At 68.2% G+C, this 55144-nt stretch carries 56 protein-coding genes, 2 tRNA genes and 1 riboswitch (1 of these 59 cut by a window edge); of the genes, 25 read left to right on the top strand and 33 right to left on the bottom strand.

The window, feature by feature from the left end; all coding sequences use genetic code 11:
- The 3 genes from Pka01_RS26235 to Pka01_RS26225 form a co-directional block, all read right to left on the bottom strand.
- Positions 1-33 carry the 5' portion of a helix-turn-helix transcriptional regulator gene (locus tag Pka01_RS26235; RefSeq protein ID WP_203885550.1) on the bottom strand. 450 nt of this gene lie to the left of the window's left edge, so 33 of the gene's 483 nt are visible here — the first part of the coding sequence; its start codon is at positions 31-33; its stop codon lies beyond the left edge, outside the window.
- A gap of 165 nt (positions 34-198) precedes the next feature.
- Positions 199-2037 (bottom strand): dihydroxy-acid dehydratase, encoded by a 1839-nt coding sequence (ilvD, locus tag Pka01_RS26230; RefSeq protein WP_203885549.1) that lies wholly within the window; start codon positions 2035-2037, stop codon positions 199-201.
- Positions 2038-2112: 75 nt separating this feature from the next.
- Complete coding sequence (locus Pka01_RS26225; protein WP_239115308.1) at positions 2113-2751, bottom strand: nuclease-related domain-containing protein; 639 nt, start codon at positions 2749-2751, stop codon at positions 2113-2115.
- A gap of 323 nt (positions 2752-3074) precedes the next feature.
- Here Pka01_RS26225 and Pka01_RS26220 point away from each other — a divergent pair, with 323 nt between their 5' ends.
- Positions 3075-4502 (top strand): amidase, encoded by a 1428-nt coding sequence (locus Pka01_RS26220; RefSeq protein ID WP_203885547.1) that lies wholly within the window; start codon positions 3075-3077, stop codon positions 4500-4502.
- 31 nt (positions 4503-4533) lie between these two features.
- On the opposite strand, the gene Pka01_RS26215 is transcribed toward Pka01_RS26220, so the two are convergent.
- The 4 genes from Pka01_RS26215 to pepN form a co-directional block, all read right to left on the bottom strand.
- The gene (locus Pka01_RS26215; RefSeq protein ID WP_203885546.1) at positions 4534-5505 is read right to left on the bottom strand and encodes a hypothetical protein; all 972 of its coding nucleotides are present in this window, start codon (positions 5503-5505) and stop codon (positions 4534-4536) included.
- A gap of 10 nt (positions 5506-5515) precedes the next feature.
- Positions 5516-7381, bottom strand: a complete 1866-nt coding sequence (locus Pka01_RS26210) for a DUF2207 family protein (protein ID WP_203885545.1) — start codon at positions 7379-7381, stop codon at positions 5516-5518.
- A gap of 20 nt (positions 7382-7401) precedes the next feature.
- Entirely contained in the window at positions 7402-7953 is a 552-nt protein-coding gene (locus tag Pka01_RS26205; protein WP_203885544.1) for a LemA family protein, read from the bottom strand.
- Between the two features lie 161 nt (positions 7954-8114).
- Positions 8115-10682, bottom strand: coding sequence for an aminopeptidase N (pepN, locus tag Pka01_RS26200; RefSeq protein WP_203885543.1), 2568 nt, complete (start codon positions 10680-10682; stop codon positions 8115-8117).
- A 185-nt stretch (positions 10683-10867) separates the two neighbouring features.
- Here pepN and Pka01_RS26195 point away from each other — a divergent pair, with 185 nt between their 5' ends.
- Complete coding sequence (locus tag Pka01_RS26195) at positions 10868-11482, top strand: DsbA family oxidoreductase (protein ID WP_203885542.1); 615 nt, start codon at positions 10868-10870, stop codon at positions 11480-11482.
- 123 nt (positions 11483-11605) lie between these two features.
- Positions 11606-13012: an aldehyde dehydrogenase family protein gene (locus tag Pka01_RS26190; RefSeq protein WP_203885541.1), complete on the top strand. Its 1407-nt coding sequence runs from the start codon at positions 11606-11608 to the stop codon at positions 13010-13012.
- A gap of 10 nt (positions 13013-13022) precedes the next feature.
- On the opposite strand, the gene def is transcribed toward Pka01_RS26190, so the two are convergent.
- On the bottom strand, positions 13023-13511 hold the full coding sequence (gene def, locus Pka01_RS26185) for a peptide deformylase (RefSeq protein ID WP_203885540.1): 489 nt from the start codon (positions 13509-13511) through the stop codon (positions 13023-13025).
- A gap of 134 nt (positions 13512-13645) precedes the next feature.
- Between def and Pka01_RS26180 the strand changes: the two genes are divergently transcribed.
- Positions 13646-14113 (top strand): ribose-5-phosphate isomerase, encoded by a 468-nt coding sequence (locus Pka01_RS26180; protein WP_203885539.1) that lies wholly within the window; start codon positions 13646-13648, stop codon positions 14111-14113.
- 23 nt (positions 14114-14136) lie between these two features.
- On the opposite strand, the gene Pka01_RS26175 is transcribed toward Pka01_RS26180, so the two are convergent.
- Positions 14137-14322 (bottom strand): hypothetical protein, encoded by a 186-nt coding sequence (locus tag Pka01_RS26175; RefSeq protein WP_203885538.1) that lies wholly within the window; start codon positions 14320-14322, stop codon positions 14137-14139.
- Between the two features lie 10 nt (positions 14323-14332).
- Positions 14333-15559, bottom strand: coding sequence for a GNAT family N-acetyltransferase (locus Pka01_RS26170; protein WP_203885537.1), 1227 nt, complete (start codon positions 15557-15559; stop codon positions 14333-14335).
- Between the two features lie 117 nt (positions 15560-15676).
- On the opposite strand from Pka01_RS26170, the gene Pka01_RS26165 reads away from it, so the two are divergent.
- Entirely contained in the window at positions 15677-16789 is a 1113-nt protein-coding gene (locus tag Pka01_RS26165) for a PP2C family protein-serine/threonine phosphatase (protein ID WP_203885536.1), read from the top strand.
- 145 nt (positions 16790-16934) lie between these two features.
- On the top strand, positions 16935-19439 hold the full coding sequence (gene lanKC / locus Pka01_RS26160) for a class III lanthionine synthetase LanKC (protein WP_203885535.1): 2505 nt from the start codon (positions 16935-16937) through the stop codon (positions 19437-19439).
- 71 nt (positions 19440-19510) lie between these two features.
- Here lanKC and Pka01_RS26155 read toward each other — a convergent pair whose 3' ends face one another.
- Positions 19511-20116, bottom strand: a complete 606-nt coding sequence (locus Pka01_RS26155) for a response regulator transcription factor (RefSeq protein ID WP_203885534.1) — start codon at positions 20114-20116, stop codon at positions 19511-19513.
- 188 nt (positions 20117-20304) lie between these two features.
- Here Pka01_RS26155 and Pka01_RS26150 point away from each other — a divergent pair, with 188 nt between their 5' ends.
- Positions 20305-21609, top strand: a complete 1305-nt coding sequence (locus Pka01_RS26150) for a M50 family metallopeptidase (protein WP_203885533.1) — start codon at positions 20305-20307, stop codon at positions 21607-21609.
- Positions 21610-21645: 36 nt separating this feature from the next.
- On the opposite strand, the gene Pka01_RS26145 is transcribed toward Pka01_RS26150, so the two are convergent.
- The 5 genes from Pka01_RS26145 to Pka01_RS26125 form a co-directional block, all read right to left on the bottom strand.
- Positions 21646-22155 carry a DinB family protein gene (locus Pka01_RS26145; RefSeq protein WP_203885532.1) on the bottom strand — a complete coding sequence of 170 codons (510 nt, stop codon included), beginning with the start codon at positions 22153-22155 and terminating at the stop codon, positions 21646-21648.
- A 57-nt stretch (positions 22156-22212) separates the two neighbouring features.
- Positions 22213-23142, bottom strand: a complete 930-nt coding sequence (locus Pka01_RS26140; protein ID WP_203885531.1) for a rhomboid family intramembrane serine protease — start codon at positions 23140-23142, stop codon at positions 22213-22215.
- 196 nt (positions 23143-23338) lie between these two features.
- On the bottom strand, positions 23339-24229 hold the full coding sequence (locus Pka01_RS26135) for a coiled-coil domain-containing protein (protein WP_239115307.1): 891 nt from the start codon (positions 24227-24229) through the stop codon (positions 23339-23341).
- Positions 24230-24284: 55 nt separating this feature from the next.
- Positions 24285-24422, bottom strand: a riboswitch (cyclic di-AMP (ydaO/yuaA leader).
- A gap of 71 nt (positions 24423-24493) precedes the next feature.
- On the bottom strand, positions 24494-25555 hold the full coding sequence (gene galT, locus Pka01_RS26130; protein ID WP_203885530.1) for a galactose-1-phosphate uridylyltransferase: 1062 nt from the start codon (positions 25553-25555) through the stop codon (positions 24494-24496).
- Complete coding sequence (locus tag Pka01_RS26125; protein WP_203885529.1) at positions 25552-26355, bottom strand: DeoR/GlpR family DNA-binding transcription regulator; 804 nt, start codon at positions 26353-26355, stop codon at positions 25552-25554. Before Pka01_RS26125 ends, galT begins: the two co-directional genes overlap by 4 nt.
- Before the next feature lie 156 nt (positions 26356-26511).
- Here Pka01_RS26125 and Pka01_RS41635 point away from each other — a divergent pair, with 156 nt between their 5' ends.
- Entirely contained in the window at positions 26512-26589 is a 78-nt protein-coding gene (locus Pka01_RS41635) for a 50S ribosomal protein bL37 (protein ID WP_373315687.1), read from the top strand.
- An 18-nt stretch (positions 26590-26607) separates the two neighbouring features.
- On the opposite strand, the gene Pka01_RS26120 is transcribed toward Pka01_RS41635, so the two are convergent.
- The 3 genes from Pka01_RS26120 to Pka01_RS26110 all read right to left on the bottom strand — a co-directional run bounded on the left by Pka01_RS26120 (position 26608) and on the right by Pka01_RS26110 (position 29681).
- A complete protein-coding gene (locus Pka01_RS26120; protein WP_239115306.1) occupies positions 26608-27174 on the bottom strand; it encodes a TIGR03086 family metal-binding protein in 567 nt (188 codons plus the stop codon).
- Between the two features lie 91 nt (positions 27175-27265).
- On the bottom strand, positions 27266-28999 hold the full coding sequence (locus Pka01_RS26115; RefSeq protein WP_239115305.1) for an ATP-binding SpoIIE family protein phosphatase: 1734 nt from the start codon (positions 28997-28999) through the stop codon (positions 27266-27268).
- A gap of 184 nt (positions 29000-29183) precedes the next feature.
- Entirely contained in the window at positions 29184-29681 is a 498-nt protein-coding gene (locus Pka01_RS26110; protein WP_203885528.1) for a DUF2087 domain-containing protein, read from the bottom strand.
- A 108-nt stretch (positions 29682-29789) separates the two neighbouring features.
- Here Pka01_RS26110 and Pka01_RS26105 point away from each other — a divergent pair, with 108 nt between their 5' ends.
- The 3 genes from Pka01_RS26105 (at position 29790) to Pka01_RS26095 (ending at position 32090) form a co-directional block, all read left to right on the top strand.
- Complete coding sequence (locus Pka01_RS26105; RefSeq protein WP_203885527.1) at positions 29790-30182, top strand: VOC family protein; 393 nt, start codon at positions 29790-29792, stop codon at positions 30180-30182.
- A 227-nt stretch (positions 30183-30409) separates the two neighbouring features.
- Positions 30410-30985: a dienelactone hydrolase family protein gene (locus Pka01_RS26100; protein ID WP_203885526.1), complete on the top strand. Its 576-nt coding sequence runs from the start codon at positions 30410-30412 to the stop codon at positions 30983-30985.
- 277 nt (positions 30986-31262) lie between these two features.
- Positions 31263-32090 (top strand): helix-turn-helix transcriptional regulator, encoded by an 828-nt coding sequence (locus Pka01_RS26095; protein ID WP_203885525.1) that lies wholly within the window; start codon positions 31263-31265, stop codon positions 32088-32090.
- 19 nt (positions 32091-32109) lie between these two features.
- Here Pka01_RS26095 and Pka01_RS26090 read toward each other — a convergent pair whose 3' ends face one another.
- Positions 32110-33003, bottom strand: coding sequence for a D-alanyl-D-alanine carboxypeptidase family protein (locus tag Pka01_RS26090; RefSeq protein ID WP_203885524.1), 894 nt, complete (start codon positions 33001-33003; stop codon positions 32110-32112).
- A 449-nt stretch (positions 33004-33452) separates the two neighbouring features.
- Here Pka01_RS26090 and Pka01_RS26085 point away from each other — a divergent pair, with 449 nt between their 5' ends.
- Together Pka01_RS26085 and Pka01_RS26080 are read left to right on the top strand one after the other, a co-directional pair.
- Positions 33453-34172, top strand: a complete 720-nt coding sequence (locus tag Pka01_RS26085) for a hypothetical protein (protein WP_203885523.1) — start codon at positions 33453-33455, stop codon at positions 34170-34172.
- Positions 34173-34446: 274 nt separating this feature from the next.
- Positions 34447-35055, top strand: a complete 609-nt coding sequence (locus Pka01_RS26080; RefSeq protein ID WP_203885522.1) for a hypothetical protein — start codon at positions 34447-34449, stop codon at positions 35053-35055.
- Positions 35056-35145: 90 nt separating this feature from the next.
- Here the strand turns inward: Pka01_RS26080 and Pka01_RS26075 are convergent, their stop codons facing one another.
- Both Pka01_RS26075 and Pka01_RS26070 read right to left on the bottom strand, forming a co-directional pair.
- Complete coding sequence (locus tag Pka01_RS26075) at positions 35146-35814, bottom strand: transglutaminase domain-containing protein (protein ID WP_203885521.1); 669 nt, start codon at positions 35812-35814, stop codon at positions 35146-35148.
- Positions 35815-36239: 425 nt separating this feature from the next.
- On the bottom strand, positions 36240-37124 hold the full coding sequence (locus tag Pka01_RS26070; RefSeq protein ID WP_203885520.1) for a LysR family transcriptional regulator: 885 nt from the start codon (positions 37122-37124) through the stop codon (positions 36240-36242).
- A 174-nt stretch (positions 37125-37298) separates the two neighbouring features.
- Between Pka01_RS26070 and Pka01_RS26065 the strand changes: the two genes are divergently transcribed.
- Positions 37299-37781 (top strand): transcriptional regulator, encoded by a 483-nt coding sequence (locus Pka01_RS26065; RefSeq protein WP_203885519.1) that lies wholly within the window; start codon positions 37299-37301, stop codon positions 37779-37781.
- A 29-nt stretch (positions 37782-37810) separates the two neighbouring features.
- On the opposite strand, the gene Pka01_RS26060 is transcribed toward Pka01_RS26065, so the two are convergent.
- A complete protein-coding gene (locus Pka01_RS26060) occupies positions 37811-37981 on the bottom strand; it encodes a hypothetical protein (protein WP_239115304.1) in 171 nt (56 codons plus the stop codon).
- Between the two features lie 331 nt (positions 37982-38312).
- On the opposite strand from Pka01_RS26060, the gene Pka01_RS26055 reads away from it, so the two are divergent.
- Positions 38313-39041, top strand: coding sequence for a nucleotidyltransferase family protein (locus Pka01_RS26055; RefSeq protein ID WP_203885518.1), 729 nt, complete (start codon positions 38313-38315; stop codon positions 39039-39041).
- 478 nt (positions 39042-39519) lie between these two features.
- Positions 39520-40338, top strand: a complete 819-nt coding sequence (locus tag Pka01_RS26050; RefSeq protein ID WP_203885517.1) for a DUF2785 domain-containing protein — start codon at positions 39520-39522, stop codon at positions 40336-40338.
- Positions 40339-40432: 94 nt separating this feature from the next.
- Here Pka01_RS26050 and Pka01_RS26045 read toward each other — a convergent pair whose 3' ends face one another.
- The gene (locus Pka01_RS26045; protein ID WP_203885516.1) at positions 40433-40636 is read right to left on the bottom strand and encodes a hypothetical protein; all 204 of its coding nucleotides are present in this window, start codon (positions 40634-40636) and stop codon (positions 40433-40435) included.
- A 72-nt stretch (positions 40637-40708) separates the two neighbouring features.
- Positions 40709-40837, bottom strand: coding sequence for a divalent cation tolerance protein CutA (cutA, locus tag Pka01_RS40915; protein WP_373318188.1), 129 nt, complete (start codon positions 40835-40837; stop codon positions 40709-40711).
- Positions 40838-40848: 11 nt separating this feature from the next.
- On the opposite strand from cutA (Pka01_RS40915), the gene cutA (Pka01_RS41630) reads away from it, so the two are divergent.
- Complete coding sequence (gene cutA / locus Pka01_RS41630; protein WP_203885515.1) at positions 40849-41079, top strand: divalent cation tolerance protein CutA; 231 nt, start codon at positions 40849-40851, stop codon at positions 41077-41079.
- A 94-nt stretch (positions 41080-41173) separates the two neighbouring features.
- Here the strand turns inward: cutA (Pka01_RS41630) and Pka01_RS26030 are convergent.
- A tRNA-Pro gene (locus Pka01_RS26030) sits at positions 41174-41247 on the bottom strand.
- Between the two features lie 89 nt (positions 41248-41336).
- On the opposite strand from Pka01_RS26030, the gene Pka01_RS26025 reads away from it, so the two are divergent.
- Positions 41337-41407: transfer RNA gene (locus tag Pka01_RS26025), tRNA-Gly, on the top strand.
- A gap of 96 nt (positions 41408-41503) precedes the next feature.
- On the opposite strand, the gene Pka01_RS41350 is transcribed toward Pka01_RS26025, so the two are convergent.
- Positions 41504-41632 (bottom strand): hypothetical protein, encoded by a 129-nt coding sequence (locus tag Pka01_RS41350; protein ID WP_275414509.1) that lies wholly within the window; start codon positions 41630-41632, stop codon positions 41504-41506.
- 170 nt (positions 41633-41802) lie between these two features.
- On the opposite strand from Pka01_RS41350, the gene Pka01_RS26020 reads away from it, so the two are divergent.
- Positions 41803-42132, top strand: a complete 330-nt coding sequence (locus Pka01_RS26020) for a hypothetical protein (RefSeq protein WP_203885514.1) — start codon at positions 41803-41805, stop codon at positions 42130-42132.
- Here the strand turns inward: Pka01_RS26020 and Pka01_RS26015 are convergent.
- From Pka01_RS26015 to Pka01_RS25990, 6 genes are all read right to left on the bottom strand, one after another.
- Positions 42129-42359: a hypothetical protein gene (locus Pka01_RS26015; RefSeq protein WP_203885513.1), complete on the bottom strand. Its 231-nt coding sequence runs from the start codon at positions 42357-42359 to the stop codon at positions 42129-42131. The two genes, Pka01_RS26020 and Pka01_RS26015, sit on opposite strands and share 4 nt — an antisense overlap.
- Positions 42360-42663: 304 nt before the next feature.
- Entirely contained in the window at positions 42664-43668 is a 1005-nt protein-coding gene (locus Pka01_RS26010) for a S66 family peptidase (RefSeq protein ID WP_203885512.1), read from the bottom strand.
- Between the two features lie 123 nt (positions 43669-43791).
- A complete protein-coding gene (locus Pka01_RS26005) occupies positions 43792-44619 on the bottom strand; it encodes a helix-turn-helix transcriptional regulator (RefSeq protein WP_203885511.1) in 828 nt (275 codons plus the stop codon).
- A gap of 87 nt (positions 44620-44706) precedes the next feature.
- A complete protein-coding gene (locus Pka01_RS26000) occupies positions 44707-45186 on the bottom strand; it encodes an ester cyclase (RefSeq protein WP_239115302.1) in 480 nt (159 codons plus the stop codon).
- A gap of 260 nt (positions 45187-45446) precedes the next feature.
- Complete coding sequence (locus tag Pka01_RS25995) at positions 45447-45800, bottom strand: VOC family protein (protein WP_203885509.1); 354 nt, start codon at positions 45798-45800, stop codon at positions 45447-45449.
- Between the two features lie 78 nt (positions 45801-45878).
- A complete protein-coding gene (locus Pka01_RS25990) occupies positions 45879-46358 on the bottom strand; it encodes an ATP-binding protein (protein WP_203885508.1) in 480 nt (159 codons plus the stop codon).
- A gap of 273 nt (positions 46359-46631) precedes the next feature.
- On the opposite strand from Pka01_RS25990, the gene Pka01_RS25985 reads away from it, so the two are divergent.
- From Pka01_RS25985 to Pka01_RS25960, 6 genes are all read left to right on the top strand, one after another.
- Complete coding sequence (locus Pka01_RS25985) at positions 46632-47498, top strand: Sco1979 family transcriptional regulator (RefSeq protein WP_308442281.1); 867 nt, start codon at positions 46632-46634, stop codon at positions 47496-47498.
- Between the two features lie 199 nt (positions 47499-47697).
- Complete coding sequence (gene tig / locus Pka01_RS25980) at positions 47698-49074, top strand: trigger factor (protein WP_203885506.1); 1377 nt, start codon at positions 47698-47700, stop codon at positions 49072-49074.
- 337 nt (positions 49075-49411) lie between these two features.
- On the top strand, positions 49412-50056 hold the full coding sequence (locus tag Pka01_RS25975) for a ClpP family protease (RefSeq protein WP_275412872.1): 645 nt from the start codon (positions 49412-49414) through the stop codon (positions 50054-50056).
- A complete protein-coding gene (locus tag Pka01_RS25970) occupies positions 50053-50715 on the top strand; it encodes an ATP-dependent Clp protease proteolytic subunit (protein ID WP_203885504.1) in 663 nt (220 codons plus the stop codon). Before Pka01_RS25975 ends, Pka01_RS25970 begins: the two co-directional genes overlap by 4 nt.
- A 194-nt stretch (positions 50716-50909) precedes the next feature.
- The gene (clpX, locus tag Pka01_RS25965; RefSeq protein ID WP_203885503.1) at positions 50910-52193 is read left to right on the top strand and encodes an ATP-dependent Clp protease ATP-binding subunit ClpX; all 1284 of its coding nucleotides are present in this window, start codon (positions 50910-50912) and stop codon (positions 52191-52193) included.
- A 74-nt stretch (positions 52194-52267) separates the two neighbouring features.
- Entirely contained in the window at positions 52268-54847 is a 2580-nt protein-coding gene (locus Pka01_RS25960) for a valine--tRNA ligase (protein ID WP_203885502.1), read from the top strand.
- The last annotated feature ends 297 nt before the right edge of the window (positions 54848-55144 follow it).

Here is a 55144-nt window from a genome sequence, read left to right as displayed (position 1 = left end):
CAGCGGTGCCGGGTGCCTTGTGACGTTGGCCATACCTTGACGATAACGTCCGGCACCGACATTTTTCCGAACGAACTATCGCAATCTGCAGGGGTTTCGCACCCCGGAAGAGCATCAGACAGGCCCGACGGCGAACTGTCTCTCCCGTCCACGGAGCCGTCTCGCCGGCCGGTGTGCGGCCGGCGAGACGATCCTTCGTCAGCGGGACAGCTGCGAGAGGTCTCGGGAGGCTCCGGTGGAGGCCGAGGTCGTCATGGCCGCGTACGCCTGCAGCGCCACCGAGACCGGACGGTTCCTGTCGCGCGGGCGGTAGCCGCCGAGGTCGGCCAGCAGCTTCTCCCTGCGTCCGTCGAGCACGTCGTCGGCCACCTTCAGCTCCATGGAGCGGGCCGGAATGTCGATCTCGATGGTGTCGCCGTCCTCCACCAGGGCGATCAGGCCGCCCTCGGCCGCCTCGGGGGAGGCGTGGCCGATGGACAGGCCGGACGTCCCGCCGGAGAACCGGCCGTCCGTGACCAGGGCGCACGCCTTGCCGAGGCCCTTGCCCTTGAGGAAGCTCGTCGGGTAGAGCATCTCCTGCATGCCGGGGCCGCCCTTGGGCCCCTCGTAGCGGATGACGACCACGTCGCCGGCCTTGACCCTGCCGCCCAGGATGCCGTCGACGGCATCCTCCTGGGACTCGAACACGACGGCGGGGCCGGAGAACCGCCAGATCGACTCGTCGACGCCGGCCGTCTTCACGATGGCGCCATCAGGGGCGATATTGCCGTACAGCACGGCCAGGCCGCCGTCACGGGTGTAGGCGTGCTCCGCGTCGCGGATGCAGCCGTCGGCCCGGTCGAGGTCGAGGGAGTCCCAGCGGGCGTCCTGCGAGTATGCCTTCACCGTGCGGACGTTGCCGGGCGCCGCGTGCCACAACTCCATCGCCTCGTCGGTGACCTCGGGCGACTTGGGGTCCCACTGGGACAGGTGGTCGCCGAGGGTGGCGGAGTGGATGCTGTGCACGCCGCGCTGCAGGAGCCCGGCCCGGTCGAGCTCGCCGAGGATCCCGGGGATGCCGCCCGCCCGGTGCACGTCCTCGACGTGGTACTTCGCGGTGGCCGGCGCGACCTTGCACAGGCACGGCACGCGCAGCGAGACCTCGTTGATCTCCTTGAGGCCGAAGTCGACCCCCGCCTCCCTGGCGGCCGCCAGCAGGTGGAGGATCGTGTTGGTCGAGCCGCCCATCGCCACGTCGAGGGCCATGGCGTTCTCGAACGCGTCGTGGGTGGCGATGTTCCTCGGCAGGACCGACTCGTCGTCCTGCTCGTAGTAGCGCTTGGTGATCTCGACCACCGTGCGCCCGGCCTTCTCGAACAGCGCCTTGCGGGCGGTGTGGGTGGCCAGCGTGGTCCCGTTGCCGGGCAGGGCCAGCCCGATCGCCTCGGTGAGGCAGTTCATCGAGTTGGCGGTGAACATCCCGCTGCAGGACCCGCAGGTCGGGCAGGCGTTCTCCTCCATCTCCAGCAGCTCGGCGTCGGACACGCTGTCGTCGGCAGCGGCGATCATCGGGTCGATCAGGTCGAGCTTGCGGCCGGGGGTCTTGCCGGCCTCCATGGGCCCGCCGGAGACGAAGACCGTCGGGATGTTCAGCCGGAAGGCGGCGAGCAACATGCCCGGCGTGATCTTGTCGCAGTTCGAGATGCAGATCAGGGCGTCCGCACAGTGCGCGTTGACCATGTACTCGACCGCGTCCGCGATCAGCTCGCGGGACGGCAGCGAGTAGAGCATGCCGCCGTGGCCCATCGCGATGCCGTCGTCGACCGCGATCGTGTTGAACTCGCGCGGGATGGCGCCGGCCTCGCGGACCGCCGCGGCCACCACGTCGCCCACCTCGCGCAGGTGCACATGGCCGGGGACGAACTGGGTGAAGCTGTTGGCCACCGCGATGATCGGTTTGCCGAAGTCGCCGCCCGCTACGCCCGTCGCCCGGAGCAGCGCCCGGGCACCGGCCATGTTCCTGCCGTGTGTGACCGTACGAGACCTGAGGGCGGGCATGGCCTGACTCCCATCAGAAGACTATGAGTCTTCAAATGGTACGGCTCCCGCCCGACTGCTGAGACCCCTGGTCCACTACTCGGGATAGCGCGGCGGGAGGACCCGGTCGGCGGCCCGGTAGATCGACTCGACCTCCGCCGTGGTGAGCGACCGCTCCCGCTTGGTGATCCACTTGCGGACCAAGCTGCCGGAGAAGACGTCGACCTCGCGGATGTTGAGGATCCGCCACGGGATCGCCGGGCCGTAGATCGCGAGCGACGGGACGACCGTGACCTCCCGGCCGAGCGCCTTGCTGATCAGGTCGCTGGCCTGGGTGGCCTCCCACCGGGCCTCGTCGAGCCTCGGCTTGCGATTGAACGGCCCGTGGAAGAGCTTGCGATGCGACTGCACCCGGACCGGGAGCCTCCGGTCCCATTTCTCGGAGTCCACCGCGTACACGCCCGTGGGGCCGACGACCAGATGGTCGATCTGGGCCTCGCTGCCCGGGATGGCGCGTGCGTGCAGGGTCCGGTAGCCGCTCCGCTCCAGCTTCTTGAGCTGGCCCTCCGTGCGCCGCTCCGCCGCGGAGGCACGCCTCCACGCGGGGATCGAGGAGACCGTTCTGGCCCGGTAGACGGTGTCGGCCACGGCCGCGAGGATCGCGACGGTTACGCCGATCCGCCAGCTCGCCAGCAGAACGCCCGTGACGAGGCCGGCACCCGCCGCGATCAGCACACGCAGACGCAGGTGGCGGTAACGGGGATGCTGAAGCAGGCTCTTGACGGACGCGCGCTCGACGGGCGCGTAGGTAGACGCTGGAGCGTCAGGTGCTGTCGGGGCACGCTCCGACGTGTGGTCACTGACCCAGATGGGTGACGTATCGTGACCGTCTTCTGGCGCTAGACCGGTATCCACATCACTCACCGTAGTTGAGGCGTCGGCGGGTGCCTAGTGTTGGATGGTTCATACTTTTGTGGCCTGCTTGCGCTGATTCGCGGCCGTCCAAGCCGGGTATCTTCTCTAGATATCTTGGCCTCTTCGGCCTACCGTTCAGTAGCGTGGCGCACATTCATGATCTTACCGCCCTCGAGCAGGCGGCAGCCGTACGAACGCGGGAACTGTCCCCCGTAGAGATCACCGAACACTATCTGGAGCGCGCCGGACGGCTCGACCGCGCCGTGGGCGCGTTCGTCACCCTGACCGCCGACCGGGCGCTCGACCAGGCACGCGAGCAGGAGGCGCGGATCGCGGCCGGGGACGCCGCCGACCTGCCGCCCCTGCTCGGGGTCCCGGTGCCCATCAAGGACCTCAACTTCGTGAAGGACGTGCCGCTCCACTTCGGCTCGGCGACGTACGACGGGTTCGTCGCGCCGGTCGACGACAGCGTGGTCGAGCGGCTCAGGGACGCGGGCACGATCATGCTGGGCAAGACCAGCACGCCGGAGTTCGGGCTGCCCTGCTACACGGAGACCTACGTGGGCGAGCCCGCGCGCACGCCGTGGGACCTGTCGAGATCCGCGGGCGGATCGAGCGGGGGAGCGGCGGCGGCCGTCGCGGCCGGCCTCGCCCCCGCCGCCCAGGGCAGCGACGGCGCGGGCTCCATCCGGATCCCCGCGTCACTGTGCGGCCTGTACGGCATCAAGCCGACGCGGGGCCGGATCTCGTACGCGCCGATCGTCCCCGACCTCGCGGGGTTGTCCACCAACGGGCCGATCACCAGGAACGTGGCCGACGCCGCGGCCCTGCTCGACGCGATGACCCACAACAACCCCGGCGACCTCTACTGGGCGCCGCCGCCGGCGCTGGGGTCGTTCTCCGCCTACGTGGGCAGGGACCCCGGCCGCCTGCGGATCGCCCGCTACGCCACTCCCGCGGTTCCCGGCGCGCAGGTGGAACCCGAGGTGCTCGCGGCCTACGAGAGCGCCTCGGCCGTGCTCGAGGCGCTCGGTCACGAGGTCGTGGAGATCGCCCCGCCGTTCGGCGAGGAGATGGTGCCGGAGTTCGAGAAGCTGTGGTTCAGCTTCGCCTGCATGCATCCGGTCTCCACGGAGTTGGAACCGAAGCTGCGCCCGCTCACCGCGTGGCTGCGGGAGCGCGGCAACGCCGTCCCCGCGCCGGTCTTCCTCCAGGCGCAGTCGGCGCTGCAACTGGCCACCAGGTTCGCGTCGCTGATCACCGACCAGTACGACGCCGTGCTGACACCGACGGTCACCCGGCTGCCCGTGCCGGTGGGCTGGTTCGAGGACGTCGACTCCCCGGAGGAGACCTTCGAGCGGATGAAGGGTTTCGCCCCCTTCGCCGCGATGTACAACGTCAGCGGTCAGCCGGCCGTCAACCTCCCGCTCTACTGGACGCCGGACGGCCTGCCCGTCGGAGTCATGCTCGGAGGGCGCTTCGGCGACGAAGGCACGCTCATCTCGCTGTCCGCCCAGGTCGAGGCGTCCGTCGGCGGCTTCTGGGGCGACCGGCGGCCTCCGGTCTGGTGACGGTTCGGTGACCGGGCGGCCGTACGCCCGGTCATCGCCGCAGCAGGCTCACGAGGTGGTCCGACACGTCGGCCAGCAGGCTCCCCGGGACCACTGGGGAGCCGGCGACGGCCGAGATGAGGCTGGGCAGCCCGGGCAGCGGGAATCCGTCGTCCGTCATGGCCCGGTGCCCGACGGGATCCTTGTCCAGAGCCGTACGGCTGCGCCCCCACGCGTCCAGGACCTCCTCGGCGGAGGGGACGCCGAACCCGTGGCCGACGGGCGCGGCGTGGCGGAACCGCACGAGCGGGCTCTGGGCGAAGGCGAGCGCCACCCGGCACCGGAGCGTCAGATCCTCGAGGTCGGGCACCCAGGACAGGGCGGAGCAGGGGTTCCTGCACCGGGCCGCGCAGGTCGCGAGGGCGCCGGCCACCTGGCTGTGCTGCCGGTCGAGATACGCACGCCAGCCGGTCCCCGGCTCGACCGCCACGCGGAGTGTCCGCTCCGCGGCCGACTGCTCGGCCTTGGTGTGCCGGCACGCCCGGTCGCCGATCACCCCGAACCGGCTTTCCGGGCCGTTCAGGGCCTCCGGCCACCGGGCGGGGTCGCCTCCGTGGCCGAGGGCGGGCTCGAACGCCAGCAGCGGCAGATACTCACCCGCGATGTGTACGGCCGCGATCATGGCGCTGAGCTCGCGACGGGCCCAGCGGACCTCGATCACCTCGAGGAGCAGCGCGTACGCGGGGCGCATGGATTCCAGCGCCCCGCGCGGCTGCTCCTTCGGCGTCTGAGGCATGTGACAGTCGCTCGCGCGCCGGCGCAGGTCGGCCGGCACGGCCCGCGGGTCGACGTCGGCGGTGAAGTCCTCGGCGTCCAGGGTCAGCAGCAGACGGCCGAACTCGCAGACCGAGGTCACCAGGGCCGCCGTCTCCGGGTCCTTCAGCACGGCCGGGGCGAGGGCCCCGACGTCGCCGAAGGAGTACCGCTGTGCCAAAGCGACCAGCAGGTCACGCGCCGAGTTCACCGGCGGCTCCTCAGGACGGGCCGAGCCGGGTGACCGCGGCCCGAGCCAGGGCGATCATCGGGTCCGGCGGCGGCGGCCCGTCGGGCGTCGACACGGCGATGGTGAAGGTGCCCTTGTCGGTCGTGGCCGACACGACGCCGGGGTAGAGCATCGCCTGCCTCCCCACTCCGGGGACGGGCTTGCCCTCGGCCCGGGTCAGCATGTGCCCGAGGACCATCAGGTAGCGGGAGCGCTTGCCTGCCGCGGCGTGGACGTCGACCGTCCAGCCCGAGCCCGTGTAGCGGCACGAGTTGACGTGGAACCAGGCGGGGGCGAGAGGGGTGTCGTCGTACGGTCCGGCCGGCCCGACGTCGATGCTCAACACGCTCTTGAGGTCGGCCGGCGTCACCAGGTCGGCCGGCCGGACGTCGCCCTCGCGGACCTCGGGAGCGGCGGACGCGCCGGACCGCGCGGACCGCTCGAAGATCTTGACCTGGCCGAGGTGCTCGGGTGCGTTGACCAGGTGCTCGCCGGTGTCGTTGTAGGCGGTGCCGCGGGCACGGGCGGGTTCGAGGACCTCGATCTTCCTGATCCAGCCCATCCTCCTGCCGGCGACGGCTCTGACGAGGTCCCCCTCGTTGAGAGGCCCGTACAGCTCGGAGGCGAGGCCGTAGGCGAGCACCTCCCGGGAACGGCCCTCGTCGATGGCGCAGTAGTACGAGGGGTTCGAAGGGCTGTCGCCGCTCGACTCCCCGAACTTCCGCAGCCGGACGATCTGCCCCTGGATGACGGTGTTCCCCGAGTAGTCGATGATCGTGTAGATGATCGGCAGTGCGGCGATGGCCCCGCCGACCAGTATCGGCGTTGGCGTGAGGAGCGACTCCGGCCAGTAGTCGAAACTCGTGGCGACGAGCAGGAGGATGAACACCCAGACCCCGATCATCATCCCCGCGAGCAGGCCGTGGCCGATCATCGTCAGCGGTTTGCGGCCCCAGAACCGGCGTGAGCGGTAGTGCACCTGGACGGGGTGCCACATGCCGCCGTAGTCGGACCAGGCCCTGCTGTCGTCGGCGGGCGTGGTGATCGGCAGGCTCGTCACGGCGCGGGGCGCGAGGCCGAGAGCCGCGGCGTAGGCGAGGTGCCGGCCCCAGATCGTGACGGACGCGGCGGGCTGCTCGCCGAAGCGGCCGGTGGCGGCCAGATGCTCCCGCACGCCGAGCCATCGGCCCGCGAGCTCGGCGCCGCGCTTGGTGCCGCGCTCGCCGTTGAGCTTGCTCATCAGGCCGGCGAGCACGAGGAAGCAGAAGAACCCCACCGCGAAACCGGGACTGCTCTCCTCGTCGCGGACGTCGCCCCCGATGCCTGAGATCTCCGTCACGATCCCGACCAGCACGGCGACCGCGACCGCCGTCGTGGTGAGGATCGCGGCCTGCGCCCTGTTCCAGCGGGGGCGGGACAGACCCTGTGCGCGGGCCTCGACGATCACCTTCTTGCGGAAGCTCTTCCACCAGCGGGAGATGTCGCGCGAGCCCTCGGCGAGGGCGCCGGTCGCGACGACGCCGTCGACGGCGAGCGAGCGGACGTGTTCGTAGACGAGCCTCTCGTAGGCGTTGAGGTCGCCGGGGTCGCGGCGGAGCCGTACGAGCGAGAGCTCCGGGCCGATCTCCTCGATGGCGAGCGCGCCCTTCGCGGCGAGGTCGAGCACCGTGGCGGAGGCGGCCTCGCTGGTCAGCCGCCAGTCTCCGGTGAGCAGGTCGACGATGGCGGGGGACTCCTCGCCCAGGGCCCCGGTGGCCGGCGCGGCCTTGGCCTCCGGGGTGCGCGTCGCCGTGGCGAACGCGAGCAGAAGCAGCAGCCACAGGCCGACGGCCGCGGCTGCGGCGATCCACAGGATCATGACTGGAACCGCACCTGGACCTAGAACCGCACCTGGACCGAGCCGAGTTCCTCGCCGGGGACCTGGAAGTACACCCGCTCGGAGAATCCGGTCATGCCCGCGACGATGTTGGCGGGGACGGTCTGGATGGCGTTGTTGTAGCTCAGGACCGCGTCGTTGTAGTACTGCCGCGAGTAGGCGATCCGGTTCTCCGTGGTCGCCAGCTCCTCCTGGAGTTCGGCGAAGTTGTGGCTGGCCTTGAGGTCGGGATAGGCCTCCGCGACCGCGAACAGGCTCTTCAGCGCGCCCGAGAGCGCGTTCTCCGCCGCGGCCCGGTCGGCCGGGCCCTGGGCGTTGATGGCCATCGTCCGCGCGGCGGTCACGGCCTCGATGGTCTGCCGCTCATGGGCCGCGTAGCCCTTCACGGTCTCGACAAGGTTGGGGATCAGGTCATAGCGGCGCTTGAGCTGCACGTCGATCTGCGCCCAGGCGTTGTCCACGGCGTTGCGGCTGCGGACCAAGCGGTTGTAATGAGAAACGATCATCACGGCCAGTACGGCCACGATGGCGACGACGACGATCAAGGTGATCATGGGAGGCCTCCTGAAGGGACGGTAGACCGGGAACTTCTGTGCTGTAAACGATCGCTATGTCATCGTGTGGAGCTTGCATCCGGCTTGCGCGGGGCTTTCACGCCGAAGGCCACGGTGCGAAACCGTGGCCTTCGACGTCGTTCGGGAGTGAATCGGGTGTGTCACCCGGCGGCGGCGTCCCGCTCCCTGGCCCTCAGGGCCCGGCCGACGCCGTCCGCACCTTCCAGCAACAGCCGGCGCAGCGCGTTCGGAGACTGCGCGGCGGCGATGTGGTCGTGGGTCTTGGTCACCGTGCCCGGGCTGATCAGCAGAGCCGGGTAGCAGCCGACGACGAAGTTCTGCGCCGAGTCGAAGGTCCACTCCGACCAGATGCGCTCGACCTCGTCCATGAACCCGGCACCGTACGGCTCGAGCAGTTCGACGTGGTTGGGGTCCATGAACCCGAGGATCGTCGAGCGGAGCACGGCGCCGCTCAGCCGGCCGCCGGTGATGGCGGCCCACGTCTCGGCCTTGGCCTCGGGGGTGGGGATCGAGGCCCGGCTGAGCGCGGCGGAGCGCTCGCCGGTGGCCGTGGCGTCCCGGGCGAGCTCGGCGTCGATGTCGGCCGCGCCGAGCACCGCGCCGGAGACCAGGGCGTGGGTCAGCGTCCAGCGCAGGTCGGTGTCGACGGCCAGCCCCTCGGGCACCTCGGTGCCGTCGAGGATGCCGCGCACGAAGGCCAGGTCGTCGGCCGACGTCGCGACCGCGACGAAGGCGTTGACGTAGGCGAGCTGGTGGTCCGAGCCCGGCTCAGCGGCGCCGATAAGGTTCCGCAGCGCGCCGGCCAGCTGGGCGAGGCCGGTGGCCCGCCACGCGGGGTCGGCGTACTGCTGGACCGCGAGACGCGCCTGGCGGAGCACGGCCTGCACGACCGTGATGTCCCGCACGGAGTCGATGCCGGAGATCACCAGCGCGACGTAGTCACGCGTGGCCATCTCCGCGTCGCGGGTCATGTCCCAGGCGGCCGACCAGCACAGCGCGCGGGGGAGCGACTCCTGGAACGCGGCGATGCCGCCGTTCACCAGCGTGGCCAGCGACCGGGGGTCGAGCCGGACCTTCGCGTAGGTGAGGTCGTCGTCGTTGACGAGCACGAGGTCGGGCTGGACCTCGCCGACGAGCTCGGCGACCGGCGTGCGGGCGCCGACGACGTCGAGCTCGACCCGCCGCGTGCGGGTCAGGACGCCGCCGTCCAGCGAGTAGAGGCCGACCGCCACCCGGTGCGAGCGCAGCGTCGGGTGCTCCTGCGGCGCCTCCTGGAGCACGTCGAAGGTCAGGAAGCGGCCCTCGTCGTCGGTGGTGAACGACGGGCGCAGCGTGTTGACCCAGGAGGTCTCCAGCCACTCCTTCGACCAGGACGACAGGTCGCGGCCCGACGTCCGCTCCAGAGCGGACAGCAGGTCCTGCAGGGTGGTGTTGCCCCACGCATGCTCGTTGAAGTAGTCGCGGACGCCGGCGAGGAAGTTCTCCAGCCCCACGTAGGCCACGAGCTGCTTGAGGACGGAGGCGCCCTTGGCGTAGGTGATGCCGTCGAAGTTGACCTCGACGGCGTGCATGTCGGGGATGTCCGCCGCGATCGGGTGCGTGGAGGGCAGCTGGTCCTGCCGGTACGCCCACGCCTTCTCGACGTTCGCGAACGTCGTCCACGCGCCCTGGCCCCAGCGGGTGGCCTCGGCCTGGCACAACACCGACATGTAGGTGGCGAACGACTCGTTCAGCCACAGGTCGTCCCACCAGCGCATGGTGACCAGGTCGCCGAACCACATGTGGGCCATCTCGTGCAAGATCGTCTCCGCGCGGCGCTCGACGACGGCGTCGGTCACCCGCGAGCGGAAGACGTAGTCCTCGAGGAACGTCACGGCGCCCGCGTTCTCCATGGCGCCCGCGTTGAACTCCGGCACGAAGAGCTGGTCGTACTTCCCGAACGGGTAGCGCAGCCCGAAGACCCGGTGGAAGAAGTCGAAGCCCTGCTTGGTGACCTCGAAGATGTTGTCCGCGTCGAGGTGCTCGGCGAGCGAGCGCCGCACGTAGACGCCGAGCGGGATGCCGTCGTGCTCGTCGCGGACCACGGCGTACGGCCCCGCGATCAGCGCCGTGATGTAGGTCGACATGACCGGCGTCGGCGGGAAGTGCCAGCGGCGGGCGGCCTGCAGGGTGCCGTGCCTGCCGTGGTGCTCCTCGAGCAGGTCGACCGAGTCGGGGGCGGCGTTGGACACGACCTCCCAGTCGCCCGGGGCGAGCACGGTCAGCTCGAAGGTGGCCTTGAGGTCGGGCTGGTCGAAGCACGCGTACATCCGGTGCGCGTCCGCCGTCTCGAACTGGCTGTGCAGGTAGACCTGCTGGTCGACCGGGTCCACGAAACGGTGGAGCCCCTCGCCGGTGCGCATGTAGGACGCGTCGGCGTCGATGCGCAACTCGTTGTGCTCGGCGAGGCCGGGCAGCGGGATCCGCCCCTTCTCCTCGTCGTAGGTCGCGGGGTCGAGCGCCACGCCGTTCAGCACGACCTTGCGAAGATGCGCCCCGTGCAGGTCGATGAAGGTGTCGGCCCCCGGCCGGCTGGAGGTGAAGTGGACGGTCGTGATGCTCTCGAACCGCTCCTCCCCCTCTGTGAGGTCGAGCGCGACCTCGTACGACTGGACCGCCAGCAGCCGGGCTCGCTCCCGGGCCTCTTCACGCGTCAGATTGCCTGCCACACCTGCTCCTTGTGAACCACATCGCCCCGATCCCCTACGCCCCGTCGCGAGAGGGTTGCCTGAATCCTGCCATGCCACGCTGACAACCCGGGATTCAAGATGTCCCCTACCTGGAATATCAGGAGGCCGAAGCCGGGTTGACCCAGTCAGTGGAACGACATTCTGGTTGATGAGAGGGTGGCACAGTGTCCGAGCGAACGCGCGCCGATTTCTGGTTCGACCCCTCGTGCCCCTGGGCGTGGATCACCTCACGGTGGATCCTCGAGGTGGAGAAGGTCCGCCCCGTCGAGGTGCACTGGCACATCATGAGCCTGGCCGTGCTCAACGAGGACGTGGACAAGGCCGTCGACCCGGAGTACCGCGAGCGCTCCAAGAAGACCCTCGGCCCGGTCCGCGTGCTCGCGGCGGCCGCGCACAAGCACGGCGACCAGGTACTCGGCGATCTCTACACCGCACTCGGCACCCGTTTCCACGACGAGGGCAGGTCGCGCGACCGCGAGACGATCGAGGAGGCGCTCGCCGCCGCCGGGCTCGACCGCGGCCTCGCCGACGCCCTCGACTCCGACGAGCACGACGAGGCGATCCGCGCCTCGCACGCGGAGGGCATCGGGCTGGTCGGCGAGGACGTCGGGACTCCCGTCATCGCGGTGCAGGGCGCGGCGTTCTTCGGGCCGGTGGTCTCGCCCATCCCGCGCGGCGAGGCGGCGGGCCGGCTGTGGGACGGCGTCCTGCTCGTCTCGGGAACCGACGGCTTCTTCGAACTGAAGCGGTCCCGGACAAGAAACCCCGTGTTCACCTGACTGGCGGAAGTGGACCTTGTGGAGTAACACTTGGCACAAGGGTCCGCGCCTGTGGTGAAACACAGCCTGCATGCGCGTCCCGACCCCTCGCGATATGACGGCCGCCGCGCAAGGATGAGGTTCATGCGTCACCTTTATGTGAATGGAGCCTGGGTTCCATCGGCTTCGGGCGAGGGCATCGACGTCGTCAATCCGGCGACGGAAGAGGTCATCGACACGGTCCCCGCCGGGTGGCCGGGTGACGTCGACGCGGCGGTGAGCGCGGCCCGCGCGGCCTTCCCCGCCTGGTCCGGCACGGCTCCCGCCGAGCGCGCGAAGTTCCTGTCCGCCGCCGCGGGGCTGCTGGAGGAGCGCGCCAAGGACGTCGCCGCGACGATCGCGGCGGACATGGGCTCGCCGTTCGGCTTCGCGCTCAAGGTGCAGACGCTGATGCCCGCCGGTGTGCTGGCCTCCTACGCCGACCTCGCCGAGCGCTACGCCTTCGACGCCGGGCAGGTGGGCAACTCGCGGGTCGTCAGGGAGCCCGTCGGCGTCGTCGGCGCGATCACCCCGTGGAACTACCCGCTCCACCAGGTGATCTGCAAGATCGCCCCCGCGCTCGCGGCCGGCTGCACGGTGGTGCTCAAGCCGAGCGAGGTGGCGCCCCTCGCCGCCTACGCCCTGACCGAGATCTTCCACGAGGTCGGCCTGCCGCCGGGCGTCTTCAACCTGGTGAGCGGCAACGGGCAGATCGTCGGCGAGGCCATCGCCTCCCACCCCGGCGTCGACATGGTCTCGTTCACCGGCTCGACCCGGGCGGGCAGGCGCGTGGCCGCGCTCGCCGCCACGACGGTCAAGCGGGTCGCCCTCGAACTGGGCGGGAAGTCGGCGAACGTGATCCTGCCCGACGCCGACATGGAGACCGCCGTCAAGGCGGGCGTCGCCAACGCCTTCATCAACGCCGGGCAGACGTGCTCCGCGTGGAGCCGCATGCTCGTCCACTGGGACCAGTACGACGACGCCGTCCGGCTCGCCGTCGACATCGCCCGCGGGTACGCGCCGGGTGACCCCCTCGCCGAGGGCACGCGGATGGGGCCGCTCGTGTCCGCCGCACAGCGTGAGCGGGTGATCCGCTACATCAACCTGGGCCAGGAGGAAGGCGCCCGGCTCGTGCTCGGCGGCACGGACAACCCTCACGACCAGGGTTATTACGTCGAGCCGACGATCTTCGCCGGTGTCTCGCCCGGCATGTCGATCGAGCAGGAGGAGATCTTCGGGCCGGTCCTCGCCGTCGTGCCCTTCGCCACGGAGGACGAGGCCGTCTCGATCGCCAACGGCACGCCGTACGGACTGGCGGGCGCGGTGTGGGCGGGCAACGAGGACAAGGCGGTGGCCGTGGCGCGGCGCCTGCGTACCGGTCAGGTGCACGTCAACGGCGGCCGGTTCAACCCGCTGGCGCCCTTCGGCGGTTACAAGCAGTCAGGCGTCGGCAGGGAGCTCGGCGAGTTCGGCCTGGAGGAGTACCTGGAGGTCAAGGCCCTCCACCTGTGACGACGGTTCGCTAGGGGGCCTGCAGGAGGATCTTCCTGCGCTCGTCCTTGGCCAGTCTGTCGACGTACAGGGTGCCGTCGAGGTGGTCGAACTCGTGCTGGAAACAGCGCGCCAGCATCCCGCGGGCCTTCACCTGCACGGGGCGGCCGAGCCTGTCGAGCCCGCGGATCGTCGCACCGGCGGCCCGGGCGGTCGGCGCGTAGAGCGGCTTGCCGGACTGCTTGCCGGGGATCGACAGGCAGCCCTCTTCCTCGACGACCTCTTCTGCGTCGTCGATGGTCAGCTCGGGGTTGATCACGTGGCCCTTGCGGTTGCTGATGTCGTAGACGAACAGCCGCTTCGGAACGCCGATCTGGGGGCCGGCCAGCCCCACGCCGTCGGCCGCGTACATCACGGAGAACATCTCGTCGATGAGGCGGCGCAACTCCCGGTCGAAGTCCTTCACCGGCTCCGCGGGGGTGCGCAGGACCGGATCGCCCACGTAACGGATCTCGTGCATGAGGCTCCTGCCTGCTCCGCCGCCCCCCTGCGTTCGCGCGTGGGGGTTTATGTAAGGACCCAGATAGGGTCACGTCTCTTACTGTAATGCAGCCCCCGGTCGTGTCGCCCGGGCGAACCTGCGAAACTTGGCCTGTGCGTGTCTACATCGGCTCCGACCATGCCGGCTTCGAACTCAAGAATCACCTGGTCGCCTGGCTCAAGGACCAGGGCCACGAGGTGGAGGACTGCGGGCCCTTCGTCTTCGACCCCGAGGACGACTACCCGCCCTTCATCCTGCGCGCCGCGCGCGGGGTCGCGGACGAGCCCGGCAGCCTGGGCATCGTGATCGGCGGCTCGGGCAACGGCGAGCAGATCGCCGCCAACAAGGTGCCCGGCATCCGGGCGGCCCTGGCGTGGAACGACGACACCGCGCGGCTCGGCCGGGAGCACAACGACGCCAACGTGATCAGCGTGGGCGCGCGGATGCATCCCCTCGCGGACGCCGTGCGCTTCGTCGAGATCTTCCTGGCGACGCCGTTCTCGGGCCAGGAGAGGCACGCCCGGCGCATCGACGAGCTCGCCAGGTTCGAGGCGACAGGCGTGCTGCCGCCGCTGCCGTAGGGCCCAGGTTCCGCCCCGCCGGTTCAGGTCGCGCCGCGGCCCGGACCGGCGGTGCCGTTCGGCTCCCTGTTCCGGCGGGTGTCCCGCCGGGGGGTCTCGTCACGCAGGGGCTGCCGGTCGGCGGCCTCCTGCTGTTCCTCGGTCGGGCGTGAGACGTCCCGTGCCCGCATCGCCGTCATCGCCGTGATCTGCAAGCTCTGCAGTGCCATGACACCGAGCCTAGAAGACGAGACCCGCCCACGGCTTCGGGTCCCAGGACATCGCGGTGGACAACTCGCGCAGCGCCCCCTCGCGGTGCTCCCGCACGATCCCGGCCTCCGCGAGGGCCGTGAGCGGCCTGCCGCCGAGGTAGGCCGCGCCGAGAACGGTGACGGGCAGGGTGAGGTCGGCGGGGTCGTCTGTCCGCTCGCAGGAGCCCTTGGCCGTGGTCAGCCGCCATCGGCCGGCGTTCCAGGGGCAGATGTCGTCCTCGACCTCGATGACCAGGTCGGCGGGCGCCGCGTAGGAGCGTGAGGCCAGCGCACGGTCGACGTCGACGAGGCGGACCCACAACTCGTCGAGCCAGCCCGCGTTGAGATTGCGGGGCTCGGCGAGCAGATGGATGATCGGGTCGTCCACGGGCCGGCTCCAGGCGAAGACCCGCGAGCACAGATCCCGGTCCAGCACGCTGCGCCAGAGCATGGCGTACGCCGCGGGGTCGGAGGCGAACAGCTCCCTCAGCCTGAGCTCGCCGTCCGCGACGTCGTGGTCGGTGTAGCCGGTCTTCACCCGGAAGAGCGCGTAGCCGCGGGGCCCCTCGTCGTCCTCCGCGATCATGCAGCGGAGCGGGCCCGTGCCGGCGCGGTCGTGCTCCTCGTCGGACAGGACCTCGATGCGCCACCGGGCGTCCGACCTGGCGTAGAGCCCGGGACGGAGGGTCCGCACGGAATCGAAGACCTTCCTGAGCCGGGGAAGCTCCTCCGCCGGCTTGGCCACGCGAAGCCGCAGCGCCGGGTCGGTGGGGGCGTTCCTGACGAACTCCGACCCGCGCTTCGGAATGCGGAAGAAGAGGGCGTCGGCCGCCCTGCCGTACCCGAACCGGCCGTAGATCCCCGCCTCCGACGCGTACAGCGCGGCGACGGCCTCGCCGTTCTCGTGCAGGTCGTGGAGCTGACGGGTCATCAGGGCCGAGAGCACGCCGCGGCGGCGATGGGAGGGCAGCACGCCGACGGCGGTGACGCCCGCCACCGGGATCGGCCCTCCGGGAACCGTCATCGTGAAGGTGATCGCGGCGGTGCAGCCGACCATCAGCTCGCCGTCGAAGGCGGCCAGCGACCGGTCGATCTCGGCCAGTTCCCGCCAGCGATCGGTCGCCGCCTGCGGAAAGGAGGAGTTGAACGCTTCGTAGTCGACGGCGGCGAAGGCCGGCCATTCGGACTCGGTGATGGGGCGAACCTCGACAGTCACCCGTTCACCCTAGGAGCGTCCCATGATCGACGGCCACCCAATATACGTGCCCGATGATCAAGGTCTTGGTCAAGTGGGTGCCTTCATGCGGGTTGGGCGGATACAGTCAGGCTCATCATGAGTTCCCGACCGGCGCCGCTGATTCCCCCACGGCTGCGCGCGTTCCTGGGACGCGTACCGCTGTTGGTGCCGACTGTCCGTTTTGTGCGGAAACTCTCGTCCAACGACCGTAACCTGCTCATCGCGCTGGTCGTCGTCACCCTGCTCATCGGAGTCCTCGACGCCGAGGTCTCCGCCTACTGGTTCTCGCCCTCGCTGCTCATCCTGGTCACCCTCATGGGCGGCCTCCAGTTGCGGCTGCGCAGCCTGGCGATCCTGCTCTGCGCCGTCGCGCTGTCCCTGTCGTACGTGGGGGCGATCAGAGGGGTCGAGACCGTCGGGCCGGGCCTGCTGATCACAATGGGCTTCACGGCGGTCCTCGCGTGGCTGATGGCCCGCACCAGGGGCAAGCTCGGCGTGCAGGGCCTGCGCGGCGACGCGATGCTCCTGGAGTTGCGCGACCGGCTCAAGCGGCAGAGCGAGCTGCCCCCGCTGCCCAAGGAGTGGGGCAGCAAGGTCGTCCTCAAGCAGGCGGGCGGATCGTCGTTCGGCGGCGATTTCGTGGTGTCCATGCGTGAGGGCGACCACGTCGAGATCGCGGTCGTGGACGTCTCCGGCAAGGGCGTGGACGCGGGAACGCGGGCGCTCATGTTGTCCGGGACGTTCGGCGGCCTGCTCGGGTCGGTCCGCGACTTCCTGGCCGCCTGCAACGCCTATCTCCACAGGCAGCTCGGCGACGAGGGATTCGTCACCGCGGTCCACTTGACCCTCGACCTGTCGACGGGGGAGTACAAGATCACCTCCGCCGGTCATCCGCCCGTGGTGAAGTTCGACGCGGGAACGGGCACGTGGCGGGTCAGCACGGCTAAGGGCGTCGTCCTCGGAGTGGTCCCCGACCTGCACTGCGAGGCCGACAGCGGGGTGCTGCGCAAGGGCGACGCGCTCATGCTCTTCACCGACGGGCTCATCGAGCAGCCGGGGCGCGACATCGACGCCGGGCTCGACCGGCTGCTCGGGGAGGCCGAGCGGCTCCTGCCTTCGGGGTTCCGCGACCGGGCACGGCAGCTCGTCCAGTCGATGACGTCCGGGCACAACGACGACTGCGCCCTCGTCCTCATCTGGCGGCCCTGACCGCCTGCCGGAGAGGACCGCGACCGGACGGCCATCATCACTCCATGTAACTCCTCATGCGCGTATCGTGTGCCACATCATCGGCTGCGCGCGCGGCCCGAGTCTCGGTGCGGCCGGCGCCGGACGGCCGGAAATGGGGCGGATCGTGGAGAAGCGTTACGAGCTTTACTGTCTCGCCGATCCGACCTTCTACGACTCGCCCGTCGCCGGTCCCGACGATCCCGGCTTCGACCTCGCCCACCGCACGGTGCCCGGGGGATGGGCGCGGACGCGGCAACCCGGCACGGTGGCCTACCGGCCGGTGGCGTCGGCGCCGCCAGGTGAGGGCTGGAAGATCCACGTCTCGGCGCGCGTCGACGAGGCGCCGCAGGTCCTCGAGAAGGTGGGGCAGTACTGCCTGGACCGGGAGCTCGCCTTCACCTTCGTACGGACCCGGCCGATCCTGCATCTGAACAACGCCGAACACGCCGCCCCGGGGTCGAGCGGGACGTTCATCGTCGTCTATCCGGCCGATGAGGAGGAGCTGGACAGGGCCCTGGCGGAGCTCGGCGACCTGCTCGCCGGTCACCGCGGCCCCGCGGTCCCCGGCGGGCTGAGGTGTGGCGGGGGACCGCTGTACGTGCGCCACGACCCGGCCGCTGAGGACGGCCGGGTCCGCTTCTCACGGCAGGACGGAGCGGGCTCAGCGGACCTGCCTGAAGAGGCCTTCGCGCCGCCGTCCCATGTGACGCCGCCCGCCTGCCTTCTGCCGTTCATGACCGCCCGCGACCGCCCGCCCGCCGCGGACGTGCCGTACCGGCTGGAGAAGGTGCTGCGCCGGGCCAACGGCGTGGTGGTCCATCTGGCGAGCGACTCCCGTACGGGCGAGCCGGTGCTGCTCAAGGAGGCGCACCCCCATGCAGGACTTGACGGGAACGGCACCGACGCGGTCGCCCGGCTGTCCCACGAGCGGCAGGTGCTCGAACGGCTCGCAGGCCTCGGCGTGGCCCCCGAGCTCAGGGCCTACTTCACACTGGGTGATCGCCACTTCCTGGCGACGGACTTCGTGCCGGGGGAGCCGCTGAGCGAGGTGTTCGCCGCACGCCACCCTCTCGGCGGCGCGCGCGAGGCCGAACTCGACGGCTACGTGGAGTGGGCGACGGAGATCTGCGCCGCGGTCGAGGACGCGGTCATGAAGATTCACATGAACGGGCTCGTGCTCGGCGACCTCGGCATGTCGGCCTTCATGGTCCGCCCGGACGGAGGCGTCACCCTGGTCGGCGTCGGCGGGGCCCGGCCGGTGCTGGAGGCGGTGGGGACCGGTCTCGCGGGCTCAGGCTTCGGGGCGCCGGCGGGAGCCGTCGGCTTCGACGTCGACCGGTTCGCCCTGGCCTGTCTGCGGTTCGCGCTCTTCCTCCCGCTCACCGAGCTCTTCCTCATCGACAGGGGCAAGGCCCCCGAGCTGGCCGAGGCGATCTGCCGGACCTTCCCCCTCAAGGAGGGCTTCCTGCGGCCCGCGGTCCGCATCGTGGGCGGCGGCGAGACCAGGGACGCACCGCCGCTGGACGACTGGCGCCAGATGCGCTCGTCGATGGCGCGGGCGATCCTGGCGTCCGCCACCCCGGAACGCGCCGACCGGCTCTTTCCCGGCGACATCGCCCAGTTCGAGTCCGGCGGCCTCGGGTTCGCCCACGGAGCGGCGGGTGTGCTGTACGCCCTGCACGTGACGGGCGCCGGCCGCTACCCCGACCATGAGGAGTGGCTGCTCAGCCGGGCGCTGAACGGCGCGCGCGGCGCCAGGCCCGGCTTCTACGACGGCGCGCACGGCATCGCGCACACCCTCGCGAACCTCGGCCACCACCAGGCCGCCCTGGAGCTCGTCGACGCCGCCGGTCGCGGCCGCCCGGCCGCGCCGGGGACCGACCTGTACGGCGGGCTCGCCGGCATCGGCCTCAACCAGATCTACCTCGGTGAGCTGGACAGGGCACTCGGGTCGGCGGGCATGGCGGCCGACCGCCTCGCCGGCGGCCCCCCCGGCGGTACCGGACTGATGCACGGGGCCTCAGGGCCTGCTCTGCTGTTTCTGCGGTTGTACGAGAAGACGGGCGACGTGCAGTGGCTCGACCAGGCCGACAGGTCGCTCCGGCTCGATCTGGGCCGCTGCGCCGTTCAGGCCGACGGGTCGCTGCGGGTGACCGAGGGCGGGCGGGTCCTGGCCGGCCTCGACCGGGGCAGCGTGGGCATCTCGTGGGTGCTGGGCGAGTTCCTGCGCTATCGGGCCGATCCGGAGCTTTCGGCCGCGCGCCAGCGGCTCGACCGGGCGGCGCGGTCGCTCTTCCACCGCCAACCGGGGCTGTTCACCGGGCGCGCCGGGGCCCTCGCCTATCTCTGCAGGGACCGCGCGGGCGGCTGGGGTCTCGAGGACCCCGAGGCGGGCCGCCAGCTCGCGGCGCTGTCGTGGCATTCCATGACCTACCAGGGGCACCTGGCCTTTCCTGGCGAACACCTGCTGCGCCTGTCCATGGACCTCGCCACCGGGACGGCGGGCGTGTTGCTGGCGGTCGGCGCCGCACTCCACGGCGAGCCCGTCGGGCTGCCGTTCCTGAGCGGGGCGATCACCGCGACTCGTCCGGACGCTGCCATGGAGACGTCGCGGGCCGAACACGGGTGAAACACTGGCCCGGGTCTGCGACCGGCCCGCGCCGGCGGCGATCCGGACGCGGGTGGAACCCGGGCTCGGGCCTACAACCAGCCGGCGCCGGCGGCGATCCGGACGGCGTCGACGCGGTTGCGGGCCCCGGTCTTGCAGATGACCCGTGACAGGTGGTTGCGGACCGTGCCCTCCGACAGCCCGAGTTGGTCGGCCATCTCCTTCGACCTGGCCCCGCCCGCGGCCAGGCGCAGGACGTCGAGCTCGCGAGGGGTCAGGGGGTTGTCCGCCGCCTCGATCGCGGCGACCGCCAGATCGGGATCGACCACCCGGTGCCCTGAGCTGATCCTGCGGATCCCGTGGGCGAGCTGTTCGGGCGCCACCTGGATGCTCATGTAACCGAGCACGCCCGCGGCGAAGGCCCTCTTCACGTGGCCGGGATTGGGCCGGCCGGAAAGGATCATGACCCGGCAGAGGGGGACCTTCTCGCCCAGCCGCGCGGCGGCGCTGAGCCCGTCGATCCCGGGCAGATCGACATCGATGACCGCGGCGTCGGGCTGGAGGTCGAGGGCCGCGGGGACGATGTCCTCCGCGGATCCGACGTCCGCGACGACCTCGAGATCACTTTCGCCGTCGAGCGATGCCACCAGGCCTCGCCGTACCAATGGAAGGTGTTCGGCAACCAGGATCCGGATCAAGACGCTCCCCTCTGCGGTCTCTCACAGGGTGATCGAATGGATGCACACTGTCAACGAAGTGTCCCGTTCCGGTCAGCCTCCCGCAACCGGAACCGCGGCCGGTTCGGCTCGGGCGCCGATGTCGTGGGCTACCCTCGAATGGTGCGACGTGTGGCATGGCACCATCTCCGACTCGAGGGGACGCGCTGATGATCTTGCTCTCCTTGGCCGGGTTCGTGATCGTCTTCGTTGGTCTGCTGCTCTCGATCGGACTGCATGAGATCGGCCACCTCGTGCCGGCCAAGCTGTTCAAGGTCCGGGTCACGCAGTACATGGTCGGCTTCGGGCCGACGATGTGGTCGCGCAGGCGGGGAGAGACCGAATACGGCGTGAAGTGGCTCCCCATCGGGGGCTACATCCGGATGGTCGGCATGCTGCCGCCCCGCCCGAGCGACGACCCGACCAAGCTGCGCAGCATCTCGACCGGCCCGTGGCAGGGCCTCATCGAGAACGCGCGGGCCGTGGCGTCGGAGGAGATCCGCCCCGGCGACGAGGACCGGGTCTTCTACCGCAAGCCGTGGTGGCAGAAGACGATCATCATGTTCGGCGGCCCGGCGATGAACTTCGTCCTCGCGTTCCTGCTGTTCGCGGTCGTGTTCATCGGGTTCGGCGTGCAGATGCCCCAGCCCGTCGTGGCGACGGTGTCGAGGTGCGTGATGCCGACGACGGAGGTGGACAAGCGGGACTGCCGGCCGGGCGACCCGGCCACTCCCGCGGCCCAGGCCGGCCTGCGTCCCGGCGACCGCATCGTGTCGGTCGGCGGAATCGCGGTGAAGTCCTGGGACGAGACCACGCAGCGGATCCGCGACCTCGGCGCGGGGGCGACCACGCTCGGCATCGAGCGGGCAGGCAAGACCCTGGCGGTCGGCGTGAACCTCATCGCGCAGGACATGCCGATGCCGGACGACCCCTCCAAGATCCAGAAGAATGTGGGCTTCCTCGGCGTGGCGCCCGTCAGCGTGCTGGAAAGGCCCGGTCCCGGCTACGTGGTCGGACGGATGTGGGACCTCACCGAGACCACCGCGGCGGCGATGGTCAACATCCCCAAGAAGATGGTCGGGGTCTGGCAGGCGGCCTTCTCGGGTGAGAAGCGCGACCCCAACGGGCCCATCGGCATCGTCGGGGCGGGCCGCATCGGCGGCGAGATCGCCACGTCGGACCTGTCCGCGGAAAACAAGATCATCATCTTCATCAACCTGCTCGCGGGCCTCAACCTCGCCGTCGGGATGTTCAACCTCATCCCGCTGCTGCCGCTCGACGGAGGGCACATCCTCGGCGGGCTCTGGGAGGGTCTCAAGCGGGGCATCGCACGGGTACGGCGACGGCCCAGCCCGGGGTACGTCGACGTGGCCAAGGCCCTGCCGCTGACCTACGCGATGGCGGCGGTGCTGCTCGTCATGGGCGGCCTGCTCATCTACGCCGACCTGGTCAACCCGATTCGCATCTCGGGCTGACCCGCGCCGGACCGGTCTGTCACCTCACGGCAGGGGTCACTCTCCGGTGACGCCGTCGATCTGCTCGCGGAGGATGTCCGCGTGGCCGTTGTGCCGCGCGTACTCCTCGATCATGTGGACGAGGATCCACCGGTGGGAGACCGTGACACCGCGCGCCTCGCGCTTGGCGAGCGTGTCGAGGTCGGGGTAGGCCGCGGTGACCTTTCGCGCGGCCTGCACCTCGGCCCGCCAGGCGGCGAGCGCCTCGTCGGCGGAGGCCGTGTCCACGTTGTCGAAGTCCCCGTCGGGATCATCGAGGCTGAAGAAGAGGGGCTCGATGTCCTCGCCGTCCAGCCTCCTGCGGAACCAGGTCCGCTCGACGTCGGCCATGTGGCGGACCAGTCCGAGCAGTGACAACGTCGACGGGGCCACCGCGCGCAGGCGCAACTGGTCCTCGGTCAGTCCATCGCACTTGACCGCGAGAGTCTCACGGTGCCAGTCGAGCCAGGAGGTCAGCATCTCGCGTTCGTTCGCGACCGCGGGGGGATCGATTCGTCTATCCGTCATGCCTGGATCCTGCCCGAGTGACCAGGCGGGTGTCATGTGGATTCTCCGCCCGGCCGCTCAGACCATGCCGGTGAGCTGGGACGTCTTCAGCACCACGAGGGCTATCAGCAGGGCGAGCACGGCGGCGTTCGCCGGGAGATGCCACTTTCGCGGCAGGTAGGCCAGGCACAACGCGACCACGCCGCCCGCCAGCAGACCGCCCAGGTGCCCCTGCCAGGAGGCGAACCCCGCGGAGACGACCATCCAGACGAGGTAGATCACGAGGAGCCGGTTGGCCCCACCCGGGCGGCGGAGCCTCCTGGACACGACGTAGTACGCCGCGACCAGCCCGAAGATCGCGCCTGAGGCTCCCACGGCGCCCTGGCCGGGCGCCAGCAGGTACGCGACCACCGATCCGCCCAGGGCGGACAGGAGGTAGAGGGCGGTGAACCGCACCTTGCCGAGGACCGACTCGAGCACCCGGCCCAGCGTCCAGAGCCCGTACATGTTGAACCCGATGTGCAGGATCGAGAAGGGCCCCATGTCCAGCGGCAGGTGCAGGAACGCCGCGGTGATGAGGCGCTCCCACTCGCCGAAGGCGACGCCGGCGGGCTGGAGGCCGGTCCCGTCCCCGTACGGCAGGCCCGCCTGGTAGACGTAGTACTGGCCGTCTGGGCCCCGGAGGCCGATGCCCAGGCTGTCGAACCTGTCGACGACGCCGGGGAAGGCCGTCTCCGCGAGGTAGGCCAGCACGTTGAGGCCGATGAGCACGTAGGTCACGACGGTGACGGAGGAGACCTGGCCCCCGAACACGGTGCGCGGCCGCCGTAGGGCCTTGTTGTCCCTGCGCACACATTCGACGCACTGGTGGCCGACCGCCGCGTCCAGCATGCAGTCGGGACAGATGTATTGGTCGCACCTGGTGCACCGGACGTAGGTCTCGTTCTTGGGATGCCGGTAGCAGGTGGGGACGGCCGCCTGCGCGGGCGCCGATGCCTGGTCGTCCATGGGGGGTTTCTCACCTCGTGTGGCCTGTGGGGGGACTTGGCCAGGAGAGCGAGGTTATCGAATGAGACCCCTGCGGAAGAGCCCGAGAAGATCACAAGAAGGCTGCGGGGGGTGATCACGCGGGCGTGCGGGCCGCGGGGGCTGGGCTCGCACACCCGCGTGATCGTGGGGGTGGGACAGATGGTCTGTGGGTCGTTCAGCGCATCGAGATGTGAACATGGTCGTAGTGGTTGGCCGTGATCCCGCCGCGGTCGGCCATGCTCCGCCAGCCGGGGCTGCCGAGGTTGTAGATGCGCTGCCGCCAGATCACGTACATGACGCCCAGCTTTGCGCCGTTCTTGATGGCCCACGCGGCGAGGCTGTCGCCGAGGGCCTTCATGTCGGCGGTCGGCATCGAGCCGCCCGAGCTCATCATGAAGTCGCAGGCGCGGCCGAGCGGATGCTCGCCGCTGCTCTCGTTCCGGTAGCAGCCGACCGTGTAGCGCAGGTCGAAGTGCTTTTCGACCTCGCTCTTCATCAACCGCATACGGGGAGTGATGTTGTCGGCGCCACTCGGCAGTTCCGGGGCCCAGGAGCCGTTGGCGAGCCTGCCGGGGGCGATGGGGACCAGCGCGTCGAGCTTGTCCTTGATCTGGCCGATGAGTTTCTCCGCGTCCTTGCGCTGCTCGCTCACCTTGGCGGACTGCGCCGTGAGTTGCGCCGTGAGCGCCTTCGCGGCGTCGGCGGCCTGCCGGCGGTCGGCCTCGGTCTGCGAGAACCGGTTGATCACGGCGACCTGCTCAGCCTGCAGCTGAGCCAGTACCGCGGAGCCCGACGGGTCGGGAACCATGATCGCGCCGCTGGTCTGGTAACGGACCCCGGCGAGCTGGCCGACCTCTCTGCTCGCGGACTCGAAGTCGCCCTGAGTGGCCGCGAGCCGGTCGCGTGCGCTCTTCTCGGCCTTCTTGGCCTCGGCTAGCTCGACCCGGGTGGCGTTGTAGTCGCCGATCAGGTCGTTGACCTGCTTCTCCAGCGAGGACAGCTGCTTCTTCAGCTGAGCCTCACTGGGCCTGGGTGCGGCCTGGCTCGCGGTCGACGTGGCGATCACGAGCACGCCGGATACAAGGACCCCCGTGACCAGGGGAAATACGCGGGGCAGCGCCCACTCCTCTCCATCTGCCGACCGGGTTAGCTGACGGGTTCGGGCTGGAGCTGCCCGGGCACGCTGGTGCCTTCACCCCATGTGCGAGATGGGTCCCCGGTTCCCGGGCGAGGCGCCCGGGATTAGGCGCACCGGCTGATTCAGCCGGTGCGATGGATAGTAGTGGTAAAGAAAGCGTCTTAGCTAGCTAAAGTTGGAATAATTCGGAGATCAACTCGTTATCTGGGCATCTCGCAGCATCCGGGCTGCTTCCTCCGGAAGGATGTCGTTGACGAAGCCGCCCATCGCCGACTCCGAGCCCGCGAGGTACTTGAGCTTGTTCGGGGCCCGCCGGATGCTGAACAGCTGGAGATGCAGGTACGCCAGGTCGCGCCCGAAGGAGACGGGCGCCTGGTGCCAGGCCGAGATGTACGGCATGGCCACGCCGAACAGGCCGTCCAGGCGGCGCAGCACGCTGGTGTACAGCGGTGCGAACGCGGCACGCTCCTCGGCGGTCAGGGCGGGGATGTCCGGCACCTGCCGGTGCGGGTAGAGGTGGACCTCGAAGGGGTAGCGCGCGGCGGCCGGGACGAAGGCCGTCCAGTGCTCGTTGGCCGCGACCACCCGGGGACCGCCGCGTTCGGCGCTCAGCACGTCGGCGAACAGGTTGCCGCCCTCGTACCGGGCGGCGGCGCCGAGCATCTGCTTCGTCCGGGGTGTGACGTACGGGTAGGCGTAGATCTGCCCGTGGGGATGCGGGAGCGTGATGCCGATCTCGGGGCCCCGGTTCTCGAAGCAGAAGACCTGCTCGACGCCCGGGAGCGAGGACAGCTCGGCCGTACGGTCCGCCCAGGCCTCCATGACCAGCCCGACCTGCTCGTCGCTGAGGGAGCCGAAGGACGCGTTGTGGTCGGAGGTGAAGCAGACCACCTCACAGCGGCCGACCCCGGGCCGCACCTGGCTGAGCCCGCCCACCTGCTCGTATTCGCCGAGGTCGAAGCTGAACGAGGGAAAGCGGTTCTCGAACACCGCCACGTCGTACTGGGAGGGGATCTCCGACCACGGCTTGGCGGGGCACAGCGGGCACTCGTCGGCGGAGGGCAGGTGGGTCCGGGTCTGCCGGTGCCGCGCGATCGCCACCCACTCGTCCATCAGCGGGTCGTACCGCAGCTCGGACGCCAGGGGCCGCGCAGGAAGATCGCGCGGGTCGATCGCGCTGTGGTCGGCGTCGTCGCGGCGATCGAAGTAGATCAGCTCCCGGCCGTCCGCGAGGTGGGTGATGGTGCGCTTCACAGAACTGCTCCCATATCGTCGTCGGCCGCCGGGTCCACCATGATCAGCTCGCCGGCGTGCTCCGACAGCTGTTCCCTGGCGTCCTCGGGCAGGCCGTTGTCACTGATCACCACATGGGCGCGGGAGAGCTCGGCGATCGTGCTGATGCCGACCGTGCCCCACTTGGTGTGGTCGGCCAGCACGATGAGCTGATGCGCGGCGTCGACCAGCGCCCGGTCGGTCTCCGCCTCGAGCAGGTTGGGGGTGGTGAACCCCGCCCTGGCGCCCATCCCGTGGACGCCGAGCATGAGGGTGTCGACGTTCAGCGACCGGACGGCCGCGACGGCCACCGGCCCGACCAGGGCGTCGGACGGCGTGCGCACGCCGCCGGTCAGCACGATGGTCTGGTCGCCCCGGGCAGCCCGGTGGAAGACGTCGGCGATCCGTACTGAATTGGTGATGACGGTCAGATCCGGCACGTCCACCAGGTGGTGGGCGAGCGTCCAGGTCGTCGTGCCCGCCGAGAGGGCGACCGCGCTTCCTGGCCGGACGAACTGCGCGGCCCGCCGGGCGATGGCCTCCTTCTCGGAGCGTTGCCGTACCGACTTGGCCGCGAAGCCGGGCTCCTCGGTCGACCCCGCGCCGGTCGCCGTGGCTCCGCCGTGGACCTTCTCGATGAGCCCGCGATCCGCGAGCACCTCGAGGTCGCGCCGGATCGTCATGTCGGAGACGCCGAGATCCAGCACCAGCTCCGCGACGCGCGCGCCGCCCGTCCTGCGGATCCGCTCCAGGATGGCCTGTTGCCGCTGCTGGGCCAGCATCACCTCTCCAATCAACAGATTCCAACAAATTATGGCATATATGCACGGCTTGCATGTTGAGTCATGGTGGGACGAGGAGAATCGCACGCTTGTCCGGCGCGCCCGCACGGAGGATGGTGGAAGGCGGAACCGTCCCGGCAAGGAAGGCGACGCGTCATGGGAAAGCGGCAGCGCAAGTCCAAGGCACGCAAGAAGAAGAAGGCCAACCACGGGAAGCGCCCCACGGGGCGTTGAGCACCAGGTCGTGCCGGTTCAGCCTGATCTGCCCCACGCGGCCAGCAGCCGGGTCTGCGGGTCCGCGTCCTCCGGCACGTCCCGGTGGTCCCCGATGACTCCCGTCTGGCGGTAACCCTCCTTCGCCCGGGCGAACCACTCGGAGCAGGCGGCGACGAGCTCGGGATCGAGCCGTTCCCGCGCGCCGATCGCGCGGGCCAGGTCCCAGGTGTGGATCAACGCGTCCGCGAACAGCTCGGTGATGTACTCCTCACCCGGCACGTCGCCGAACGACAGGCGGGTCACCGCGGTCAGGGCGCCCTCGGTGTACACCGCCTGGACGGCGCCCTGCGCCGACACCTCGAACGCCTTGATCGCGTCGTCGCCGAGGACCTCGCGTTCGTAGGTGTCGCTCACTTCGGCGATCGTACGGCCGGCGAGAAGGTCGGGCGCCCAGAGGTTCTCGTTCACCATGTGGTTGACCAACGCCCGGACATCCCAGTCCACACACGGGGTGGAGAGCTCCCACTGGTCGTCTTGGACAAGATGGAGCCGGTTCCCGAAGCCGTCCAACGCCCGGCGGTACGCGTCCCGGATGTCGATCATGATGTCCCCTCCTCGCCCAGGAGCTCTCCTACGACCGTAACTCTTCCGGACGATCAGGTCATACACGGTCTTCTAAGGACGAACCTCCGGGTCAGTGGATGCGCTGCTCCACCCAGACGATCTTTCCGTACATCGTGGGACGCGTGCCCCAGCGCCAGGCGAACCGCTTGACGAGCTGCAACCCGCGGCCGGTGTCGTCGTCGGGCGTGGACGAGCGCGGGGCGGGGTTGGTCGGCGATCCGTCGGCGACCTCGCACACCAGCGTCCTGCCGCGCAGCAGACGCAGCTCGATCGGGGGCCAGCCGTGTTTCAGCGCGTTGGTGACCAGCTCGCTGACGATGAGCTCACTGCTGTCGATCAGGGTGGTCAGTCCCCAGGAGGACAACGTGGCCCGGACGAACCGGCGGGCGTGCGCGACGAACCGGGGGTCGGCGGGCAACGGGCAGGTCGCCACCTCGTCGGGGTCGAGCGCGCGCACCCGGGCGAGCAGCAGGGCGATGTCGTCCCGCTCGTGGCCCGGGCGCTGGCTGTTGATCGTCACGTCGCACATGTCCTCGAGATCCTCTGCGGGTCCCGCCAGGAGGCGGCGCAGGGCCATGATCCCCGCGTCGATGTCGCGGTCCCTGCTCTCCACCAGGCCGTCGGTGTAGAGGGCGAGGACGCTGCCGGCGGGCAGGACGAGCTCGCGCATCTCCAGCGGGTCGCTCCCGATGCCGAGAGGGAGCCCCGAAGGCAGTTCGATGATCTCGGTAGACCGGTCGGGGTGGATGAGCACCGGCGGGACGTGGCCGGCCCGCGAGAAGGCGCACGTGCGCGTGACCGGGTCGTAGACGGCGTACACGCAGGTGGCGATCTGCGTGGGGTCGAGGTCCTGACTCATCAGGTTGAGCCGGAAGAGCACCTCGTCGGGCGGCAGGTCGAGGCTCGCCAGCGTACGGGCGGCCGTGCGCAGCTGGCCCATGGTGGCCGCCGCCCTCGTGCCGTGCCCCATGACGTCGCCGACGACCAGCGCGGAACGGCAGCCGGGCAACGGGATCACGTCGTACCAGTCGCCGCCCACCCCCATCAGGTCGCTGGCCGGCAGATAGCGCGAGGCGACGTCCATGCCGAGCGGCTGGGGGAGGTCCGCAGGGAGCAGGCTGCTCTGCAGGGTCAGTGCCGTACGACGCTCACGGGTGTAGAGCCGCGCGTTGTCGACGCACACGGCCGTCCTTGCGGCTAGCTCCTCCGCCACCGAGACGTCCTGCTCCTCGAACGGACGGCTGCCCGGCCTTCGGCTGAACACCACGCATCCGAGCACCCGCCCACGGGCCTTCAGCGGCACGGCGAGGAACGAGGACTCGGTGAGAAGGCCGGCGACCGACTCCTCCCGCTCGATGCTGGATCCGATCAGCCGGGCGCTGTACCCGTCGAGGACGGGATACATCAGGGGCCGGCCGGTCGTCATGCACTGGGCGTGGGGCAGCGCCGGGGGATATGACGTGATCTCGTCGATCGGGAAGGCGCGCAGCCACGCCTCCGGGTCGTCACTGGCCACCCCGAGCGCGACCCGGCGAAAGAGCGTGGTGGCGTCGATCGGCCGGGAGGGCAGCTCGCCGTCGATCATCAGCCGTTCCTGCACCATGAGGGCCGCCGTGTCGGCGAAGCGCGGTACGGCCACGTCCACGAGTTCGCGGCTGGTCTCCGCGAGGTCGAGCGTGCTGCCGATCCTGCGGCTTGCCTCGTTGAGGAAGGCCAGCCGCTCGTGCGCGGACGCGGCGCTGCTGCGGCGCCACTCGACCCGGTCTTCCGGGGCGGGCGCCTTGATGACGCAGTTCCGGTTCAATCGTTACTCCGGCGGGAAACAGTCGGTATCCCGAATCGTATGGAGGTGATACGTCACATTTCAGCAATCTCCGAAGTCGGACGGAGATTTCCAGGCATGTGCGGCGATTTCCTGCATTCGCCATCAATAGGCAATATGCCCGATCGGGCGGTTCGGGATTCGTCGCCATCCGCCTGCCGAGGCCTCAGACGGTGCCGCCGCTGCGCCAGTAGACGTTGTTCTCGCGGCTGAGGAAGCCCTCGTCGACGAGGTACCGCCGCAACGCGGCGTAGTCGTCGTGGAACGCGCGGAGGGAGACGTCGACCTCTTTCTCGGAATAGCGCACGCCCGGCTCGAAGACGCGCGCGACGTAGTCGAGCACGATCAGCTTCTTCGAGCGTTTGACCGGGAGCGAGGTCAGCCGCCCGTCGACCAGGAAGGTGTCGAGCAGGCTCACCGGCTCCTTGGGCGTCGCTCGGAGGAGATCGCGGAACACCTCAGGGTCGGCTCGCCAGCCGTCCCCGTCCTGTACGGCGAGGCCGCCGCGGGCCAGCCGGGTCAGCGCCCGCTCGGTCGCCTCGGGGGCGAGCCCGGTGACCTTGTCGGGCGGATCCCCGGGTCTTAGCACGAGACCGGCGAAGACCCGCAACGTGTCGTCCTGCCCGAGGAGACCGAGCACGCGCGATACGTCTTTTTCGATCATGGGTCCACCGTACTTTCTTCCGCGCGGCCGCGCCGCCCGGATTCTCCGGGATTGCGCGGCCCTTTGTACAGTCGGATGAAAGGCCAGTTCGGACCAGTGGAGGTCCCCGTGCCAGCACAACTCGACCACACGATCGTGCACAGCAGAGACCGTTTCGCCTCCGCGCGGTTCCTGACGGAACTGATCGGCGCGGCGGAACCGAAGGAGTTCGGGCCGTTCGCCGCGGTCCCGCTCGCCAACGGGGTGACGGTCGACTACGCGGACTCGATCGTCCCCGGAGACCGGATCATCATGCAGCACCTCGCCCTCCTCGTCTCCGAGGACGAGTTCGACGAGATCTTCGGCCGGATCGTCGAACGGGGCATGCCCCACTGGGCGGAGCCCGCGCACCGCGGCCCGGGCCAGATCAACCATCGGGACCAGGGCCGAGGCGTCTACGTCGACGACCCCGACGGGCACGCCATCGAGTTCCTCACCCGCACCCACGTCCTGGACGGCTGACGCCCCGTCAGGGGCGGGCGGCATCAAGCCCACGTTAAGTAGGGCGCGGTGTTTCCCGCGTTCTCCATGCGCCGGGACCGGCTGCGATGCAGGATCGACGAGGGCCGTCCTGACACGATCGCTTCCCAATTGGGTGGTTTGTCATCGGGGCGATCGCTCGGCATCGTCGGACCGTACGCGCAACCTGGATCATTCCGACAGGCGCACAGAGAAGCAGGAGTGCAGCGATGGCTGAAGTAGTGCTCTTCCACCACGTCCACGGGCTGACCCCCGGCGTCGTCGCGTTCGCCGACGCGCTGCGCGACGCCGGGCACACCGTCCACACGCCCGACATTTACGAGGGCCGGACCTTCGCCACCCTCGACGAGGGAGTCGCGCACGCGCGGGAGATCGGCTTCGGCGAGGTGATCGAGCGTGGTGTCCGGGCCGTCGAGGGACTGCCTGACGGCCTGGTCTACGGCGGCTTCTCCCTCGGCGTGCTTCCGGCCCAGAAGCTCGCGCAGACCAGGGCCGGTGCGCGCGGCGCGCTGCTGTTCCACGGCTGCGTCCCGGTGTCGGAGTTCAGCCCCGCCTGGCCGGCCGGCGTGCCGGTCCAGGTGCACGCGATGGACGCCGACCCGTCCTTCGTCGACGAGGGGGACATCGACGCCGCCCGCGCGCTCGTCGACGAGGCCGACGACGGCGAGCTGTACCTCTACAGCGGTGACAGACACCTCTTCAGTGACAACTCGCTGGCGGCGTACGACGCGGAGGCCACGACACTGCTGATCAAGCGGGTGCTCGCGTTCCTCGCGAACGCGTAGGCCCTTCCTGATCGTGAGGAGCGGCCTTCCACGTGGCCGGGGAGCCGGGGCCGACGCGGTCGCCGAAGCATGGGCGGCGCCGTGAATCGCCGAGCCAGAACCCCGGTCACCCGGAAGGCCAGCCCGGTCCAGGAAAATTGCCGGGCACTCGCGGTGGAGCATGCCGAAGGCGTCGGGCACGGCGTATCCGGATGATCGGGGGCGCGCGAAAGCGCAAGAAATTTCATGGGTGTATCGCACCCATCATTCCCGTTGCGGGTCTTTGTAACTTGTCCGTATGGATGGCGGGAATCTACTTGGCGAATTCCTCCGCGCCAGGCGTTCGATCACGACCCCCGACCAGGTCGGACTGCCGCATGTCGGCCGCCGCCGGACGTCCGGGTTGCGCCGCACCGAGGTGGCGATGCTGGCCGGAGTGAGCGTCGACTACTACACCCGGCTGGAACAGGGCAGAGAACGCCATCCTTCCGATCAGGTGCTCCTGGCCGTGGCCCAGGCCCTCACACTCGACGCGGAGGCCACCGAGCACCTCTGCGAACTCGCGCGCGGCCGGCCCCGCGTACGGAGCTCCGTCGACCAGTCCGACGTGGTCAACCCGGGCGTGCTGCGGTTCGTGCAGGGCTGCGAACACGTGTCCGCGCTCGTGATGAACGGCCGGTTCGACGTGCTGGCCAGGAATTCGCTGGCCGAGGCCATCTACAAGGGGATGGAGCACGCCGACAACCTGCTCCGGCTGTCTTTCCTCAACCCCTCGGCGCCCGACTTCTACCCGGATTGGGAAGAGCATTCGCTGGTCAAGGTGGCTCATCTCCGGGCGGCTGCCGGATCGGACCTCCAGGATCCGGCGCTCGTCGGGCTGATCGAGGAACTCTCGCTCGCGAGCGAGGAATTCCGAAGGATGTGGGCTCGTCACGACGTACGGCCCGTGACCAGCGCGACCATCCGCTTCCGCCACCGCGTTGTCGGTGATCTCCTGCTCGGCTACCACATCTTCACCATCGCGAGCTCGCCCAGTCAGCAGATCCTCATGTTCGAGGCCGAGCCGGGCACTCGGTATGAGCGTGCTCTGTCCGAGTTGCGCGGCACCCACCTCAGGGGCCGATGACTCGAATGGGGAGCGCCGCCTATTCGCCGGTCCGGCCGGCCGCCTCCTGCGTCGACAGCCACTGCTCGACCGATTCGGTCAGCTTCCCGCCCGCCTCGAGCACCGCCGCCAGGCCGGCGGTCGGGTTCGTGCCTGCCGCCTGGCCGAGGATCACTCCGAGCACCAGGTGGCCCCCCACGCGGGAGGCCCACATCAGGTTGCCGCCCGCGGCGGTGCCGGAACCGGTCTTGATCCCGATGACGCCGTGCCGGTTCAGCAGCGTGTTGGTGTTGGGCAGCCGTCTCTCATCGCCTGGAACGGCGGTTTCCGCCTGGGAGACCACCTCGGCGAAGACCGGGTCGCGGATCGCCTCCTTGGCCAGCTTGAGCTGATCGGCCGCCGTGCTGACGGTGCTGTCCTCGTTGCCGCTCGCGCCCGTATACGTGGTGTGGGTCATGCCGAGGCGATGGGCGGCGGCGTTCATCCGCGTGACGAAGCGCTCCTGGGAACCGGCGTCCCACCGGGACAGCAGGCGGGCCACGTTGTTCCCCGAGGGCACGAGCATCAACTCCAGCAGGCGGCGCAGGCGGATCCGCTGCCCCTCCCGGAGCGGAACGGTGGACTCCTGCGGCAGGTAGGACTCGTCGGAGGCGGTGTGGTCCACCTTGATCAGGGGGCCGTCGTCGCCGGGTTCGAGCGGGTGGCGGCTCAGGATGACGTAGGCGGTCATGACCTTGGTCACGCTGGCGATGGGCACCGGAGTCTGCTCCCCGGTGACGCCCAGGCTGCCCACGCCCTCCACCTCGACCGCCGCCTGCCCCTCAGCCGGCCACGACAGAGGTACTTCGGGCACGGCGGCCCCGGTGACCTGCGGCACGGTGGCGCAGCCGGACAGAGCGCTCGCCAGCAGGAGAAACATCAGGGAACGTCGCATACGAGACACGTTGCGCGATCCACATGTTCGTACGGCCGTGACCGTGTCTCCGCGCGGGCTTGACCGTGTATCAAGCGTGTATCAGCCCGCGACAGGCGGAGAGCGCCTCAGCCCGGGGGTAGAGGAGAAGGATCTGGGGCTCCATGTCGACCGGATCTACGGCCGAGATCCGGAGCCGCTCAGCCGGCCACCCGGAGAAACAGGCAAGGCCGCTTCCGATCTCCGGAGGTGTCCTTCGACATGCTGCGATGTGGTCGGGGCGACAGGATTTGAACCTGCGACTGCTTGCTCCCGAAGCACTGGTCATGACGCACCGTGAGTCCCCGTGAGTCCCCGTGATTGCCAGCTGGTTACCGACCGTACGGGCACGCAACTCCCGGAAGTAAGCGTGCTGGCTCTGCGCTGGTAGCGTCCCCTAGCCCATCTCGGCTGTATCGGGAGAATTCGCTATGGCTGTTACATCCTCGGCATCGAAGCTGATCGAAGCGAATGATTGGGCCTCGCTCCAGCATGCCTACGGGCCGGCAGAGGACACTCCCGCCGCGCTGGTCGACCTTCTCAACGGCGCCGCAGACGCCCGAGCCATGGCTCTCGGACACCTCAACCACGCGGTGCACCATCAGAACTCTCTCTACACCGCAACCGCTCCGTCGGCTCTATATGTAGCCGCCATCCTCAGCGATCCGCGCACCGACAGCTTGATTCGAGGTGGAGAGGGCCAGTGGTATCCGCTGCGCCAGGCACTGCTGGACTGGCTGGGATCCGTGGCCGGCGAGGCCGGTAACGAGGTCGAAGCGACACTGCTGCGCCTGGGTTTCCTGCCTGAGGAGTATCCGGCATTGAGCGAAGTTCGAGCCATCCGCCCCACGCTCTTCGAAGCCGCGTCTACATTTCTCCATGATTCCGACCCCACGATCCGGGAAGCAGCCCTCGCCGCCGTCGTTCCACTGTTGGACGCCCCCGAACTCACCCACCATCGAGCAGTTCTCGCTCCGATGGTTCGCGGCATTCTGGCTGCCAGTTCCAACCGCGCCTACCGTGCCATTGCGATCCATGGCCTCGATGCGTGGGGCGAGGACGTCTCTTCCCTGATCCCCCCGGCAGAGGCAACGGCCTACGGTCATGGCCCGTGGCCTGCAGCCAATTTCAGCAGTGAACCGCCTTTTTGATCTGCCCAGCTCAGGCGGGGTAAGGGCGGACGAGTCGGCCTGTAAGCCGGGTTCTGACCCCAATAGTTCTCTGGCCCGCGGGCCATCTCCGAAAGCTTGTCTGAGCTGGGATTTCATGTTCGACAGTTGCCAACAGCCCGGGAGTTTCTCGCGTTCTGGCGGAACGGAGACGGCCTATGGCTCCGCGGAGAACGTTCCCGGACTGCTCGATCAGCTCGTACCGGATTCCCGCGCAGCGGTATGGGACGAGTTGTGGTCGTGTATCTGCCACCAGATGACGGTCTACCCGGCGAGCTTCGCCGCGCTTCCACGTCTGACCGAGATCGCCCGGAGCTGGGCCCCTGCCGACCGCATGATGATCCTCTCCCTGTGCGGCTCGATCGTGGCCGGGGCGAGACAGCCACACGGAGCAGGCGACGTGCGCACGATCCATGCGGCGGAGATCGAGGAGCTGCTGCGCCTGACCAACGAGACCATGCGTGCCGCGATCGACGAGGACTCGTTCACCTACATGCTGCAGGCGGTGCATGCCTTCGAGGACGTGCCGGTGTGGGACGAAATGCTGGAGAAGTTGGTGCATGGGGAGTATGAGCTGGAGAACTGTCCTGGCTGCGGGGTCCATCTCTTCGTCGCGATCGGTGCGGACGGCTACTTCGCCACCTCGGGCGACTACGCGATCGAGGACGACCCTCCCAAGGGCGAGCTGGCTCCCGCAGTTCTCTCCGACCTCGACCAGGTGGCTCGCCGAATGTACGACACGGCCCAAATTCTCGGCCAGGAGAACCTCGCGACGAGACTGCTCTACCTCTTCGGAGACGCGACCTGCCCTGACTGCCGGACAACGTTCCAAGTGGCCGACCAAGTGATCAAGCAGTACAGCTAGGACCCGGGTTGGGAATCTTCCGTTGACCTGGGCCCCTTGCTCGTGGGTCGGGCCGTGAGCTCTCGCGACAATCCCAGGCGCGGCAGAAACTCAAGCCGCCCGGCGACGCATGATGATGTCCGCGGTGATGCGAACCGGCAGGCACAACGTTTGGCCATGCGTCCTGAACAGGAGATCGCGGGAGCTGAAATAACCCAAATCAGCCAGCACATAGCCGGACAGATCGCACGATGAGCAGGTGAGCCCGTCCCAGTCCACGGCGGTGCGGGCTACCGCGTCGAAGAGCGTCTCACCGCCGGCGTTGACGAACCCGCCGCCCTTCTGCAACGTGTCCAGGTCGCCGTACAGTTCTGAGACGCTCACCCAGCGGTTGTCGAGCAGCCGGAACTCAGGCCAGGCGAGCATCACCTGGTGCGGGATCAACGCTCGGAGCCGGGGAAATCGCGTGTACCAGAAACGTCCGTCTACCAGCAGTCCTCTGACCTTGCTGGCGATCCCACAGCCCCGCGCCACGGCTTCCAAGAGCGCCAGTCGCTGGCTGCACGAACCACGCTCCAGCAGGAGCGTCCTGGAAGCAGGCTGCTTCTCGTTCATCGCGTACACAGGCCGCACCCGTGTGGTGATGAGCCGATGGGCCGTGACCAGACGATCCCTGTCCGTCTCGGAGCTGCCGTGGACTTCGGCAGCCAGTTCCAGTACCCGTAGATGCTTCCAATCGAGAATGGGCGTGGCCGCCAGTTCGCCCTCGACGTGTTCCATGCTCCCGGTGACCTTCCTCGCGCGCTGTGTTGGATTCTCAGTCCACCCTGGACTAATCAAGCCGAGCCGCGCCTGCGGCAAATCCTGAACCAGGGTGATGACCTGCAAGGGCTGTCTCGGTGGTTCTCACTCTGCCGTGGTCGCTCGCTCCCTCGCGCTGGCCGACGCAGTGTGAAAATCGGCCTTCAAGTCCGTGGACCTGGACCGTGATCATGATCGCCCGGGGGGCCGCAGCAGTACAGCCGTTGCGGAAGCAGATCCGGCCATTGCTGCAAGGGGGAGTGGAGGCCATGAACCGGATCTTCAGTGATCCGGAACCGCTCGGTGGATCCAGGCCGAGATAGAGACAGCTGGGGAAGGGGCCTTCCCCCGGCCTTCAGCTTGTGTTCGCCTCGATATCCGTTGAGTCGCGAGCGTGAACGCGATCACGGCTTTTTGAGGTGTGCGGCGAGCGCTGCTGCGGCTTCGGAGAGCCCGGACCAGCCTTGGCTGCACAGCAGCAGATTGCGCTTCGCCCAGGAATTCGTCAGGTCCACGGCCCGCAGTTCGTAGGCACGCTGCCAACGGGCGGCCGCAACCGCGGGAACCACGGCGATGCCGACCCCAGCCGCCACCGCACTGCAGATCGCCTCCGTGGTCGGCAGATGCGCTCGGTAGCGAGGCCGGAGCCCGAGCGGTTGGGTCTGCCCGCTCAGATGCTCCTGCAACGGGTTCCCCTGGGTGAAGCCGACGAATGGGTGGCCGAGGCACTCGCTGAACGCGACATCGGCACGCCCGGCCAGAGCATGGCCTGGCCGCACGATGACGACCAGCGGGTCGGGACGCAGTACCGCGCGTTCCAGCCGGCCCGAGTCCACGGTGTCGGCGATGATCCCCAGTTCCACCCGGCCGTCGGTGACGGCGGCGACGATCTCATGGCTTGGCCGTTCCTCCAGTTCCAGGTCGATGTCGGGGTTGTCGGCCATGAAGTCGACCATCATCGACGGCACGAGCGTTTCGGTTGCCGAAGTGTTCGCCAAGATCACTAAAGTGGACCGCAGGCCGTCGGAATACCGGGCCAAGTCTGAACGCATTCGGGCGATCTGCCCGACGACTTCACGGGCATGGGCCACCAGCAGCCACCCTGCCGGTGAAGGCACAACGCCACGGCGATGCCGGATCAACAGCGGCGCCCCCAGAGCCTTCTCCATCGCCTTGATCCTCGCGCTGGCCGAGGCCAGCGACAGGTGTGACCGATCCGCCCCCTGGGTGATGCTGCCCTGGTCGACCACCTGCAGGAACAGCTGAAGATCGGTCAGGTCGTACGTCATGGGTCGAGACGCTACCCCACCGGCGCTATCCGAGAAGCCTTCGGCTCAGCCGAAGGCTTACTCACAAAAGGACTCATTGTGAACTCGATGTCAGACGTCCAAGCTTGATACAGGACACCAGACACCGTCGGTCGAGTACGACGGGTATCCCGCCAATCCTTCTCGGAGGCACCAATGACATCTCGGGCCGAGCCAGCCGAAGTTGCCGAGAAACGCATCGCCACGGACTGGGGCCTGGACGAGTGGGCGGACCGGCTTGTCGAGCAGGCCGGAGTCGGAGTCACCATCCTGGACCGTCACGGAACGGTGATGTATTACAACAAGTGGGCATCTGAGCATCTCGACCGGATGCCCGAATACATCGACAACGACGTCCGGAAGCGGCATCGCCGAGCGGTGACCAATCCCCGTTTCGACGCCATGCTCAAGCTGTTCGAAGACGGCCGCGTCGAGCCGGTGAGCTACGTCGCCAGGCCCTATGGGAAGACGACAATCCTGGTCACGGTCTCACCGATCCGGGTCGAAGGCGAATTTGTCGGCTTGTCCCAGATCGTACTTCTCAAGGACGAGGTACAGGAACTTTGCGCGCGGTTCGACACGTCGGGACGCGATTCCTTTGAGAGAGAAATGCTGCCTGATGGCCCGCCGGCAACCTGAAATCACGAAATTCGTTCAATGGAGTGATCTCACTGAATTTCCGGTAGGTGGCCGTGTTCGAAATGGGTGAGGACGAGGGCGGAGCGGGAGATGCCGCCGATCTTTCTGGGGCCGGCGGTCGTGTGCTGGAGGACGCGCCAGCGCACTTTGAGCAGGGCGAATCCTCCAGGCTGCTTGATTCGCCAGCCCACCACCGCCACACAGAAGGCCACTCCCGATCTTGGAAGTGGCCTTCTTGCTGGTTGGAGAGTCGGGGCGACAGGATTTGAACCTGCGACTTCTTGCTCCCAAAGCACTGGTCATGATCCTGGGACCTGGCGTTTGTCCTGGTGAAGCCGCATGTTGCGTGCATGGATGTGCATCGAAGAGCGGGGCTAGACACCCCGGAAGTCACCCAGTTTGACACTCACTCGGCGGCGCGCAGTGTCAGTGTTCACCACCGCTCTCCTCGCCCCATGCATGCTGCGATATGTCCTGACTGAAAGTCTCCAGTCATTCCGCACGGTGCCAGTGAACTCCTAGAATTCGTTCGTGGCTACCTCGCCGTTCGTTGTCGAGCAGTTCGGAAGCCGGCTGGCGGAGCTCCACTGGGCCAGCGATCTGCTTGTCGCTGGGTCGTTGGCGACAGGTGATTACACGTCCGGTGTCAGCGACCTCGACTTGGTCGCGCTCGTTGACGGGCCAATCAACACGGATCGGCAGGTCACGCTCACGGCTCTGCATCGTCGCTTCGATGAAGGAATCGGCTCGGGCCTCAGCCTTGGATGTGTCTACGTCGATACCGCGAAGATCCACGACGTACAGATGCAGCATCCGACTTGGACCCACGGGTCGCTCGTCCAGCGCATCCTCTCCGGAATCACCAGAGCCGAGCTTGTGCGTCATGGCTACGCCGTTTTTGGACGTTTACCGCGCGACGTGTTGCCGGCTATGAGCGACCACGACGTGCGAGAGGCTGCCCGTGCTGAGCTTGCTGGGTACTGGACTTGGGCAGCGCGGCGTCCGTGGCTATGGCTCGACCCCGTGATCGCCGACCTGGGACTCACCTCGATGGCCCGCGGTCGTCACACGCTGGCCAACGGTGAACTGCTCAGCAAGACGCAGGCAGTCGAGCAGGCCGATGCCCCAGCTTGGCTGATCGACCAGTTACGTGCCAGGCGGCGAGGCGAAGACATCACCTCACCTCGTGTGAGGACAGCCCTGATCGCGTGGCGGGACGCTCGCCGGACCGTTGCGCGCGCACGGCTAGGCCTGGCCTGATCGGTCTCGCCCGATACGCGTGGCCAGTTTGGAAGGTTTCGGTACGCGATCGTCTAGCCTGCTGCGACGCTGTTACGTTCCTAATCGTCTCGCTCATGGCTTTCCGTGACTTGCCGTGAGTCACCGCACTGACGGGCACGCGACGGGCACGGGCGTCATGTGCCTGGGTGCGCCCTCCGGGCGACGGCCTCGCCTTCCCCGCGCCGCGACGGAGCCGCCATATTGCGTGGGAGGGCGGCAGCAGGGGACGATCAGCGGCCTTTGACGCCAGGCGGAGCAGCTTGGAGCTTTTGGCGCCGCTTATCCCAGCAGATGAACGTGACGAACCACGCGGCGTAGACAAGCGCAGCGGAACTCCACCAGACACCGCCGAAGAACACCCACCCGAAAACGATCACGCTCTTCTGTTGAATTGCGCGGTATTGCTCCAGCAATGGACATCCGACGAGGTCGTCTGGCGACTGCGATAGTCTCCCGCATGCCCTCCGCTTCCGTCGACTGGCCATCGGTCGCAGCCGTGGGTTTCCCCTTCCCCAGGGATGTGGCGGTCCGCCGCCTCGCGGACGAACTCTCGGCCATGCTCGTGTCACCGGATCCCACGGTCCGTGACGACCATGCTTACACCGCGCTCGCCCGCTGGACCGGCGAAGGGCACCTGGACGAGTTGCTCGTGGACATCGGAGACACGTCGGCCAGGCGTTTCACCCACCCGGACATCCAGGCCCGCTCCTTCGCCGCGCTGGTCCTCGCCCGCGTCCTGGACCGCGTCAGGGCCGTGCCGCGGGCCGTGCCCGAGGAGACCGCCGACCGCTGGTACGGCACGTTCGCCGCATGGTTTCCGGCCGAGGTCGACACTCGGGGATGGGACAACACCCTCGGCTGGCTCCATGCCGTCGCCCATGGCGCCGACGCCGCTGCCGCATTCGCCACTGTCCTGCCCTGTCGCGGTAGCGCCCTGCTGGACCTATGCGCCCGCCGAATGATCGCCGAGGCGACCCGCCATTGCTACGTCCAACTGGAGGACGCGCGGCTTGCCCGCGCCATCACCGCCATCCTCTTCGCCCCCTGTCTGTCCGTGGACGAGGCCACCGGTTGGCTGGACACCGTGACCCGCGCCTTCGCCGGCGCCGAGCCCGGACCCGTGCCGCCGTGGGCGTTCAACACCTTCGCCACACTGCAGTCCCTCCACTTGCACCTGGCCCGGGGTCTCACCGGACGCGGCACGCCACCTCACGCCAAGGCCGTCACCGCTCACGTCGAGGCCATCCTCCGCGGTCCCTTCCCCTGGTTGTTGTAGCCCTTGACGGTGATCTGCGGCATCAGTTCGACCCCCTGCTGGGCTCGCCTGGGCCGATGACGGGCGGGGTGGCCACCCCACCTCGACCACCCCACTACCCGTACATACGTTCGGATGCCATCCCGTCGTCGGCGTACTCGTTCTGCCACCACGAGAGCATCTCTTCCCAGTACAGCTGCGCCGCCTCGATCACGGCATAGGTGCGGCCCCAGGCGGTTAAGCGCACAGGCTTGCCGCTCGCGTCGAACTCGACCTCTGCCGGCTGGTGGTAGCGACGCACCGGCCCATCTTCGAACATGTGTGCGCCTGATCGCTATCTGTTCGGTCCGGGTCGGTGCGGTCGCTTTGACTGGCCCTTAGTCGGTCGGTTTCAGGATGTAGCTGTCTCGGCCAGCACCCACTGGATATAGGCGGGGTTCCCATCCACCACCGGTAGCGCGATCACGTACGGCACGTCGTAGGGGTGCTCTGCGTCTGCGCGTTCAACGATCCTAGGCACCAGCGATCGGCATGAGTACTGACGACGTCTGCGAGGTTGTGGTGACGTCAGACAGTGCCGAATGGTTGGTGGGATTCACCCGAAGACTGGTCGATGACCGGCTGGCAGCGGGTGGACACAACGTCACTGCCATCCGCTCGATCTACCGTTGGGCGGGCAGCGTGCATGACGTCCAGGAGGCGCGCGTTGCGTATACCGGAAGCAGATCCGGCCGGTCCTGCAAGGGGGAGCGGTGGCCATGACCGGATCTTCAGTGATCCGGAGCCGTGGTGGCTCGGTCAGTCACGCAGAAGGCCACTCCCGATCTTGGAAGTGGCCTTCTTGCTGGTTGGAGAGTCGGGGCGACAGGATTTGAACCTGCGACTTCTTGCTCCCAAAGCAAGCGCGCTACCAAGCTGCGCCACGCCCCGTCTCGTCGGTTACGCGTGCGCTCGGATACTCCGGTACGCTTACGCCCTGACGACCGGATGAAGTCTAAACCAGATGAAGACCGGCGCGCGCGGACGTAGCTCAATGGTAGAGCCCCAGTCTTCCAAACTGGCTACGCGGGTTCGATTCCCGTCGTCCGCTCTCACAACGAAAGGCCAGGTCATCCCCTATGGGAAGCCTGGCCTTTGTGATCTTCTGTGGGCGTTTCAAATCTTTTCGTGCCACACGCGTGCCACACTACATTTCTTCGATCTTGAGCTTGGTTGCGTCCTCGAAGGCCTGCCCCAGCGCCTCGGCGATGGCCTGATCGCGGTCCTGGGAGGCGGGCGAGTAGATCAGCGCCGCCTGAGGTGACGAGTGACCCATTCGCCCGTCAGCTCTTTGAGGCTCGCGTCGTGGGCCGCCGCCAATGTGTTCCTCATGTGGCGTAGATCGTGGAAGTGAGCGTCAGGGAGTCCGATAGCCGTACGAGCCTTGTTCCAGATCCGGTGGAAACGCGCAGAGGCAGCATGCAGCGCTGATACACGATGGGACACATGACGACGTTCGACGAGGTTTCGGTTCTCTGGGCAGAGCACCTGGGTGCGTTCGAACCTGATGATCTCCGGGAGGCGGAGGACTTCGGGCGGCCATTCATGCTGTTGGATGCCCATTTGGCAGGATGTGTGACCAGCTATGTAGGCAGTCGCCGAGGTGTCCTCGGGGCCGATCAACTCCAGATGGTCAGCGATTGCGCCCGCGATCTGCGGACCCTCCTCCCGCAACTTCGCGGACGAGAAGGCTGGAGCTACGTTGCCAGGCTCACCCGCATAGCTGATCTGATCTTGAGTGATCACCCGGGTACCCGGCCGCTGCTGGAGCATTAGGCCAGGCGGCTCGTGATCACATACTGAGCTGCCATGTCCCCCGCGAGCTTGATCTGTGCGGAGAGTATGTCATCGGCAGATCCGAACACCGCGAAGGACAACTCGCAACCGCCCACCGCCTGTGCCAGCCTCAGTTCGAGTGTGACCTTGGCGCCCACCAGGGGGTAGCTGTACCAGCGTCCCTCGTCCTCATCGTCCGTATCCGGCAGGGCGGTACCGACAGCCATCCAGTCACGATCATCGAATGGATAGCCGACCAGCCACGCGAGAACTTCACAGAGGACTCTCGTGTTTCCTCCCAGATCCAGCCCGTATGGATCAGATCTGACCGATGCAACATCAACACCCCCTGCAGCACGACGCTGGTGGTCGCTACTGGGCACTGGTGGAAGACCATGGATGATCAGAGCAGGTCAGCAACGTATCTGGGCGGCTCAGGGATCCTCCCTGGCTACGCGGTTTCGATTCCCGTCGTCCGCTCTCACGACGAAAGGCCAGGTCATCCCGCACGGGAGGCCTGGCCTTCGGGCCTCAGCTGAGGATCTGCGTGAGTTCGTTGCGGTGTTCGGTGTACACGACCTCGCCGCGAGCGCCGTTGACCAGCGGCATGTACGGCGGGACATGGCCGCACTCGACATCGGCGATGATCGGTACACCAAGGCCGCCGAGAGCGTCGAGCACCGCCTCATGCTGAGTGAGTGAGTCGATGCCGGTTGCCCGGGTGCGACCGACGAGCACCGCGTTCGCGTCGGCGAAGAATCCGGCGAGCCGCATCCCGTGCAGGTTCCTGCAGATGGTCGCCGCGTCGTCGTCGGACGCCTCGACGTACACCAGCAGCCCCTCGGGCGCCATGGCCCGTGCGAAGGACGCGGTGTCGCCGTACGGCGTCCCGGTGAGGTTGCACACGGTCTCGATGCACCCTCCGATCAGCCGGCCCTCGACCTGCACGTCGCCGTCGCCGTCCAGCCGCGTCCACCGCCCCGGGGTGTCGAGCGTGAACTCGCGCACTTCCGGAGTGGTTCTGTAGCTGTCCCATCCCTCCGCCCGGTAGCGGTTCGGCGGGATCTGCGTGAACGCGGTCCCCGGGTCCATCGCCGCTATGTCGAGCCAGGTGAGCAGGCCCTCCGGCGCGCGGTACGGCGTGTCCATCAGGTTGTTGCCGTGGATCGTCGCGATCCCGGTCATGAGGGTGAGCGGCGTGATGATCGTCGACATGTCGGAGAACCCGACGACCCATGTCGGGTCCGCCTCACGTAGAGCGTCCCAGTCGAGCAGAGGCAACAGGTCGATGGCGGTCACCCCGCCCCATGGCGGCACGACGGCCTTGATCTGCGGGTCGACGAGCATCTCCATCAGTTCGCGTGCCCGTTCCGGTGCGGGGGCGCTGACATGCCCGGCACCGTCCATGCACTCCCCGACGACCACCTCATAGCCGTGTGCCTCCACGGTCCGGATGGCCACCTGGAGGCGCTCTCGCAGGTGCTCGTCCACTCCGCTGGAGGGGGAGGTGACACCGATACGGTCACCCGGACGCAAGGGGGCTGGATATCGCACGTTCATGCCCATGATCTTGGCGCAGTCGCCGGCCGGACGGCCACCGGGGTGGTCCGGCGGGATCACCGAAGCACAACAGGTCAGGCCCGCGCGAGCCGTACGGCCTCACCGTGCGTGGATCGCCCGCAGCCGCGCGAGGGCCTGCTCGGACGGGCTGCCCGGCTCGGCCTGGAGGACGACGAGTCTCTGGCTGGGCGCGCCTTCGACGATGAACGTCTGGTATCGCACGGTGAGGTCACCGGTCTCCGCGTGGTGCAGGTGCATGACGCAGTCCGTGTCCGTCCACACGTCATATTTAGCCCACATTTGACGGAAGTCTTCGCTTGCATGCAGGAGTTCGTTGACGAGTTCGACGAGGGCCGGGCCGGAGCCCGTCCCCGATGAGGCGCGCAGATGGGCCACCCTGGATCTGGCCTGCTCGTCCCAGTTCACCCACAACTCACGGATCCTGGGTTCCAGAAAGGTCATTCGCAGGATGTTGTCGGTGTGCTTCAGCCCTTCGTGAAAGGCGTCGATCAACGAGTTCTGCGCCAGGACGTCCATGAGCTGATTGATCACGAACGCCGGCTTGTCGTCCCAGCCGTCCAGGAGTCGCAGGACGTCCGGATGAACCCGGTCCATATGAGCCCGGTCCGTACGCTCGGAACGCCCGCGATCACAGGTCGAACGTGCGAGATCGTGAAGGTGGCGGGCGGCCTCGGGCCCCAGGTGGAGAACTCGTGCCAGGGCGTCCAGCACCTGGTCCGACGGGTTGACCTCCCGGCCCTGCTCGAGCCGCGTGTGGTAGTCGCAACTGACGCCGGCCAGCATCGCCACCTCCTCGCGGCGCAGGCCTGGCGTCTTCCGGCGATCGCCCGTGTACACGAGCCCTACCTGATCGATGGTCGTGAGTTGGCGTCGAGCCCGAAGAAACTGACCTAGACGACTTCTCATGCCCGCATAGTAAGAATCAGCCATTCAAGAGCACGCAAAAGGATCAGCGGGCGTGCATTCAGGAAGGCCGGGACGGCGGAGACGAGGTCAGTGGGACGGTTGCGGCGCCAACTCTTCCCGGTCCGACGGCGGTACCTGGTCGACGGCGACCAAGCCCATGCCCAGCTGGGTGTACATCTCCAACTGGTCGAAGTACTCCCGGTGCGTGGTGATCTTGCCGTTCTCGACGAAAGAGGCGCACGTTCCGCGGACGGCGATGCGGCGACCGGTTCCTTCCAACACGTTTCCGTCAGGCAGGAGGAAGGGGCCCGTATGGGTGCCGGTGGACGTCCATTCCGCGACCATGGGAATGTCGGTGCCGGTGACCTCGAACCATGTCGTCAGCGTGAAGTCCGAGAACCCCGTGAACAGCTGCTCGTACATCCAGGCGATCTGCTCGCGCCCCTCCGCCACGCCGTACGGCGAGACGACGACGGCGTCGGGGCTGAAGCACTCGAGCACCCGGTCCAGGTCGTGGGAGTTGATCGCATCGGTCAGCCGGCGTTTGACGTCCCAAAAAGTAGACATGACCATGGCCCTTCGATGGTCGGAACATCGACCTCACTTCTGTTTACCCGGTGAGGCATCAGCCGCTGATCATGACGGCGCCGTGTGCGCCCCATGGAACATGCCGCGATCTCCCGGACGCCCCATGCCGGCGCCAACGAGGTAAAGGCCGACCACATTGCGGGCAGGGCGCCCGCACCCTGCGTGACCGGCGCTTGCGAGGTCCCGGCGGTCGAGGAAGGACGGCCCGGCGTCGTCTCGGGCCGGCGAGCCGGTGGCCGTCAGGGGAGCGGTTCGAGGAACTCCAGGCGATTGCCGTGAGGGTCCTCGCTGTAGAAGCGGCGCATCCCTGGAAAGTCGTCGTCGAAGCGGACGGGGTACCCGGCCTCGCGCAGCCGCTCGGCCCAGCTGTCGATGTCGCTGACCAGGAGACCGGGGTGCGCTTTGCGCGCGGGACGGAAGTCTGCTTCGACGCCCAGATGGAGCTCGATGCCGTGGCCGCGGAACCAGCAACCGCCGCGCGCGGCGAGCACGGGAGGCTTGGGAATCTCGGCCAGGCCGAGGACGCCCTCGTAGAAGGCTCTGAGGGCCGGTTCACTCCCGGCGGGACAAGCCAGCTGAACGTGGTGCAGCACGCGGACACCCCTCTTGTATCTTGATGTGAAGATACTTCATCCCGCACGCGGAGTCGTCACACGCGGGGGAGGGGAGGATCAGTCGGTGGCGCGGAAGAGGGCCCAGACGGCCTTGCCCCCGTGGTCGAGCGCATCCCAGCCCCAGGCCTGGCTGTAGGTCTCGACGATGTAGAGCCCGCGGCCGTTCTCCGAGATGAAGTCGGGCTCCTTGGGACAGGGGACCTCGTCGCTCGGGTCCGATACGGCGAGGAGTACGTGGGGGGAGATGTGCACCAGCATCAGGGTTATCGGGTGCTCGTCCGGCCTGCTCGCCGGATACAGAGAGTAACGAACCGCGTTGGTCACGAGCTCGGAGACGACGAGGGCCGCGTCGTCGCTCAACTCCCCGAAGCCCCATTCTGCGAGCGTCGACCTCGTGACGTCCCTGGCGGTCTTCACCGAGTCGGCCTGGGGCCGGAGTAGGCAGGTGGTGGTTTCGGAGTCCGCCGCGGACTTGATGAATCGGCCGAAGCCCACTTCGCGGGTCAACTGTCCGGCGGATTCGGGCGTTTCCGGCATGCTGCCCGTACCTCCCGCTGGTCAGTTCCGAGGATGGTGCATGTTTGGCCCAATATGCACCAAGTCATCATGGATCACTGACGAGGGTCGCTGCAAGACCCAAATGCACGTGCAGCTGACGTGTGCACATGCATGCGGGAGGTACTGGCGAGTAAATGGGACACGGAGATCAGACCTTGTCATCGTGGCCAGAAGTGGTGACACTGTGTGGGCTGGGGGTGTCGTGCGGGACTTCCCTTTGGACGCAGAGGGCCGAGTCGAGAGGGAGGCGCCGTGATGCAGATCCAGCCTGGATCGGGCCCGACGGCGCTCCGCATCCTCCTGGGTTCGCAGCTTCGCAGGCTCCGCGAGAACAAGGGCATCACGCGAGAAGAGGCGGGTCAGACGATCCGCGGTTCCGAATCCAAGATCAGCCGGATGGAGCTCGGCCGGGTCGGGTTCAAGGAACGCGACGTGGCCGACCTGCTCAGCCTCTACGGAGTGGAGGACGAGGAGACGCGGACGGTCGTCATGGACCTCGTGGAGAAGGCCAACGAGCCCGGCTGGTGGCACCGGTTCAGTGATCTGTTGCCCTCCTGGTTCCAGGCCTACGTCGGCCTGGAGGAAGCGGCGCAGCGCATCCGCACCTATGAGGTCCAGTTCGTCCCGGGCCTGCTGCAGACCAAGGAGTACGCCCGGGCGGTCATCACGGCGGGCGCCGTGGGCGCGGCGCCCGAGGAGATCTCCCGGCGGGTCGACCTGCGGCTGGAGCGCCAGAGCGTCCTCGACGGTGACAACAGCCCGAGGTTCTGGGCGGTGATCGACGAGGCGGCCCTGCGGCGGCCGATCGGCGGCGTCGAGGTCATGCGCGGACAGATCCAGCACCTCGTCGACCTGATGAACCAGCCCAACATCACGATCCAGGTCATGCCGTTCAGCTACGGAGGACACGCCGCGGAGGGCGGCGCCTTCAGCATCCTGAGGTTCGGCGACCCGGAACTGCCCGACATCGTCTATGTGGAGCAGCTCGCGAGCGCCCTCTATCTCGACAAACGCGATGAGGTTGACCGCTACAGCGAGGTCATGGAACGGCTGTGCGCGGTCAGCACGACTCCTGTGGAGACAGTGGACCTGCTCCAGCAGATCATGACGGATCTCTGATCAGTCGCTGACGGGCACATGTCTGTTCTAGACTGCCCTTGGCGCTGGACAGCCGCCACAATGCAGCATGCCCAGGGTGTGCGCGATGGCGACGGAGCTTTCCTGTGCCGCTCACGTGGGCGCGGCGCGCGTTAAGTGCCGCGGTTGCCGTGCACGACGCGCCCGCGATCACCAGATGCTGGATCAAGGAGACCACCCCGTGAAGACCGCTGTCGAGGAGCTCAGCCCTACTCGGGTCAAGCTCACCGTAGAGGTGCCGTTCAAGGAGCTCGAGCCGAGCCTGCAGGCCGCCTACAAGAAGGTCGCGCAGCAGGTCCGCGTGCCCGGCTTCCGCCCCGGCAAGGTGCCGGCCCGGATCATCGAGCAGCGCTTCGGCCGCGCGGTGGTTCTCGAGGAGACCCTGAACGACGCCCTGCCCAAGCTGTACGGCCAGGCCGTCGACGAGAGCGACGTCTTCCCGGTGGCGCAGCCCGAGATCGAAGTCACGAAGATCGAGGACGGCGAGCAGGTCGAGTTCACCGCCGAGGTCGACGTGCGCCCGAACTTCGACGTCCCGAACTACGAGGGGCTCGAGATCGTCGTCGACGCCGTCGCGGTGACCGACGAGGACATCGACACCCAGCTCGACGCGCTCCGCCAGCGCTTCGCCACGCTGACCGGCGTCGAGCGGGCCGCGGGCAGCGGCGACTACGTCGTGATGGACCTGCGCGCCGAGATCGACGGCAGGAACCTCGACGAGCAGCAGGCCGCGGACGTCTCCTACGAGGTGGGCGCGGGCTCGGTGCTCCAGGGCCTCGACGACGCCCTCGAGGGCATGGCCGCCGGCGACGAGAAGACCTTCCGCACCACCCTGGTCGGCGGTGAGAACGCCGGCGAGGAGGCCGACGTGATCATCAACGTCAAGTCGGTCAAGGAGAAGGTCCTGCCCGAGCTGGACGACGAGTTCGCCCAGCTTGCCAGCGAGTTCGACACGCTGGACGAGCTGAAGGACAGCATCCGCGAGCAGGCCCGCCGCAACAAGCTCATCGAGCAGGTCATGCAGGCCCGCGACAAGGCCCTCGAGGGGCTGCTCGACCAGATCGACATCCCGCTGCCCGACAGCGCGCTCAAGGCGGAGATCGACGCCCGCAAGCACAACCTCGAGCACCAGATCGCCGACAGCGGTCTCAGCCGCGAGGCGTACTTCCGGCTCTACCAGACGACCGAGGACGACCAGTTCGCGGAGTTCGAGGAGACGTCGGCCAAGGCGCTGAAGACCGGGTTCGTCCTCGACAAGATCGTCAAGGCCGAGGACATCAACGTCAACGAGCAGGAGCTCACCGACTTCGTCGTCCGCCGCGCCATGCAGCTGGGCGTCGCCCCGAACACGCTGGCTCAGCACCTGGCCGACAACGACCAGCTCACGCTGGCCATGATGGAGATCGTCAGGGACAAGGCCAAGACCGTGGTCGGGGACGCCGCCAAGGTAACCGACGCCGAGGGCAACGCGGTCGACCTCAAGGCCATCTACGCCGAGCTCGACGCGGACCAGGCCAAGGCCCAGGCCGCGGAGGACGAGGAGCAGGCGGAGGCCTGATCACCGGCCTCCGCGGGGCGTCAGCCCCACGAACGGGTCACGACCCCCGGCGCACCTCGGTGCCCCGGGGGTTTTCCCTTGCCGGGTCAAAATCCCCGCAAATTCCTCGGGGTACGGGGCAGCCACGGCTTTGCCGTACGAACCGCGGAACGGGTGTCCCCGATGTCCCGGTTCCGCCCGATCCCCGGGCCGTCGCGGGCTGGGCGGACGGCGGGTGATCCACGCGGTGAGCATGCGCCGTCAGCGAACAGCCCGTCGAGGAGGCATGACCTGTCTGCGGCGCGCGTTAAGGTCACAAGCAAAGCCAATCGATTACGACGCATCGGAAGGTGACGCTGTGACCAGCCCGCCGACCTTCTTCCCGCACGCCACCTCCGGCTTCGAGGCGCGTGGCCGCGAGGACGGCTCGTTCCGCCTTGAGGACCAGCTCTACCAGCGGCTGCTGCGAGAGCGCATCGTGGTCCTCGGCACCCAGGTCTCCGATGAGGTGGCCAACCGCCTGTGTGCTGAGTTGCTTCTTCTGGCCGCTGATGACCCCAACAGGGACATCTGGCTCTACATCAACTCCCCGGGCGGCTCGGTGACGTCCGGCATGGCGATTTACGACATGATGGAGTACGTACCGAACGACGTGTGCACGGTCGCTATGGGCCTGGCCGCGTCGATGGGGCAGTTCCTGCTCTGCGCCGGTGCCCCCGGCAAGCGGTACGCGCTGCCGAACGCACGGATCATGATGCACCAGCCGTCGGGTGGTATCGGTGGTACCGCGGCCGACATCGCGATCCAGGCCGAGCAGATGCTGTACGTGAAGAAGACCCTGGCGGAGCGCATCGCGTTCCACACGGGCCAGCCGCTCGACCAGATCGAGCGCGACTCCGACCGCGACCGCTGGTTCACGGCCGAGGAGGCCAAGGACTACGGCTTCATCGATCACGTCGTGCGCAGCGCCCGGCAGGTGCCCTCCGAGGGCGCCGTCTCATGAGTGGAGCTTCCCAAGTGAGTGAGCTGATCAGGCCGGGAGACATCAACGGCCGCTATGTTCTGCCTTCCTTCGTCGAGCGCACCTCGTACGGCGTGAAGGAGATGAACCCCTACAACAAGCTGTTCGAGGACCGCATCATCTTCCTCGGCGTGCAGATCGACGACGCGTCGGCGAACGACGTCATGGCTCAGTTGCTGACGCTGGAGTCGCTCGACCCCGACCGCGACATCAACATCTACATCAACTCGCCCGGCGGGTCGTTCACCGCCATGACGGCGATCTACGACACGATGCAGTTCGTCCGTCCGGAGATCCAGACGGTCTGCCTGGGCCAGGCGGCCTCCGCCGCCGCGGTCCTGCTGGCCGGCGGAACCCCGGGCAAGCGCTTCGCGCTGCCGAACGCTCGCGTCCTGATCCACCAGCCCTCCACCGAGGGCGGCGGCCAGGGAAGCGACATCGAGATCCAGGCCCGTGAGATCCTGCGCATGCGGTCCCTCCTCGAGGAGATCGTGGCCAAGCACTCGGGTAAGGCGCCCGACGAGGTCCGCAAGGACATCGAGCGGGACAAGATTCTCAGCGCCGCTGAGGCGAAGGCGTACGGGCTGGTGGACGACATCATCCCGTCGCGGAAGAAGCGCGCTGCGGCGATCGCTTCCTGAGAAGGTTGACGCACCGGATGGTGCCCAATTCGGCACCTTCCGGTGCGACTCACCGCTAGGGGGCTCACTGAGGGCTCAGAAGACGGTAACGTCGAAACCTGAGCGGGAAGACGTTTTCGCGCCGGAGCACGAGTCGAGGCGCGGACGGTAGCGACCGCGGCGGCAGGGCGGTCCCACGCAAAGGAGTATCTGGGGTGGCACGCATCGGCGACGGGGGAGACCTGCTGAAGTGCTCGTTCTGTGGCAAGAGCCAGAAGCAGGTCAAGAAGCTCATCGCCGGACCAGGCGTCTACATCTGCGATGAGTGCATCGATCTCTGCAACGAGATCATCGAGGAGGAGCTCTCCGAGTCCTCCGAGCTCAAGTGGGACAACCTCCCCAAGCCCCGGGAGATCTACGAGTTCCTCGACGCCTACGTCATCGGTCAGGACCAGGCGAAGAAGGCGCTCTCGGTGGCGGTGTACAACCACTACAAGCGCGTGCAGTCCGGGGAGCGCGGCCGCGACGACGGTCTGGAGTTGGCCAAGTCCAACATCCTCCTGCTCGGCCCCACCGGCTCCGGCAAGACCCTCCTGGCGCAGACCTTGGCGAAGATGCTGAACGTTCCGTTCGCGATCGCCGACGCCACGGCCCTCACCGAGGCGGGATACGTCGGCGAGGACGTCGAGAACATCCTGCTCAAGCTGATCCAGGCCGCCGACTACGACGTCAAGAAGGCCGAGACCGGGATCATCTACATCGACGAGGTCGACAAGATCGCTCGCAAGAGCGAGAACCCGTCGATCACCCGGGACGTGTCCGGCGAGGGCGTCCAGCAGGCACTGCTGAAGATCCTCGAGGGGACGACGGCGAGTGTGCCGCCGCAGGGCGGCCGCAAGCACCCGCACCAGGAGTTCATCCAGATCGACACCACCAACGTGCTGTTCATCTGTGGTGGTGCGTTCGCGGGCCTCGAGAAGATCATCGAGTCGAGGATCGGCAAGAAGGGGATCGGCTTCAACGCCATCATCCACTCCAAGGAAGAGCTCGACACCTCGGACATCTTCTCCGACGTCATGCCCGAGGACCTGCTGAAGTTCGGCATGATTCCGGAGTTCGTCGGCCGGCTTCCCGTGATCACGTCGGTGCACAACCTCGACAGGGAAGCGCTGATCCAGATCCTGACCGAGCCGCGCAACGCGCTCGTGAAGCAGTACCGGCGGCTGTTCGAGCTGGACAACGTCGAGCTCGAGTTCACCGACGACGCCCTGGAGGCGATCGCCGACCAGGCCATCCTTCGCGGCACCGGCGCCCGGGGTCTGCGCGCCATCCTGGAGGAGGTCCTCCTCTCGGTGATGTACGAGGTGCCCTCGCGGCAGGACGTGGCCCGAGTAGTGATCACCCGGGAGGCCGTGCTCGAGCACGTCAATCCGACCCTGGTGCCGCGCGACCAACTCCAGGTCAAGCAGCAGCGCACCCCGCGCGAGAAGTCGGCCTGACACCAGGCGGCCTCTGGCGCTTCACCCAATCGGTCGGCACGTGAGGCGTGCCGACGTCCCTAGAATTGGCCATCATGACGACGCCTGAGCTGCCTACCCAGTACGCGCCCGCCGATGTCGAGACCCGCAATTACGAGCGCTGGGTATCGGAGGGCTACTTCACCCCTGACCCGGGCAGCGGGCGTGAGCCGTACAGCATCGTGCTGCCCCCGCCGAACGTGACGGGTTCTCTGCACGTCGGACACGCGCTCGACCACTCCATCCAGGACGCGCTCACTCGCCGGGCCCGCATGCGCGGCCAGGAGACGCTGTGGCTCCCCGGCATGGACCACGCGGGCATCGCCACGCAGAACGTCGTGGAGCGGGAGATCGCCAAGGAGGGCCTGTCCCGCCACGACTTCGGGCGCGAGGCCTTCGTCGAGCGCGTCTGGCAGTGGAAAGAGGAGTCGGGCGGCCGGATCCTCGGCCAGATGAAGAAGCTCGGCGACGGCGTGGACTGGTCGCGCGAGCGTTTCACGATGGACGAGGGGCTTTCCCGGGCCGTTCAGACGATCTTCAAGCGTCTCTTCGACGACGGCCTGATCTATCGGGCCGAGCGGATCATCAACTGGTGCCCGCGATGCCTGACGGCGCTGTCCGACATCGAGGTCGAGCACAGCGACGACGACGGCGAGCTCGTCTCGATCCGGTACGGCGAGGGCGACGTCGAGATCGTCGTGGCCACCACCCGGGCAGAGACCATGCTCGGCGACACGGCCGTGGCGGTCCACCCCTCCGACGAGCGGTACGCCCACATGATCGGCCAGTTGGTGGAGGTCCCGCTCACCGGCCGGCGGATCCCGATCGTGGCCGACGAGCACGTCGACCCCTCCTTCGGCACCGGCGCGGTGAAGGTGACGCCCGCCCACGACCCGAACGACTTCGAGATCGGGCGCCGGCATTCGCTGGAGTCGCTCGTGATCATGGATGAGCGCGGGATCATCACGGCCCACGGCCCGTTCCTCGGGCTCGACCGGTTCGAGGCGCGTCCGGCCGTCGTGGCGGCGCTGCGGCAGCAGGGCCGGATCGTCGCCGAGAAGCGCCCCTACGTCCACTCGGTCGGTCACTGCTCCCGGTGCAAGACCGTGGTCGAACCGCGGCTGTCCCTGCAGTGGTTCGTCAACGTCTCGCCGCTCGCCAAGGCGGCCGGTGACGCGGTGCGGGACGGCCGCACGCGGATCCACCCGCCGGAGCTGGCCAAGCGCTACTTCGACTGGGTCGACGACATGCACGACTGGTGCATCTCGCGGCAGCTGTGGTGGGGCCACCGCATCCCGGTCTGGTACGGCCCGGACGGCGAGATCGTGTGCGTCGGACCCGACGAGGAGCCGCCCGCCGGCTGGGAGCAGGACCCGGACGTCCTGGACACCTGGTTCTCCTCGGGCCTGTGGCCCTTCTCGACACTCGGCTGGCCGGAGGCGACGCCCGATCTGGCGCGGTTCTACCCGACGAGCGTTCTGGTCACGGGATACGACATCCTCTTCTTCTGGGTCGCCCGGATGATGATGTTCGGCCTGTACGCCATGGACGGGGAACCGCCGTTCCGCACGGTGGCGCTGCACGGCATGGTGCGTGACCAGTTCGGCAAGAAGATGTCGAAGTCGTTCGGCAACGTCGTCGACCCGCTGGACTGGATCGAGCGCTACGGTGCGGACGCCACACGGTTCACCCTGCTCCGGGGTGCCAACCCCGGCTCGGACGTGGCCATCAGCGAGGACTGGGCGGCCGGGTCGCGCAACTTCTGCAACAAGATCTGGAACGCCACTCGCTTCGCGCTGATGAACGGCGCCGTCTCGGAAGGTGTGCCGTCGGACCTGACGGCGGCCGACCGGTGGATCCTCTCCCGGCTCCAGGCGGTCGTCGCGTCCGTCGACGCGGCCTACGAGGACTTCGAGTTCGCGAAGATCTCCGACTCGCTCTACCACTTCGCCTGGGACGAGGTCTGCGACTGGTACGTCGAGCTGGCCAAGGTCCAGATCGCCCAGGGCGGGCAGGTCGCCGAGAACACCAGGCGGGTTCTCGGGCACGTCTTCGATTCGGTGCTGCGCCTGCTGCATCCGTTCGTTCCGTTCGTGACGGAGGAGCTGTGGCGTGCACTGACGGGAGGAGACTCCCTCGCGGTGGCCCCATGGCCGGCCGTGGCACAGGAGCTGATCGACCCGGATGCTGAGCGGGAGCTGGCCTCCCTCCAGGAGTTGGTGACCGAGGTCCGGCGGTTCCGATCCGACCAGGGGCTGAAGCCGGGTCAGCGGGTCGCCGCACGGCTGTCCCTGACCGGTACGGCTCTCGCCGCGCACGAAGGGGCGATCCGGACGCTGTTGAGACTGGACGCCGCCTCGGACGCCTTCGCCCCGACGGCGCGACTCACTGTGGGCTCCGTCGCCGTGGAGATCGACACCGCGGGTGCCATCGACGTCGCGGCCGAGCGTAAGCGGCTCGAGAAGGACCTGGCCGTGGCTCGCAAGGAGCACGCGCAGGTCACCGGGAAGCTCAACAACGAGCAGTTCATGGCCAAGGCGCCCGATGACGTGGTCGCCAAGGTCAGGGGCAGGGCAGCACAGGCGGAGGAGGACATCGCGCGACTGGAGGCTCACCTGGCCGCGTTGCCGGCCTAGGTGTTCCCCGCCCGAACGCCCGAGGTTTGGGTGACGCAGGGCGGGGAAGGATCCACAAGTTGCGGAAGTTGTCATCAGCACCCCTTCGGGGGTGCTAATCTTCATGTACGCGGAAAACACGGCGCGCCTCCCCTCTTCGCAGAGAATCGCGCGCTACGTTTCTCGCTAACCCCACTCATTCAGCCCGGTTTCGGGATGCTGCCGAGCGTTCGGTGGTAATTCGGATGTCAGGTAGTATGAGCGGGTTGCCCCGGAGACGGGGTGGTCGGAATCTTTAGCGGATTCCAGGGTTCGGGC

Origin of the sequence: Planotetraspora kaengkrachanensis, from assembly GCF_016862895.1 — a bacterium.
Lineage (GTDB): Bacteria > Actinomycetota > Actinomycetes > Streptosporangiales > Streptosporangiaceae > Planotetraspora > Planotetraspora kaengkrachanensis.
Note: the sequence above shows the minus strand (reverse complement) of the source record. Positions and strands in the feature narration are given on the sequence as shown.

What these genes read in the sequence shown, in the direction of transcription:
- ilvD (WP_203885549.1), bottom strand. Translation starts at nt 2,037, where the DNA reads ATGCCCGCCCTCAGGTCTCGTACGGTCACACACGGCAGGAACATGGCC.
- Pka01_RS26210 (WP_203885545.1), bottom strand. Translation starts at nt 7,381, where the DNA reads ATGATCCTGTGGATCGCCGCAGCCGCGGCCGTCGGCCTGTGGCTGCTG.
- Pka01_RS26205 (WP_203885544.1), bottom strand. Translation starts at nt 7,953, where the DNA reads ATGATCACCTTGATCGTCGTCGTCGCCATCGTGGCCGTACTGGCCGTG.
- Pka01_RS26190 (WP_203885541.1), top strand. Translation starts at nt 11,606, where the DNA reads ATGCGTCACCTTTATGTGAATGGAGCCTGGGTTCCATCGGCTTCGGGC.
- def (WP_203885540.1), bottom strand. Translation starts at nt 13,511, where the DNA reads ATGCACGAGATCCGTTACGTGGGCGATCCGGTCCTGCGCACCCCCGCG.
- Pka01_RS26175 (WP_203885538.1), bottom strand. Translation starts at nt 14,322, where the DNA reads ATGGCACTGCAGAGCTTGCAGATCACGGCGATGACGGCGATGCGGGCA.
- Pka01_RS26165 (WP_203885536.1), top strand. Translation starts at nt 15,677, where the DNA reads ATGAGTTCCCGACCGGCGCCGCTGATTCCCCCACGGCTGCGCGCGTTC.
- Pka01_RS26150 (WP_203885533.1), top strand. Translation starts at nt 20,305, where the DNA reads ATGATCTTGCTCTCCTTGGCCGGGTTCGTGATCGTCTTCGTTGGTCTG.
- Pka01_RS26145 (WP_203885532.1), bottom strand. Translation starts at nt 22,155, where the DNA reads ATGACGGATAGACGAATCGATCCCCCCGCGGTCGCGAACGAACGCGAG.
- Pka01_RS26140 (WP_203885531.1), bottom strand. Translation starts at nt 23,142, where the DNA reads ATGGACGACCAGGCATCGGCGCCCGCGCAGGCGGCCGTCCCCACCTGC.
- Pka01_RS26125 (WP_203885529.1), bottom strand. Translation starts at nt 26,355, where the DNA reads ATGCTGGCCCAGCAGCGGCAACAGGCCATCCTGGAGCGGATCCGCAGG.
- Pka01_RS41635 (WP_373315687.1), top strand. Translation starts at nt 26,512, where the DNA reads ATGGGAAAGCGGCAGCGCAAGTCCAAGGCACGCAAGAAGAAGAAGGCC.
- Pka01_RS26120 (WP_239115306.1), bottom strand. Translation starts at nt 27,174, where the DNA reads ATGATCGACATCCGGGACGCGTACCGCCGGGCGTTGGACGGCTTCGGG.
- Pka01_RS26110 (WP_203885528.1), bottom strand. Translation starts at nt 29,681, where the DNA reads ATGATCGAAAAAGACGTATCGCGCGTGCTCGGTCTCCTCGGGCAGGAC.
- Pka01_RS26100 (WP_203885526.1), top strand. Translation starts at nt 30,410, where the DNA reads ATGGCTGAAGTAGTGCTCTTCCACCACGTCCACGGGCTGACCCCCGGC.
- Pka01_RS26095 (WP_203885525.1), top strand. Translation starts at nt 31,263, where the DNA reads ATGGATGGCGGGAATCTACTTGGCGAATTCCTCCGCGCCAGGCGTTCG.
- Pka01_RS26090 (WP_203885524.1), bottom strand. Translation starts at nt 33,003, where the DNA reads ATGCGACGTTCCCTGATGTTTCTCCTGCTGGCGAGCGCTCTGTCCGGC.
- Pka01_RS26085 (WP_203885523.1), top strand. Translation starts at nt 33,453, where the DNA reads ATGGCTGTTACATCCTCGGCATCGAAGCTGATCGAAGCGAATGATTGG.
- Pka01_RS26080 (WP_203885522.1), top strand. Translation starts at nt 34,447, where the DNA reads ATGACGGTCTACCCGGCGAGCTTCGCCGCGCTTCCACGTCTGACCGAG.
- Pka01_RS26075 (WP_203885521.1), bottom strand. Translation starts at nt 35,814, where the DNA reads ATGGAACACGTCGAGGGCGAACTGGCGGCCACGCCCATTCTCGATTGG.
- Pka01_RS26070 (WP_203885520.1), bottom strand. Translation starts at nt 37,124, where the DNA reads ATGACGTACGACCTGACCGATCTTCAGCTGTTCCTGCAGGTGGTCGAC.
- Pka01_RS26065 (WP_203885519.1), top strand. Translation starts at nt 37,299, where the DNA reads ATGACATCTCGGGCCGAGCCAGCCGAAGTTGCCGAGAAACGCATCGCC.
- Pka01_RS26050 (WP_203885517.1), top strand. Translation starts at nt 39,520, where the DNA reads ATGCCCTCCGCTTCCGTCGACTGGCCATCGGTCGCAGCCGTGGGTTTC.
- Pka01_RS26045 (WP_203885516.1), bottom strand. Translation starts at nt 40,636, where the DNA reads ATGTTCGAAGATGGGCCGGTGCGTCGCTACCACCAGCCGGCAGAGGTC.
- cutA (WP_203885515.1), top strand. Translation starts at nt 40,849, where the DNA reads ATGAGTACTGACGACGTCTGCGAGGTTGTGGTGACGTCAGACAGTGCC.
- Pka01_RS41350 (WP_275414509.1), bottom strand. Translation starts at nt 41,632, where the DNA reads ATGGGTCACTCGTCACCTCAGGCGGCGCTGATCTACTCGCCCGCCTCC.
- Pka01_RS26020 (WP_203885514.1), top strand. Translation starts at nt 41,803, where the DNA reads ATGACGACGTTCGACGAGGTTTCGGTTCTCTGGGCAGAGCACCTGGGT.
- Pka01_RS26015 (WP_203885513.1), bottom strand. Translation starts at nt 42,359, where the DNA reads ATGGCTGTCGGTACCGCCCTGCCGGATACGGACGATGAGGACGAGGGA.
- Pka01_RS26005 (WP_203885511.1), bottom strand. Translation starts at nt 44,619, where the DNA reads ATGAGAAGTCGTCTAGGTCAGTTTCTTCGGGCTCGACGCCAACTCACG.
- Pka01_RS26000 (WP_239115302.1), bottom strand. Translation starts at nt 45,186, where the DNA reads ATGTCTACTTTTTGGGACGTCAAACGCCGGCTGACCGATGCGATCAAC.
- Pka01_RS25990 (WP_203885508.1), bottom strand. Translation starts at nt 46,358, where the DNA reads ATGCCGGAAACGCCCGAATCCGCCGGACAGTTGACCCGCGAAGTGGGC.
- Pka01_RS25970 (WP_203885504.1), top strand. Translation starts at nt 50,053, where the DNA reads ATGAGTGGAGCTTCCCAAGTGAGTGAGCTGATCAGGCCGGGAGACATC.
- Pka01_RS25960 (WP_203885502.1), top strand. Translation starts at nt 52,268, where the DNA reads ATGACGACGCCTGAGCTGCCTACCCAGTACGCGCCCGCCGATGTCGAG.